Origin of the sequence: Blastococcus sp. TF02A-35 (assembly GCF_004571075.1) — a bacterium.
Classification (GTDB): Bacteria; Actinomycetota; Actinomycetes; order Mycobacteriales; family Geodermatophilaceae; genus Blastococcus.
In genome coordinates this window covers 1-56,467 of the sequence record NZ_SPQP01000023.1, presented here as the reverse complement: position 1 = coordinate 56,467, position 56,467 = coordinate 1, and the positions used below count along the sequence as shown (strand labels likewise).

The 56,467-nt window shown below is 70.9% G+C and carries 58 protein-coding genes, 4 tRNA genes and 2 pseudogenes (1 of these 64 cut by a window edge); 6 read left to right on the top strand and 58 right to left on the bottom strand.

The annotated features are described in order from the left end of the window. The 27 genes and pseudogenes from E4P43_RS12410 to rpsL form a co-directional block, all read right to left on the bottom strand. On the bottom strand, positions 1–404 hold the 5' portion of the coding sequence (locus E4P43_RS12410; RefSeq protein WP_135145771.1) for an adenylate kinase. Its footprint begins 211 nt before the window's first position; the window shows 404 of its 615 coding nt (coding positions 1–404); it begins with the start codon at positions 402–404; the stop codon falls past the left edge of the window. Continuing rightward, complete coding sequence (gene secY / locus E4P43_RS12405) at positions 404–1,714, bottom strand: preprotein translocase subunit SecY (protein WP_135145770.1); 1,311 nt, start codon at positions 1,712–1,714, stop codon at positions 404–406. The genes E4P43_RS12410 and secY overlap by 1 nt, the downstream gene beginning before the upstream one ends. A 120-nt stretch (positions 1,715–1,834) precedes the next feature. Beyond that, positions 1,835–2,272, bottom strand: coding sequence for a 50S ribosomal protein L15 (gene rplO / locus E4P43_RS12400; RefSeq protein ID WP_280790999.1), 438 nt, complete (start codon positions 2,270–2,272; stop codon positions 1,835–1,837). 18 nt (positions 2,273–2,290) lie between these two features. Beyond that, positions 2,291–2,470, bottom strand: coding sequence for a 50S ribosomal protein L30 (rpmD, locus tag E4P43_RS12395; protein ID WP_113811322.1), 180 nt, complete (start codon positions 2,468–2,470; stop codon positions 2,291–2,293). A gap of 1 nt (position 2,471) precedes the next feature. Further along, a complete protein-coding gene (gene rpsE, locus E4P43_RS12390; protein WP_026857030.1) occupies positions 2,472–3,086 on the bottom strand; it encodes a 30S ribosomal protein S5 in 615 nt (204 codons plus the stop codon). A gap of 49 nt (positions 3,087–3,135) precedes the next feature. Next, the gene (gene rplR / locus E4P43_RS12385) at positions 3,136–3,543 is read right to left on the bottom strand and encodes a 50S ribosomal protein L18 (RefSeq protein ID WP_135145768.1); all 408 of its coding nucleotides are present in this window, start codon (positions 3,541–3,543) and stop codon (positions 3,136–3,138) included. After that, the gene (rplF, locus tag E4P43_RS12380) at positions 3,543–4,082 is read right to left on the bottom strand and encodes a 50S ribosomal protein L6 (protein WP_135145767.1); all 540 of its coding nucleotides are present in this window, start codon (positions 4,080–4,082) and stop codon (positions 3,543–3,545) included. Before rplF ends, rplR begins: the two co-directional genes overlap by 1 nt. A gap of 14 nt (positions 4,083–4,096) precedes the next feature. Beyond that, positions 4,097–4,507, bottom strand: coding sequence for a 30S ribosomal protein S8 (rpsH, locus tag E4P43_RS12375; protein WP_135145766.1), 411 nt, complete (start codon positions 4,505–4,507; stop codon positions 4,097–4,099). A 125-nt stretch (positions 4,508–4,632) separates the two neighbouring features. Next, complete coding sequence (locus tag E4P43_RS12370; protein WP_091981751.1) at positions 4,633–4,818, bottom strand: type Z 30S ribosomal protein S14; 186 nt, start codon at positions 4,816–4,818, stop codon at positions 4,633–4,635. A 19-nt stretch (positions 4,819–4,837) separates the two neighbouring features. Continuing rightward, on the bottom strand, positions 4,838–5,392 hold the full coding sequence (gene rplE / locus E4P43_RS12365; RefSeq protein ID WP_205730111.1) for a 50S ribosomal protein L5: 555 nt from the start codon (positions 5,390–5,392) through the stop codon (positions 4,838–4,840). Positions 5,393–5,427: 35 nt separating this feature from the next. After that, a complete protein-coding gene (gene rplX, locus E4P43_RS12360) occupies positions 5,428–5,742 on the bottom strand; it encodes a 50S ribosomal protein L24 (protein WP_135145785.1) in 315 nt (104 codons plus the stop codon). A gap of 35 nt (positions 5,743–5,777) precedes the next feature. Next, positions 5,778–6,146 (bottom strand): 50S ribosomal protein L14, encoded by a 369-nt coding sequence (rplN, locus tag E4P43_RS12355; RefSeq protein ID WP_091929103.1) that lies wholly within the window; start codon positions 6,144–6,146, stop codon positions 5,778–5,780. A 212-nt stretch (positions 6,147–6,358) separates the two neighbouring features. Beyond that, complete coding sequence (gene rpsQ / locus E4P43_RS12350; protein ID WP_135145765.1) at positions 6,359–6,649, bottom strand: 30S ribosomal protein S17; 291 nt, start codon at positions 6,647–6,649, stop codon at positions 6,359–6,361. Continuing rightward, the gene (rpmC, locus tag E4P43_RS12345) at positions 6,646–6,879 is read right to left on the bottom strand and encodes a 50S ribosomal protein L29 (protein ID WP_135145764.1); all 234 of its coding nucleotides are present in this window, start codon (positions 6,877–6,879) and stop codon (positions 6,646–6,648) included. Before rpmC ends, rpsQ begins: the two co-directional genes overlap by 4 nt. Continuing rightward, positions 6,879–7,295 (bottom strand): 50S ribosomal protein L16, encoded by a 417-nt coding sequence (rplP, locus tag E4P43_RS12340; protein ID WP_014377986.1) that lies wholly within the window; start codon positions 7,293–7,295, stop codon positions 6,879–6,881. The genes rpmC and rplP overlap by 1 nt, the downstream gene beginning before the upstream one ends. Before the next feature lie 3 nt (positions 7,296–7,298). Continuing rightward, a complete protein-coding gene (gene rpsC / locus E4P43_RS12335; RefSeq protein WP_135145763.1) occupies positions 7,299–8,210 on the bottom strand; it encodes a 30S ribosomal protein S3 in 912 nt (303 codons plus the stop codon). Positions 8,211–8,326: 116 nt separating this feature from the next. Continuing rightward, positions 8,327–8,674: pseudogene (gene rplV / locus E4P43_RS12330) on the bottom strand (50S ribosomal protein L22); the annotation flags it as partial. 20 nt (positions 8,675–8,694) lie between these two features. Further along, positions 8,695–8,976, bottom strand: a complete 282-nt coding sequence (rpsS, locus tag E4P43_RS12325) for a 30S ribosomal protein S19 (RefSeq protein ID WP_029340037.1) — start codon at positions 8,974–8,976, stop codon at positions 8,695–8,697. A 23-nt stretch (positions 8,977–8,999) separates the two neighbouring features. Further along, the gene (gene rplB / locus E4P43_RS12320; RefSeq protein WP_135145762.1) at positions 9,000–9,833 is read right to left on the bottom strand and encodes a 50S ribosomal protein L2; all 834 of its coding nucleotides are present in this window, start codon (positions 9,831–9,833) and stop codon (positions 9,000–9,002) included. Positions 9,834–9,907: 74 nt separating this feature from the next. Next, complete coding sequence (rplW, locus tag E4P43_RS12315; RefSeq protein WP_135145761.1) at positions 9,908–10,210, bottom strand: 50S ribosomal protein L23; 303 nt, start codon at positions 10,208–10,210, stop codon at positions 9,908–9,910. Further along, entirely contained in the window at positions 10,207–10,986 is a 780-nt protein-coding gene (rplD, locus tag E4P43_RS12310; RefSeq protein ID WP_135145760.1) for a 50S ribosomal protein L4, read from the bottom strand. Before rplD ends, rplW begins: the two co-directional genes overlap by 4 nt. Further along, complete coding sequence (rplC, locus tag E4P43_RS12305) at positions 10,983–11,648, bottom strand: 50S ribosomal protein L3 (RefSeq protein WP_135145759.1); 666 nt, start codon at positions 11,646–11,648, stop codon at positions 10,983–10,985. The genes rplD and rplC overlap by 4 nt, the downstream gene beginning before the upstream one ends. Before the next feature lie 15 nt (positions 11,649–11,663). Then, positions 11,664–11,969, bottom strand: coding sequence for a 30S ribosomal protein S10 (gene rpsJ / locus E4P43_RS12300; RefSeq protein ID WP_014377994.1), 306 nt, complete (start codon positions 11,967–11,969; stop codon positions 11,664–11,666). Positions 11,970–12,098: 129 nt separating this feature from the next. Then, positions 12,099–13,292 carry an elongation factor Tu gene (tuf, locus tag E4P43_RS12295; protein WP_135145758.1) on the bottom strand — a complete coding sequence of 398 codons (1,194 nt, stop codon included), beginning with the start codon at positions 13,290–13,292 and terminating at the stop codon, positions 12,099–12,101. Positions 13,293–13,382: 90 nt separating this feature from the next. Next, positions 13,383–15,482, bottom strand: a complete 2,100-nt coding sequence (gene fusA, locus E4P43_RS12290; RefSeq protein WP_135145757.1) for an elongation factor G — start codon at positions 15,480–15,482, stop codon at positions 13,383–13,385. 87 nt (positions 15,483–15,569) lie between these two features. Continuing rightward, positions 15,570–16,040, bottom strand: a complete 471-nt coding sequence (gene rpsG / locus E4P43_RS12285) for a 30S ribosomal protein S7 (protein ID WP_135145756.1) — start codon at positions 16,038–16,040, stop codon at positions 15,570–15,572. Continuing rightward, complete coding sequence (gene rpsL / locus E4P43_RS12280) at positions 16,040–16,414, bottom strand: 30S ribosomal protein S12 (RefSeq protein WP_012950487.1); 375 nt, start codon at positions 16,412–16,414, stop codon at positions 16,040–16,042. Before rpsL ends, rpsG begins: the two co-directional genes overlap by 1 nt. 533 nt (positions 16,415–16,947) lie before the next feature. Here rpsL and E4P43_RS12275 point away from each other — a divergent pair. Further along, on the top strand, positions 16,948–17,988 hold the full coding sequence (locus tag E4P43_RS12275) for an LLM class F420-dependent oxidoreductase (RefSeq protein ID WP_135145755.1): 1,041 nt from the start codon (positions 16,948–16,950) through the stop codon (positions 17,986–17,988). A 56-nt stretch (positions 17,989–18,044) separates the two neighbouring features. On the opposite strand, the gene E4P43_RS12270 is transcribed toward E4P43_RS12275, so the two are convergent. From E4P43_RS12270 to E4P43_RS12170, 21 genes are all read right to left on the bottom strand, one after another. After that, complete coding sequence (locus E4P43_RS12270; protein ID WP_135145754.1) at positions 18,045–18,362, bottom strand: hypothetical protein; 318 nt, start codon at positions 18,360–18,362, stop codon at positions 18,045–18,047. 418 nt (positions 18,363–18,780) lie between these two features. Continuing rightward, positions 18,781–22,686 carry a DNA-directed RNA polymerase subunit beta' gene (locus tag E4P43_RS12265; RefSeq protein ID WP_135145753.1) on the bottom strand — a complete coding sequence of 1,302 codons (3,906 nt, stop codon included), beginning with the start codon at positions 22,684–22,686 and terminating at the stop codon, positions 18,781–18,783. A gap of 90 nt (positions 22,687–22,776) precedes the next feature. Further along, on the bottom strand, positions 22,777–26,169 hold the full coding sequence (gene rpoB / locus E4P43_RS12260) for a DNA-directed RNA polymerase subunit beta (RefSeq protein ID WP_135145784.1): 3,393 nt from the start codon (positions 26,167–26,169) through the stop codon (positions 22,777–22,779). A gap of 531 nt (positions 26,170–26,700) precedes the next feature. Next, complete coding sequence (locus tag E4P43_RS12255; RefSeq protein ID WP_135145752.1) at positions 26,701–27,561, bottom strand: hypothetical protein; 861 nt, start codon at positions 27,559–27,561, stop codon at positions 26,701–26,703. A 6-nt stretch (positions 27,562–27,567) separates the two neighbouring features. After that, on the bottom strand, positions 27,568–28,284 hold the full coding sequence (locus E4P43_RS12250; RefSeq protein WP_135145751.1) for a hypothetical protein: 717 nt from the start codon (positions 28,282–28,284) through the stop codon (positions 27,568–27,570). 87 nt (positions 28,285–28,371) lie between these two features. After that, positions 28,372–29,640, bottom strand: a complete 1,269-nt coding sequence (locus E4P43_RS12245) for an MlaD family protein (RefSeq protein WP_135145750.1) — start codon at positions 29,638–29,640, stop codon at positions 28,372–28,374. Continuing rightward, positions 29,637–30,902: an MCE family protein gene (locus E4P43_RS12240; protein WP_135145749.1), complete on the bottom strand. Its 1,266-nt coding sequence runs from the start codon at positions 30,900–30,902 to the stop codon at positions 29,637–29,639. The genes E4P43_RS12245 and E4P43_RS12240 overlap by 4 nt, the downstream gene beginning before the upstream one ends. After that, on the bottom strand, positions 30,899–32,167 hold the full coding sequence (locus tag E4P43_RS12235; protein WP_135145748.1) for an MCE family protein: 1,269 nt from the start codon (positions 32,165–32,167) through the stop codon (positions 30,899–30,901). Before E4P43_RS12235 ends, E4P43_RS12240 begins: the two co-directional genes overlap by 4 nt. Beyond that, positions 32,167–33,195: an MCE family protein gene (locus E4P43_RS12230; protein ID WP_135145783.1), complete on the bottom strand. Its 1,029-nt coding sequence runs from the start codon at positions 33,193–33,195 to the stop codon at positions 32,167–32,169. Before E4P43_RS12230 ends, E4P43_RS12235 begins: the two co-directional genes overlap by 1 nt. Then, positions 33,195–34,262, bottom strand: coding sequence for an MlaD family protein (locus E4P43_RS12225; protein WP_135145747.1), 1,068 nt, complete (start codon positions 34,260–34,262; stop codon positions 33,195–33,197). The genes E4P43_RS12230 and E4P43_RS12225 overlap by 1 nt, the downstream gene beginning before the upstream one ends. A 58-nt stretch (positions 34,263–34,320) precedes the next feature. Then, positions 34,321–35,706: an MCE family protein gene (locus E4P43_RS12220; RefSeq protein ID WP_135145746.1), complete on the bottom strand. Its 1,386-nt coding sequence runs from the start codon at positions 35,704–35,706 to the stop codon at positions 34,321–34,323. 7 nt (positions 35,707–35,713) lie between these two features. Next, on the bottom strand, positions 35,714–36,508 hold the full coding sequence (locus E4P43_RS12215) for an ABC transporter permease (protein WP_209313855.1): 795 nt from the start codon (positions 36,506–36,508) through the stop codon (positions 35,714–35,716). 74 nt (positions 36,509–36,582) lie between these two features. Then, a complete protein-coding gene (locus tag E4P43_RS12210; protein ID WP_135145782.1) occupies positions 36,583–37,299 on the bottom strand; it encodes an ABC transporter permease in 717 nt (238 codons plus the stop codon). Positions 37,300–37,394: 95 nt separating this feature from the next. Continuing rightward, positions 37,395–38,531 carry an ATP-binding cassette domain-containing protein gene (locus E4P43_RS12205; protein ID WP_135145744.1) on the bottom strand — a complete coding sequence of 379 codons (1,137 nt, stop codon included), beginning with the start codon at positions 38,529–38,531 and terminating at the stop codon, positions 37,395–37,397. 302 nt (positions 38,532–38,833) lie between these two features. Beyond that, the gene (gene rplL, locus E4P43_RS12200) at positions 38,834–39,226 is read right to left on the bottom strand and encodes a 50S ribosomal protein L7/L12 (RefSeq protein ID WP_104530058.1); all 393 of its coding nucleotides are present in this window, start codon (positions 39,224–39,226) and stop codon (positions 38,834–38,836) included. 16 nt (positions 39,227–39,242) lie between these two features. Beyond that, positions 39,243–39,854, bottom strand: a complete 612-nt coding sequence (gene rplJ, locus E4P43_RS12195; RefSeq protein WP_135145743.1) for a 50S ribosomal protein L10 — start codon at positions 39,852–39,854, stop codon at positions 39,243–39,245. Positions 39,855–40,212: 358 nt separating this feature from the next. Further along, entirely contained in the window at positions 40,213–40,932 is a 720-nt protein-coding gene (gene rplA / locus E4P43_RS12190; RefSeq protein ID WP_135145742.1) for a 50S ribosomal protein L1, read from the bottom strand. 101 nt (positions 40,933–41,033) lie between these two features. Then, complete coding sequence (gene rplK / locus E4P43_RS12185; protein WP_135145741.1) at positions 41,034–41,462, bottom strand: 50S ribosomal protein L11; 429 nt, start codon at positions 41,460–41,462, stop codon at positions 41,034–41,036. A 53-nt stretch (positions 41,463–41,515) separates the two neighbouring features. Then, positions 41,516–42,406, bottom strand: a complete 891-nt coding sequence (gene nusG / locus E4P43_RS12180) for a transcription termination/antitermination protein NusG (RefSeq protein WP_209313852.1) — start codon at positions 42,404–42,406, stop codon at positions 41,516–41,518. Between the two features lie 47 nt (positions 42,407–42,453). After that, positions 42,454–42,990 carry a preprotein translocase subunit SecE gene (secE, locus tag E4P43_RS12175; RefSeq protein ID WP_135145740.1) on the bottom strand — a complete coding sequence of 179 codons (537 nt, stop codon included), beginning with the start codon at positions 42,988–42,990 and terminating at the stop codon, positions 42,454–42,456. Between the two features lie 106 nt (positions 42,991–43,096). Next, positions 43,097–43,169 (bottom strand) — tRNA-Trp (locus E4P43_RS12170). Positions 43,170–43,396: 227 nt separating this feature from the next. Here E4P43_RS12170 and E4P43_RS12165 point away from each other — a divergent pair. Further along, the gene (locus E4P43_RS12165; protein ID WP_135145739.1) at positions 43,397–44,644 is read left to right on the top strand and encodes a pyridoxal phosphate-dependent aminotransferase; all 1,248 of its coding nucleotides are present in this window, start codon (positions 43,397–43,399) and stop codon (positions 44,642–44,644) included. A 1-nt stretch (position 44,645) separates the two neighbouring features. Here the strand turns inward: E4P43_RS12165 and E4P43_RS12160 are convergent, their stop codons facing one another. The 7 genes from E4P43_RS12160 to E4P43_RS12130 form a co-directional block, all read right to left on the bottom strand. Further along, positions 44,646–46,076, bottom strand: a complete 1,431-nt coding sequence (locus tag E4P43_RS12160; protein WP_245159100.1) for a M1 family aminopeptidase — start codon at positions 46,074–46,076, stop codon at positions 44,646–44,648. Next, positions 46,073–46,480, bottom strand: coding sequence for a MaoC family dehydratase (locus tag E4P43_RS12155; protein ID WP_135145738.1), 408 nt, complete (start codon positions 46,478–46,480; stop codon positions 46,073–46,075). Before E4P43_RS12155 ends, E4P43_RS12160 begins: the two co-directional genes overlap by 4 nt. After that, the gene (locus tag E4P43_RS12150; protein WP_135145737.1) at positions 46,477–46,920 is read right to left on the bottom strand and encodes a MaoC family dehydratase N-terminal domain-containing protein; all 444 of its coding nucleotides are present in this window, start codon (positions 46,918–46,920) and stop codon (positions 46,477–46,479) included. Before E4P43_RS12150 ends, E4P43_RS12155 begins: the two co-directional genes overlap by 4 nt. 31 nt (positions 46,921–46,951) lie before the next feature. Then, positions 46,952–47,116: a 50S ribosomal protein L33 gene (gene rpmG, locus E4P43_RS12145; RefSeq protein WP_091770212.1), complete on the bottom strand. Its 165-nt coding sequence runs from the start codon at positions 47,114–47,116 to the stop codon at positions 46,952–46,954. 109 nt (positions 47,117–47,225) lie between these two features. Then, positions 47,226–47,299, bottom strand: a tRNA-Met gene (locus tag E4P43_RS12140). Positions 47,300–47,355: 56 nt separating this feature from the next. After that, a tRNA-Thr gene (locus tag E4P43_RS12135) sits at positions 47,356–47,428 on the bottom strand. Positions 47,429–47,579: 151 nt separating this feature from the next. Further along, complete coding sequence (locus E4P43_RS12130; protein WP_135145736.1) at positions 47,580–50,123, bottom strand: bifunctional diguanylate cyclase/phosphodiesterase; 2,544 nt, start codon at positions 50,121–50,123, stop codon at positions 47,580–47,582. A gap of 634 nt (positions 50,124–50,757) precedes the next feature. Here E4P43_RS12130 and E4P43_RS12125 point away from each other — a divergent pair. Continuing rightward, a complete protein-coding gene (locus tag E4P43_RS12125) occupies positions 50,758–51,189 on the top strand; it encodes a pilus assembly protein TadG-related protein (RefSeq protein ID WP_135145735.1) in 432 nt (143 codons plus the stop codon). Positions 51,190–51,263: 74 nt separating this feature from the next. Here E4P43_RS12125 and E4P43_RS12120 read toward each other — a convergent pair. Continuing rightward, positions 51,264–51,345, bottom strand: a tRNA-Tyr gene (locus E4P43_RS12120). A 113-nt stretch (positions 51,346–51,458) separates the two neighbouring features. On the opposite strand from E4P43_RS12120, the gene E4P43_RS12115 reads away from it, so the two are divergent. After that, positions 51,459–51,950 carry a YajQ family cyclic di-GMP-binding protein gene (locus E4P43_RS12115; protein WP_135145734.1) on the top strand — a complete coding sequence of 164 codons (492 nt, stop codon included), beginning with the start codon at positions 51,459–51,461 and terminating at the stop codon, positions 51,948–51,950. A gap of 42 nt (positions 51,951–51,992) precedes the next feature. Here E4P43_RS12115 and htpX read toward each other — a convergent pair whose 3' ends face one another. Beyond that, entirely contained in the window at positions 51,993–52,862 is an 870-nt protein-coding gene (gene htpX, locus E4P43_RS12110) for a zinc metalloprotease HtpX (RefSeq protein WP_135145733.1), read from the bottom strand. Positions 52,863–53,040: 178 nt separating this feature from the next. Between htpX and E4P43_RS12105 the strand changes: the two genes are divergently transcribed. Together E4P43_RS12105 and E4P43_RS12100 are read left to right on the top strand one after the other, a co-directional pair. Beyond that, positions 53,041–55,068: a 2-oxoacid:acceptor oxidoreductase subunit alpha gene (locus E4P43_RS12105; protein ID WP_245159099.1), complete on the top strand. Its 2,028-nt coding sequence runs from the start codon at positions 53,041–53,043 to the stop codon at positions 55,066–55,068. Next, complete coding sequence (locus tag E4P43_RS12100) at positions 55,065–56,159, top strand: 2-oxoacid:ferredoxin oxidoreductase subunit beta (RefSeq protein ID WP_209313851.1); 1,095 nt, start codon at positions 55,065–55,067, stop codon at positions 56,157–56,159. Before E4P43_RS12105 ends, E4P43_RS12100 begins: the two co-directional genes overlap by 4 nt. 2 nt (positions 56,160–56,161) lie before the next feature. Here E4P43_RS12100 and E4P43_RS20540 read toward each other — a convergent pair. After that, positions 56,162–56,467, bottom strand: a pseudogene (locus E4P43_RS20540) (hypothetical protein); the annotation flags it as partial.

Sequence of the window (56,467 nt, the reverse complement as noted above, 5' to 3'; positions counted from 1 at the left end):
TCCTTGCCGTCCACGATCATGCGACGGCCGGACAGGCGGCGGACCAGCTCGTCCTCGTCCACGACGAGCTCGAGCACGCTATCCAGCTTCTGGCCCAGGTCCGTGAGCGAGTCACGGAGCTGCTCGGCCTGCGGGATGCTCCGCGGGAACCCGTCGAGCAGGAAGCCGGACTCGGCGTCCGGCTCGGCCAGCCGGTCCTTGACCATGGCGACGGTGATCTCGTCGGGGACGAGGTTGCCGGCGTCCAGGTAGGTCTTGACCTGCTTGCCGAGCTCGGTCTGCCCGCTGACGTTCGCGCGGAAGATGTCGCCCGTCGAGATCGCCGGGACGCCGAGCTTGCCGGCGATGATCTGAGCCTGGGTGCCCTTGCCCGCTCCGGGAGGGCCCAGGAGGACGATGCGCACTACTTCAGGAACCCTTCGTAGTTGCGCTGGTTCAGCTGCGTCTCGATCTGCTTCACAGTCTCCAACCCCACTCCGACCATGATCAGGACCGCGGTCCCACCGAACGGGAAGTTCTGGTTCTGCCCCGGCTGCGTCAGCGACAGGAACAGGTTGGGCAGGACGGCGACCAGGCCCAGGTAGATCGACCCCGGCAGGGTGATCCGGGACAGCACGTACTGCAGGTACTCGGCGGTCGGCCGGCCGGGGCGGATGCCGGGGATGAAGCCGCCGTAGCGCTTCATGTCGTCGGCCCGCTCCTCGGGGTTGAACGTGATCGACACGTAGAAGTACGTGAAGAACACGATCAGCGCGAAGTAGAGCGCCACGTGGACCGGGCTGCTCTGGTCGATGATGTGGTTCTCGAAGAACCGCCGCACCGCGCCGGTCTCGTTGCCCTGGAGCTGGGTGATCAGCTGCGGGAGGTAGAGCAGCGACGAGGCGAAGATGACCGGGATGACGCCGGCCTGGTTCACCTTGAGCGGCAGGTAGGTCGAGGTACCGCCGTACATGCGGCGGCCGACCATGCGCTTGGCGTACTGGACCGGGATGCGGCGCTGCGCCTGCTCGACGTAGACGACCGTCCCGATGATCACGACCGCGATGACGCAGACGACGGCGAACACCAGGCCACCGCGCGACTGCAGGATGGCGCCGCCCTCGGCGGGGACCCGGGCCGCGATCGAGGTGAAGATCAGCACGGACATGCCGTTGCCGATCCCCTTCTCGGTCAGCAGCTCGCCCAGCCACATGATCAGCGCGGTGCCCGCCGTCAGGGCGACGACGAGGATGACCGTCGACCAGACCGAGCTCGACGGGATGATCGACTCGCTGCAGTTCGGGAAGAGCTGGCCGCTGCGCGCCAGGGCGATGATGCCGGTGCTCTGCAGGATGGCCAGGGCGATCGTCAGGTAGCGGGTGTACTGGGTCAGCTTGGCCTGACCCGACTGCCCTTCCTTCTTCAGCGTCTCGAACCGCGGGATGACCACCACCAGCAGCTGCACGATGATGCTCGCGGTGATGTACGGCATGATGCCGAGCGCGAAGACGGAGAGCTTCAGCAGCGCGCCACCGGAGAACAGGTTGACCAGGGAGTAGATGTCCCGCTGGTCGGAGGCCTGCGCCTGCTCGAGGCAGCTGTTGATGGCCTCCACCGAGACACCGGGTCCGGGCACCTGGGCGCCCAGCCGGTAGACGGCGATGATCGCCAGGGAGAACAGCAGCTTGCGCCGGAGGTCTGGCGTCCGGAACGCCGCGGCGAACGCCTGCAGCACGTGCCCTCCCCTGATCGGTCGAGTGAGGTTAGCAATCGGCCCGCCCCGCGATCGCGCAGGGCGGGCCGGAGTCCCCGCTGCCCCCTGCTGTCCAGGACAGCAGGGGGCAGCGGTTCTACATCAGATGCGGGTGGTGCTGCCCCCGGCCGCGCCGATCTTCTCGGCGGCGGACGAGGAGAAGGCGTGCGCCTGGACGTCGACCTTCACGCCACCGAGCTCGCCGGTGCCGAGCACCTTGACCGGGTGGCCGCGACGGACCGCGCCGGCCTCCGCCAGGGTGTCCGGGTTGACCGCACCACCCTGCGGGAAGAGGGCGGCGATGCGGTCCAGGTTGACGACCTGGAAGACGACCTTGTTCGGGTTCTTGAAGCCCGAGAGCTTGGGCAGCCGCATGTGCAGCGGGGTCTGCCCACCCTCGAACCGCGCGTGGGTGTTGCCGCGCGCGCCGGTGCCCTTGGTACCGCGACCGGCCGTCTTGCCCTTGGAGCCCTCACCGCGACCCACGCGGGTCTTGGCGGTGTGGGCACCCGGGGCCGGGCGCAGGTGGTGGACCTTCAGAGTCATAGCGAGTCTTCCTCAGACCTCTTCGACGGTGACCAGGTGCGGCACCGTTGCGACCATCCCGCGGATCTCGGGACGGTCCTCCTGGACGACCGAGTCGTTGATCCGCTTCAGGCCCAGGGAACGCAGCGTCTGGCGCTGGTTGGGCTTGGTGCCGATCGCCGACTTGATCTGGGTGACCTTCAGCTGCGCCATGTCAGACCCCCTGACCCGCGCGGGCACGCAGCATGGCGGCCGGGGCGACGTCCTCGAGCGGCAGACCACGGCGAGCCGCGATCTCCTCGGGGCGGACGAGGTCCTTCAGCGCCTGCATGGTCGCGTGGACGATGTTGATCGGGTTCGACGAGCCGAGGCTCTTCGAGAGCACGTCGTGGATGCCGGCGCACTCGAGGACGGCGCGCACCGGACCACCGGCGATGACACCGGTACCCGGGCTGGCCGGCTTGAGGAGCACGACACCGGCAGCCGCCTCGCCCTGCACCGGGTGCGGGATCGTGCTGGCGATGCGAGGCACCTTGTAGAAGTGCTTCTTGGCCTCCTCGACGCCCTTGGCGATCGCCGCGGGCACCTCCTTGGCCTTGCCGTAGCCGACGCCCACGGTGCCGTCACCGTCGCCCACGATCACCAGGGCGGTGAAGCTGAAGCGCCGACCACCCTTGACGACCTTGGACACGCGGTTGATGGCGACCACGCGCTCGATGTAGTTGCTCTTCTCGGCGGGAGCGCCTCCGGGGCCCCGCCCGCCGTCACGACGGTCGCGGCGGTCGTTACCGCCGCCGGCGCCGCCGCCGCGTCGCTGTGGTCCTGGCATCAGACGTCCCTCTCGATCTGCTCGCTCGTGCTGGTGGGGTGGGTGGTCATCAGAAGTCCAGCCCACCCTCGCGGGCACCGTCGGCCAGAGCGGCGATGCGCCCGGCGTAACGGTTGCCACCGCGGTCGAAGACGACCGCCGCGATGCCGGCGGCCTTGGCGCGCTCGGCGATCAGGGCACCCACCTGGCGGGCCAGGGCGGACTTGTCGCCCTCGGCGCCGCGCAGGCTGGCGTCCATCGTCGAGGCGCTGGCCACGGTGCGACCGACGGTGTCGTCGATCAGCTGCACGTGGATGTGCCGCGAGCTGCGCTTGACCGCCAGGCGCGGACGCTCCGGCGTACCGGAGACCCGCTTGCGCAGCCGGTTGTGGCGACGCAGCCGCGAGGTGCGGCGCGCCGTGCTGACGTCCGTGCCCACGGGCTTGTGGACCCGAACGGCCTTCTCTGCCTGAGCCATCACTTACCCGTCTTCCCGACCTTGCGCTTGATGACCTCGCCCTGGTACCGCACGCCCTTGCCCTTGTACGGGTCGGGCTTGCGGATCTTGCGGATCTTGGCTGCGACCTCGCCGACCAGCTGCTTGTCGATGCCGCTGACCCGCAGGCGGGTCGGGGACTCGACGGCGAAGGTGATGCCCTCGGGCGCCTTCACGGGAACCGGGTGGCTGAAGCCCAGGGCGAACTCGAGGTCCGAGCCACGCGCCTGGACGCGGTAGCCGACGCCGACGATCTCGAGGGTCTTGGTGTAGCCCTCGGTGACGCCGGTGATCATGTTGGCGATCAGAGTCCGCGAGAGCCCGTGCAGGGCGCGGTTCTGCCGCTCGTCGTTGGGGCGCTGCACCCGCAGCGTGCCGTCCTCGTCGCGCTCGACGGTGATCGGGGCCGCGACGGTGTGGCTCAGGGTGCCCTTGGGGCCCTTCACGTTGACCGTCTGGCCGTCGATGGCGACGTCCACACCACTGGGCACGGCGATCGGGAGTCGTCCGATCCGTGACATTGTCGTTCGCTCCCTTACCAGACGTAGGCGAGGACTTCCCCACCCACGCCCTTCTTGTTCGCCTGCTTGTCGGTCAGCAGCCCGGTCGACGTCGAGATGATCGCGACACCGAGCCCACCGAGGACCTTGGGCAGCGAGTTGGACTTCGCGTACACGCGCAGACCGGGCTTGGAGACGCGCCGGACACCGGCGATGCTCCGCTCGCGGTTCGGGCCGTACTTCAGGTCGATCTGCAGCTGCTTGAAGGTGGAGCCGTCCTTCTCGACGTCCGTCACCTTCCAGCCGGCGATGTAGCCCTCCTGCTGGAGGATCTCGGCGATGTGCGTCTTCAGCTTGGAAGACGGCATGACCGCGGCGTCGTGGTACGCCTGGTTGGCGTTACGCAGACGCGTGAGCATGTCCGCGATCGGGTCGGTCATCGTCATGTCGGGTGTTGCCTCTCTCGCCGCGGTTCCTCATGCGCCGGGTCTCGGGGACTTGGCGCGCGGGCCTCTCGGCGATCGGTGGTGCCTGGGTGGTCAGTGGCCCGGGTGGGCCGGAGTCGTGCTGGTTACCAGGACGACTTCTTCACGCCGGGGAGCTCCCCGGCGTGCGCCATCTCCCGCAGGCAGATCCGGCACAGGCCGAACTTGCGGAAGACCGAGTGCGGGCGACCGCACCGCTGGCAGCGGGTGTAACCGCGGACCGCGAACTTCGGCTTGCGGGCCGCCTTGTTGATCAGAGCCTTCTTGGCCATCTGTCTCTCCTGCCCCGGCTCAGCGGGTCGTGTTCACGACGGTCAGGCCGGCGAAGGGGAAGCCGAGCTGGCGGAGCAGCTCGCGACCCTCCTCGTCGGTCGTGGCGGTGGTGACCAGCGTGATGTCCATACCGCGCGGCCGGTCGATCTTGTCGACGTCGATCTCGCGGAACATCGACTGCTCGGTCAGGCCGAACGTGTAGTTGCCGTGGCCGTCGAACTGCTTGGCGTTCAGGCCGCGGAAGTCGCGGATGCGCGGCAGGGCCAGGGCCAGCAGGCGGTCGAGGAACTCCCACATGCGGTCGCCGCGGAGGGTGACCTTCGCGCCGATCGGCATGCCCTCGCGCAGCTTGAACTGCGCGATGGACTTCCGGGCGCGGACGACGGCCGGCTTCTGGCCGGTGATGGCGGTGAGGTCGCGGACCGCGCCGTCCATCAGCTTCGCGTCGCGGGTGGCCTCGCCGACGCCCATGTTGACCACGATCTTGGTCAGACGCGGGATCTGCATGACGTTGTCGTAGCCGAACTCCTGCTGGAGGGCCGGCACGATGGCCTCGCGGTAGTGGGCGAGCATGCGGGGCAGCTCACGGGTGGGTGCGCTCATGGTGATCAGAGGTCCTTACCGGTGCGCCGCGAGACCCGGATGTTGCGGCCTTCTTCGTCCTTGCGGTAGCCGACCCGGGTCGGCTTCTCCTCGGAGTCGATGACCATCACGTTGCTCACGTGGATGCGAGCCTCCTGCGTGACGATCCCGCCCTGCTGGGCACCGCGCTGGTTGGAGCTGATCCGGGTGTGCTTCTTCACCCGGCCCACGCCCTCGACGAGGACCTTCTGGTCCTTCGGGTAGGCGGCGATGACGCGGCCCTTCGCACCCTTGTCCTTGCCGGACAGCACGAGGACGGTGTCGCCCTTCTTGACCTTCATCGACGGGGTCTTCCCGCTGGCTGCCTGAGCCATGATCACAGCACCTCCGGAGCGAGCGAGATGATCCGCATGAAGCGCTTGTCGCGGAGCTCACGGCCCACGGGGCCGAAGATGCGCGTGCCGCGCGGGTCGCCGCTGTCGCGGATGATGACCGCGGCGTTCTCGTCGAAGCGGATGTAGGAACCGTCCGGACGACGGCGCTCCTTCACCGTGCGGACGACGACGGCCTTGACCACGTCGCCCTTCTTCACGCCGGCGCCGGGCAGCGCGTCCTTGACGGTGCCGACGATGACGTCACCGATGCCCGCGTAGCGTCGCCCGGAGCCGCCGAGCACCCGGATGCAGAGGATCTCCTTCGCACCGGTGTTGTCGGCGACTCGCAGCCGCGACTCCTGCTGGATCACGTCCTACTCCCAAAACTTGTGGTGACAGCCGGGCCGAGACGGTGAACCGGCTGTCCGGGACCCGCGTGCGGACGCACCGGCGGCTGAGCCGCCGGTGCGTCCGAAGCACGGGAACCGGGATGCGGCGCGCCCGAGGGCGTGCCAGTGGTCCAGCGTACTCGTTGCTGCTGGACCGCCGTACCGCGGCCCCGGAGGACCGCTTGGTGCAGGTGTTACTTGGCCTTCTCGATGACCTGCACGAGCCGCCACCGCTTGGTGGCCGACGTCGGGCGGGTCTCCATGATCTGCACGCGGTCGCCGATGCCGGCGACGCCCTGCTCGTCATGCGCCTTGAGCTTGCTGGTCCGGCGGATGACCTTGCCGTAGAGCCCGTGCTTCACGCGGTCCTCGACCTCGACGACGATGGTCTTCTCCATCTTGTCGCTGACGACGAGGCCCTCACGGACCTTGCGGTAGCCCCGGCCGGCCAGGCCGGGCCCGGTCGACTGCTGGGTCTCGCTCATGCCACACCCTCGTTCGGGGCGACCGAGAGACCCAGCTCGCGCTCGCGCATGATCGTGTAGATCCGGGCGATGTCGCGGCGGACGGTCTGCAGTCGCCGGTTGTTGTCCAGCTGGCCGGTGGCCGACTGGAACCGCAGGTTGAACAGTTCTTCCTTGGACTCGCGCAGCCGCGAGGCGAGCTCGTCAGCCGAAAGCTCGCGCAGCTCGGGAGCGGTCAGACCGGCGGCCATCACACTTCTCCTTCACGCGTGATGAAGCGGCACTTCATCGGCAGCTTGTGGATCGCGCGGCGCATGGCCTCGCGGGCCACGGGCTCGGCGACACCGGACAGCTCGAACAGCACGCGGCCGGGCTTGACGTTGGCCACCCACCACTCGGGCGAACCCTTACCGGAACCCATGCGGGTCTCGGCGGGCTTCTTGGTGAGGGGACGGTCGGGGTAGATCGAGATCCACACCTTGCCGCCACGACGGATGTGACGGGTCATGGCGATACGAGCGGACTCGATCTGCCGGTTCGTCACGTACGCCGGCTCGAGGGCCTGGATGGCGTACTCGCCGAAGTTGATCTCGGTGCCGCCCTTGGCCCGGCCGGAACGGCTCGGGTGGTGCTGCTTGCGGTGCTTGACGCGTCGTGGGATGAGCATGGCTCAGCTCTCCGTGTTCTCGGTCGTCGCCTCGGCGGCGGCCGTACCCTGCGGGCCGGCGGCCTCGGCGACGGTCTGCTCGGGCGCGACCTCGCCGGAGGTCTGCGCGACGACCGCCTCGGTGGTGTCGACGACCGGCCCGGTCGTGGACTCCGCGGCGGCGCGGCCGGCCTCGGTGCCACCGGCGGTGGTGCCGGAGGAGCCGGAGCGACGCTGCGGACGCTGGGCGCGCTCACGGCGCTGCTGACGCTGGGCGAGGGCCTCGAGGGCCTCCCGCTCGGCGCGCGAGCCGCTGACGTCGCCCTTGTAGATCCACACCTTGACGCCGATGCGACCGAAGGTCGTGCGGGCCTCGTAGATGCCGTAGTCGATGTTCGCGCGGAGCGTGTGCAGGGGCACGCGACCCTCGCGGTAGAACTCCGAGCGGCTCATCTCGGTGCCGCCGAGGCGACCGGAGCACTGCACCCGGATGCCCTTGACCTGCGGGCTGCGCTGGGCCGACTGCATGGCCTTGCGCATGGCACGACGGAAGCTGACCCGGCTGGAGAGCTGCTCGGCGACGCCCTGGGCGACCAGCTGCGCGTCCGACTCGGGGTTCTTGACCTCGAGGATGTTCAGCTGCACCTGCTTGCCGGTGAGCTTCTCCAGCTCGCCGCGGATGCGGTCGGCCTCGGCACCGCGACGGCCGATGACGATGCCCGGCCGGGCGGTGTGGATGTCGACGCGGACCCGGTCACGGGTGCGCTCGATCTCCACCTTGGAGATGCCGGCCCGCTCCATGCCCTTGGACATGAGCTTGCGGATCGCGACGTCTTCCTTGACGTAGTCCTTGTACAGCTTGTCCGCGTACCACCGGGACTTGTAGTCGGTGGTGATCCCGAGTCGGAACCCGTGCGGGTTGACCTTCTGACCCACTAGCGGGTCCCTCCCCTCGTGTTGTTCGTCTGCTGCGTGGCCGGGCCCGACATGCCGGTGTCCCGACGCGCCTTGCGCGACTTCTGCGCGAGGACGTCGCTGGTGGCGACCTCGCTGACCTCGACGGTGATGTGGCTGGTCCGCTTGTTGATGCGGAACGCCCGGCCCTGCGCACGCGGACGGATCCGCTTCAGCGTGGGGCCCTCGTCGACGTAGGCGGCGCTGACCACGAGTGCAGCGGGGTCCAGCTGCAGGTTGTGCTCGGCGTTGGCCACCGCGCTGGCGACGACCTTGGCGACCGGCTCACTGGCCGACTGCGGCGCGAAGCGCAGCAGGGCCAGGGCCTCGTCGGTGGGCAGGTAGCGGATCAGGTCCACCACCCGGCGGGCCTTCATGGGGGTCACGCGGACGAACCGGGCCGTAGCCCGGGCGACCGGCGCCTCCTGTCCCAACTGGGAAGTCATCTGAATCTCTCTCTACCTGGTCAGCCCCGCCGCGAGCGGCGGTCATCCTTGATGTGCCCACGGAAGGTGCGCGTGGGGGCGAACTCGCCGAGCTTGTGCCCGACCATCGCCTCGGTCACGAACACCGGGACGTGCTTGCGGCCGTCGTGCACCGCGAGGGTGTGACCCAGCATGTCCGGGATGATCGTCGAACGACGCGACCAGGTGCGGATCACGTTCTTGGTGCCCTTTTCGTTCTGAGCGTCCACCTTCTTGAGCAGGTGGTCGTCGACGAACGGGCCCTTCTTCAGGCTGCGTGGCATCTCTGTCGGACTCCTCTTCCCGCTCAGCGCTTCTTGTTGGCGCGCCGGCGGCGCACGATCAGGGCGTCACTGGCCTTCCGCTTGCGCGTCCGGCCCTCGGGCTTGCCGTTCGGGTTCACCGGGTGACGACCACCGGAGGTCTTGCCCTCACCACCACCGTGCGGGTGGTCGACCGGGTTCATGGCGACACCGCGGACGGTCGGGCGCTTGCCCTTCCACCGCATGCGGCCGGCCTTGCCCCAGTTGATGTTCGACTGCTCGGCGTTCCCCACCTCGCCGACGGAGGCGCGGCAGCGCACGTCGACGTTGCGGATCTCCCCCGAGGGCATGCGGAGCTGCGCGAAGCGACCCTCACGGGCGACCAGCTGGACGCTGGTGCCCGCGGAACGGGCGATCTTCGCGCCGCCACCCGGACGGAGCTCGATGGCATGAACCACCGTGCCCACCGGGATGTTCCGCAGCGGCAGGTTGTTGCCCGGCTTGATGTCGGCCGCGGGGCCGCACTCCACCGTGTCGCCCTGCTTCAGGCGGGCCGGCGCGATGATGTAGCGCTTCTCGCCGTCGGCGTAGTGCAGCAGCGCGATGCGCGACGTGCGGTTGGGGTCGTACTCGATGTGCGCGACCTTGGCCGGCACGCCGTCCTTGTCGGCACGACGGAAGTCGATCACCCGGTACGCGCGCTTGTGACCACCGCCCTGGTGGCGAGCGGTGACCTTCCCGTGCACGTTGCGCCCGCCACGACCGTGCAGCGGTCGGACCAGCGACTTCTCGGGGTGGTCGCGGGTGACCTCGGCGAAGTCGGCGACGCTGGAGCCGCGGCGGCCCGGCGTCGTCGGCTTGTACTTGCGGATAGCCATTGCTGACTCAGTCCCTGTCTTCTATCTCTGGTCCGTGAGGTCCGGGGTGATGGGGTGGGCTGGAGTGCCCGCCGTCAGGCGCCCGGGCCCCCGAAGATCTCGATGCGGTCGCCCGCGGCCAGCGACACGATGGCGCGCTTGGTGTCCTTGCGCTTGCCCATCTGTGCGCCCCGGCTGCGCTTGCGCTTGCCCTGGCGGTTGATCGTGTTCACGCCGAGGACCTTCACGTTGAAGATCTGCTCGACCGCGATCTTGATCTGCGTCTTGTTGGCCTCGGGCAGCACGATGAACGTGTACTGGTTGCTGTCCAGCAGCCCGTAGCTCTTCTCGGAGATGACCGGGGCGAGCAGGACGTCCCGGGGGTCGCGGACGCTCATGCCTTCTCCTCGGTGGTCTCTTCGACGGTGCCCTCGCCGGCGGCGGGGGCGATGGACGGGATGCCACCGGAGATCTCCGAGGTGGCCAGGTCGGGCAGCTCGGCGCCGGAGCGCTTGCCCTTCGCCGGCCCGGCGACGAACTCGGCCAGCGCGGCCTCGGTGAAGATGACCTCGTCGGACACCAGCACGTCGTAGGTGTTCAGCTGGCCGGCCTCGATCAGGTGGACCTCGGGCACGTTGCGCAGGCTGACCCAGTTCAGCACGTCGTCCCGGTCGAGCACGATGAGCACGCGCTTGGCCTGGGTGACGGCGTTCAGGGTCGCCAGGGCGGCCTTGGTCTTCGGCGCGTCGCCGTCGACGAACGCGGAGACCACGTGCACCCGGCCCTCGCGGGCCCGGTCGGAGAGGGCACCGCGCAGGGCGGCGGCCTTCATCTTCTTCGGGGTCTTCTGCGTGTAGTCGCGCGGCTGCGGGCCGTGGACGGTGCCACCGCCGGCGAACTGCGGCGCACGGGTCGAGCCCTGGCGGGCGCGGCCGGTGCCCTTCTGGCGGTACGGCTTCGCGCCACCACCGCTGACCTGGCCACGCGTCTTCGTCGCGTGGGTGCCCTGGCGGGCGGCGGCCAGCTGGGCCACGACCACCTGGTGCATCAGGGAGACGTTCGCGTTGGCGTCGAAGAGCTCACCGGGCAGCGTGACGCTGCCGGAGGTCTCCCCCGCCGGGGTGCGGACGTCGACCTGGCGGTCGGTGCGCGTCTCGTTGGTGGACGTCGTCACTTGGTGTCACTCCCCACGGGGCCACCCCTGACGGCCGAGCGGACGAGCACGAGGCCGCCCTTCGGGCCGGGGATGGCGCCCTTGATCAGCAGGAGACCGCGCTCGGCGTCCACCTTGTGGACGTTCAGCGACAGGGTCGTGGTCTTCACCGCGCCCATGCGGCCCGCCATGCGCAGGCCCTTGAAGACGCGGCCCGGGGTGGACGCGCCACCGATGGAGCCGGGAGACCGGTGCTTGCGCTGGGTGCCGTGCGCCGCGCCGAGGCCCTTGAAGCCGTGACGCTTCATGACACCGGCGGTGCCCTTGCCCTTGCTGGTGCCGATGACGTCGACCTTGGCCACGCCGTCGAACACGTCGGCGGTCAGCTCCTGGCCGACCGTGTAGGTGCCGGCGTCCTTCGTGCGCAGCTCCACCAGGTGGCGCCGCGGCGTGACGCCCGCCTTGGTGAAGTGCCCACCCTCGGGCTTGTTCACCTTGCGCGGGTCGATCTCACCGAACCCGAGCTGGACGGCGGAGTAGCCGTCGACCTCGGGGGTGCGCACCTGGGTCACCACACACGGGCCCGCCTTGACGACGGTCACCGGCACGAGGCGGTTGTTCTCGTCGAAAACCTGGGTCATCCCCAGCTTCTCGCCGAGGAGACCACGAAATGTGCTCGCCATGTCTGCTGACTGCCCTTACTGGATGTTCACGTCGACCGAGGCCGGCAGGTCGATGCGCATGAGCGCGTCGACCGTCTTCGGCGTCGGGTCGAGGATGTCGATGAGCCGCTTGTGCGTGCGCATCTCGAAGTGCTCGAACGAGTCCTTGTACTTGTGCGGCGAACGGATCACCGCGTACACGTTCTTCTCCGTCGGCAGAGGCACCGGGCCGACCACACGCGCTCCGGTCTTGGTGACCGTCTCCACGATGCGCCGCGCCGAGGCGTCGATCGCCTCGTGGTCATAGGCCTTCAGCCGGATGCGGATCTTCTGTCCCGCCATCGCTGTCTTCTGCTCCTGCCGATCGGTTGTGAAAGTTCGAGTGGGTCTGCTGACCGGGGGTGGGGCGGGTGCGATCCCGCCCCGGTGACGGGCGGCGGCCGGCTCACGGCCGCCGCCCGTCAGGGGGTGTTACTTGAGGATCTTGGTGACCCGGCCGGCGCCGACGGTACGGCCACCCTCACGGATGGCGAACCGCAGGCCCTCCTCCATGGCGATGGGCTGGATGAGCTCCACCGTCATCTCGGTGTTGTCGCCGGGCATGACCATCTCGGTGCCCGCGGGCAGGGTCACGACGCCGGTGACGTCCGTCGTCCGGAAGTAGAACTGGGGACGGTAGTTGTTGAAGAACGGCGTGTGACGGCCACCCTCGTCCTTCGAGAGGATGTAGACCGAGCCCTCGAAGTTGACGTGCGGGGTGATCGAGCCGGGCTTCACGACGACCTGGCCGCGCTCCACGTCCTCGCGCTTGATGCCGCGGAGGAGCAGACCCACGTTGTCGCCGGCCTGGCCCTGGTCGAGCAGCTTGCGGAACATCTCGACGCCGGTGACGGTCGTCTTCGTCGAACCCTCGCGGATACCGACGATCTCGATCTCCTCGGAGACCTTGACGATGCCACGCTCGACGCGGCCGGTGACGACCGTGCCACGACCGGTGATCGTGAAGACGTCCTCGACGGGCATGAGGAACGGCTTGTCGATCTCGCGCTCCGGCTCGGGGATCGCGGTGTCGACGGCGTTCATCAGCTCCATGAGCTTGTCGCCCCACTCGGCGTCGCCCTCGAGAGCCTTGAGCGCCGAGACGCGGACCACGGGGACGTCGTCGCCCGGGAACTCGTACTCGCTGAGGAGCTCGCGGACCTCCAGCTCGACGAGCTCGAGGATCTCCTCGTCGTCGACCATGTCGGCCTTGTTGAGCGCCACGACGATGTAGGGGACGCCGACCTGGCGGGCCAGGAGGACGTGCTCCTTGGTCTGCGGCATCGGGCCGTCGGTGGCGGCGACCACCAGGATCGCGCCGTCCATCTGGGCGGCACCGGTGATCATGTTCTTGATGTAGTCGGCGTGCCCGGGGCAGTCGACGTGCGCGTAGTGACGGTTCTCCGTCTGGTACTCGACGTGCGCGATCGAGATCGTGATGCCGCGGGCCTTCTCCTCGGGCGCCTTGTCGATCTGGTCGAAGGCGGACGCCTCGTTGAGGTCCGGGTACTTGTCGTGCAGGACCTTGGTGATCGCCGCGGTCAGCGTCGTCTTGCCGTGGTCGATGTGCCCGATGGTGCCGATGTTGACGTGCGGCTTGGTCCGCTCGAACTTGGCCTTGGCCACTGGGTTCCTCTCCTCGTGGTTACGCAGGTGGTGCGTGCTCTGGGGTGGGCTGTGCTCGCAGGAGCGCGGGCCGGCCGGCCCGCATTCCGGTTACTCGCCGGTCGCCTTGGCGATGATCTCCTTGGCGACGTTGGCCGGGACCTCGGCGTACGAGTCGAACACCATGGAGTAGCTCGCCCGTCCCTGGGTGCGGCTGCGCAGGTCGCCCACGTAGCCGAACATCTCCGACAGCGGCACCAGGGCCCGGACGACGCGGGCGCCGGAGCGCTCCTCCATCGCCTGGATGATCCCGCGGCGGGAGTTGAGGTCGCCGATGACGTCGCCCATGTTCTCCTCGGGCGTGGTCACCTCGACCGCCATCAGCGGCTCGAGCAGGGCCGGGCTGGCCTTGCGCGCCGCCTCCTTGAAGGCGATCGATCCGGCGATCTTGAAGGCCATCTCCGAGGAGTCGACCTCGTGGTACTGGCCGTCGAGCAGGGTGGCCTTGACGCCGACCATCGGGTACCCAGCCAGGACGCCGTACTGCATGGCGTCCTGCATGCCGGCGTCGACCGAGGGGATGTACTCCTTCGGGACGCGGCCACCGGTGACCTTGTTCTCGAACTCGTAGGTCGCCGAGTCGGCGCTCATCTCCAGCGGCTCGATCGCGATCTGGACCTTCGCGAACTGGCCGGAGCCACCCGTCTGCTTCTTGTGGGTGTAGTCGTAGCGCTCGACGGCCTTGCGGATCGTCTCGCGGTAGGCGACCTGCGGCTTGCCGACGTTGGCCTCGACGTTGAACTCGCGGCGCATGCGGTCCACCAGGATCTCCAGGTGGAGCTCGCCCATGCCGGAGATGACGGTCTGGCCGGTCTCCTCGTCCAGGCGGACCTGGAAGGTCGGGTCCTCCTCGGCGAGCTTCTGGATCGCGGTGCCCAGCTTCTCCTGGTCGCTCTTGGTCTTCGGCTCGATGGCCACCGAGATGACCGGCGCCGGGAAGGTCATCGACTCCAGGATGACGGGCTTCTGCGGGTCGCAGAGGGTGTCACCGGTGGTGGTCTGCTTCAGGCCGTTGACCGCCACGATCTGACCGGCACCCACGCCCTCGCGCTCCTCGCGCTTGTTGGCGTGCATCTGGTAGATCTTGCCGATCCGCTCCTTGCGGTCCTTGGTGCTGTTCAGCACCGGGGAGCCGGCGTCGAGGCGACCGGAGTACACGCGGACGTAGGTCAGCTTGCCCAGGTGCTGGTCGGTCTGGATCTTGAACGCCAGGGCCGAGAAGGGCTCGGACTCGTCGGCGTGCCGCAGGACCTCGGTCTCGCCGTCGAGGGCGGTGCCCACGATGGCCTCGATGTCCAGCGGGCTGGGCAGGTAGTCCGTGACGGCGTCGAGCAGGGGCTGGATGCCCTTGTTCTTGAACGCGGTGCCGGTGAGGACCGGGTTGATCTGCGCGGCGATGGTCGCCTTGCGGATCGCGGCCTTCAGGCGCTCGACGGAGATCTCCTCGCCACCGAGGTAGGACTCCATGAGCTCGTCGTCGGTCTCGGCGACGGTCTCGAGCAGCTTCTCCCGGTACTCGGCCGCCTGGTCGGCGAGCTCGGCCGGGATCTCCTCGATCGCGTAGTCCTCGCCCATCTTGGTCTCGCCGCGCCAGGTGAGGGCGCGCATCTGGACCAGGTCGACGACACCGAGGAAGTCGGCCTCGGCACCGATCGGCAGCTGCAGGACGGCGGGGTTGGCGCCGAGGCGCTCCACCATCATGTCGACGCAGCGGAAGAAGTCGGCACCGGTGCGGTCGAGCTTGTTGACGAAGCACATGCGGGGGACGCCGTACTTCTCGGCCTGCCGCCAGACCTGCTCGGTCTGCGGCTCGACACCGGCGACACCGTCGTAGACCGCGACCGCACCGTCGAGCACGCGGAGCGAGCGCTCCACCTCGACGGTGAAGTCGACGTGCCCGGGGGTGTCGATGATGTTGATGTCGTAGCCGTTCCAGGAGCACTTCGTCGCGGCGGACGTGATGGTGATGCCGCGCTCCTGCTCCTGCTCCATCCAGTCCATCGTGGCCGCGCCGTCGTGGACCTCACCGATCTTGTACGTGATACCGGTGTAGAAGAGGATGCGCTCGGTCGTGGTGGTCTTGCCGGCGTCGATGTGCGCCATGATCCCGATGTTGCGGGTCTTGGCGAGCTGGGCCTGTGAGTCGGCCATTCCCTTACTCCTCTTTGTTCTGGTCCGCGTACGGGTCCCGGGGTTCGCCCGGGGTGCCCGCCGGCCGCGGGCGCTGGTGGACGGATGTCACCAGCGGTAGTGCGCGAAGGCCTTGTTCGACTCGGCCATCTTGTGCGTGTCCTCGCGCCGCTTCACGGCGGCACCCAGACCGTTGCTCGCGTCGAGCAGCTCGTTCATCAGGCGCTCGGTCATCGTCTTCTCGCGACGGGCCCGGCTGTACTGGATCAGCCAGCGCAGACCGAGGGTCGTGCTGCGGGAGGCGCGGACCTCGACCGGGACCTGGTAGGTCGCGCCACCGACACGGCGGCTGCGGACCTCGAGGGCCGGCTTCACGTTGTCCAGCGCGCGCTTGAGGGTGACGACCGGGTCGGTGTCGCTCTTGGCGCGACAGCCCTCGAGGGCGCCGTACACGATCGCCTCGGCGACCGAGCGCTTGCCGTCGACGAGCACCTTGTTCACCAGCTGGGTCACCAGCGGCGACTGGTACACCGGGTCGGCGACGAGCGGACGCTTCGGGGCGGGGCCCTTGCGAGGCATTAGCTCTTCTCCTTCTTCGCGCCGTAGCGGCTACGAGCCTGCTTGCGGTTGCGGACACCCTGGGTGTCCAGCGAGCCGCGGATGATCTTGTAGCGCACACCCGGGAGGTCCTTCACACGACCACCGCGCACGAGCACCATCGAGTGCTCCTGCAGGTTGTGGCCGACGCCCGGGATGTAGGCGGTCACCTCGATGCCACTGGTGAGGCGGACGCGAGCGACCTTGCGCAGCGCCGAGTTCGGCTTCTTCGGCGTCGTCGTGTAGACGCGCGTGCAGACTCCGCGACGCTGGGGCGAACCCTTCAGCGCCGGAGTCTTGGTCTTCTCGACCTTGTCCTCGCGGCCCTTGCGGACCAGCTGGTTGATCGTGGGCATGGGTGGCCTGGATCTCCTACCTGCGCTGGGGTGGTGCTGTCCGGTATTTCCCGACTGCTCGTTGCTCTGCTGGGTGCCGCTTCCCGCGAGGGAACCTTCCCGATCCCGGCCGTGTTCCACCTCCGGTCCACGCGGTCGGGCGTGTCGCCCTTCCCGGGACCGGTCCGATGAAGGACCGAACTCGGTTGCCCCTCGCGACTCGGCGCCGCCACCCTCCGGTCACCGCCTCGGGAGGCGGTCCGGCGGGCGGTCCCCGGCGACCAGGAGGCTTGGCCTCTGGTCACCCAGGCGCACCGCGAACGGGAGCAGGCCCAGGGCACCCTGGGCACGGCTGACCACGATACCCGTGCCCTCGGAGCCGGTCAAAGCCGGGTCCCTCACACTCGTCGACAGGTCGACCTGGGACCGCATCGGGTCCACGCACGGTACCCCCGGCCGGCGCCGGGCGGCAGCTCCCCCGCTCCCCCGCGTGCCGCCGCCCGATAGCGTGCGGGCGGCGCCAACCGTGGTGCCGGGAGACGAAGGAGTGCACGGTGCGCATCGGCATCCAGGCCAGCTACAGCGGCGGCTTCCAGGAGACGGCGGCGGAGATCCGCGACCTCGAGCAGGCCGGCCTCGACGTCGCCGCCGTGGCCGAGGTCTACACCTTCGACGCGGTGAGCCAGCTGGGCTACCTCGCGGCGGTGACCGAGCGGGTCGAGCTGCTCAGCGCCATCTTCCCGATCTACAGCCGCACGCCCGCGCTCACCGCCATGACGGCCGCCGGCCTGGACTTCGTCTCCGGCGGGCGGTTCACCCTGGGGCTGGGCGCCTCGGGGCCCCAGGTCGTCGAGGGCTGGCACGGCGTTCCCTACGACGCCCCGCTGCAGCGCACCCGCGAGGTCGTGGAGATCTGCCGCCAGGTGTGGCGCCGGGAGCGCCTGGACCACCAGGGCAAGAAGTACACGGTGCCGCTGCCGGCCGACCAGGGCACCGGCCTGGGCAAGCCGCTCAAGCTGATCAACACCCCCGTGCGCGAGCGCGTGCCGGTCATGCTGGCCGCGCTGGGCCCGAAGAACGTCGAGCTGGCGGCGGAGATCGCCGAGGCGTGGGAGCCGATCTTCTTCTACCCGGAGAAGGCCGCCTCGGTCTGGGGCGACTCCCTGGCCGCCGGGAAGGCCAAGCGCCCCCCGGAGCTGGGCGACCTGCAGATCGTCACCGGTGTCCCGGTGGCCATCGGCGACGACGTCGAGCCGCTGCTGGAGCTCGTCCGCCCGGCGCTGGCCCTCTACATCGGTGGCATGGGTGCCCGCGGCAAGAACTTCTACAACGACCTCGCCGTCCGGTACGGCTACGAGGCGGAGGCGAAGACCATCCAGGACCTCTACCTGGACGGCAGGAAGGACGAGGCCGCGGCCGCCGTCCCCCTCGAGCTGGTGCGGGCGTCCTCGCTCATCGGCCCCGAGGGCTACGTGGCCGAGCGGATCGCCGCGTTCCGCGAGGCCGGCGTCACCACGCTGATGCTGCAGCCGCTGGACGGCACCCGCGAGGGCCGTCTGCGCACGGTGGAGACGATGAAGCGCCTCGCCGGCTGACCCGGCCCCACCCCCACGGAGGGCCCCGACGACCCGGTCGGCGGGGCCCTTCGTCGTCAGCCCGGCAACCGCCCGGCCCCCGCCGCGGCCAGGTCCGCGTCGGGGTCCCGCCCCAGCGCGGCAGCCAGCCCCCTCACCGCCTCCGTGCGGCGCGGGGAGCCGAGGCCGCCGGGGAGCTGCACCCCTGGCCTGCCGAGGCCTGCTGACGTCGACTCCCGGGTGAGCAGGGCCGCGTAGGCGCCCTGCGGGGAGGCCAGCTGCGCCAGCAGCGGCAGACCGGTGCGGAGCAGCACCTCGGCGGCGTCCCGGACCAGCACGTCGAGGTTCCCGCCGTCCGGGTCCACCGCCCAGACGTCCGGCCGGTCCTCCCCCACCTCCCGGCCCAGGGATGGAAGGCCCCAGGCTGCTGCACGCCCTTGCCGAGCTGCACGACGAAGGTGCACTGGTGGTAGCCCGGGCGCGGCCCGGCCACGGGCGGCTCCTCGCAGGCGGGGTGCCGGACCCCGGCGAAGACGCCGAACGAGAACGACGTGGCACCCACCCCCACGTGCAGGCCACCCCCGAGGCCCTGGAAGTCCACGACCTCGACGACGTCCCCGGTGCGGCGCCACGCCTTGCGCCCGGTGAAGTCGTCGAACCCGGCGGCCGCGAGCTGCGGGCGCACCAGGCGCCGGATGGCGCGCGTGACGTCGGCGTTCCCTGCGCTCACGACCGGCACCCTAGGCGGCGGACGCGGAAGGGCCCCCAGGTCGTCCGACCTGGGGGCCCTTTCGTCACTGCGTGGCTAGGGGATCAGCCCCGCCAGTCGTACTCCTCGAGACGCACGGCCTCGCCGGTGCCCTGACCGAAGACGTCCGGGCTGTAGTACTGCCCGTCGTCGTAGCCGGCCATGGTGTAGACGGCGGCCCGCGCCTCCTCGGTCGGCTCGACCGTGATGTTCCGGTAGCGGCTGATGCCCGTACCCGCCGGGATCAGCTTGCCGATGATCACGTTCTCCTTGAGGCCGAGCAGGCTGTCGCTCTTGCCCTGGATCGCGGCGTCGGTGAGCACCTTGGTCGTCTCCTGGAAGGAGGCGGCCGACAGCCACGACTCGGTCGCGAGCGAGGCCTTGGTGATGCCCATGAGGACCGGACGGGCCGAGGCCGGCTCGCCGCCCTCGGCGACGACGCGGCGGTTCTCGGTCTCGAACAGCGTCCGCTCGACCAGCGCACCCGGCAGGAACTCGGTGGCGCCCGAGTCGATGATGGTCACCCGCTTCAGCATCTGGCGGATGATCACCTCGATGTGCTTGTCGTGGATCGACACACCCTGCGAGCGGTAGACCTCCTGGACCTCGCGGACCAGGTGGAGCTGCACCTCGCGGGGGCCCATGATCCGCAGCACCTCGTGCGGGTCCACAGCACCCTCGGTGAGCTGCTCGCCGACCTCGACGTGCGCACCGTCCTCGACCCGGAGCCGCGAGCGACGCGACAGCTTGTCGTAGACGACCTCGTCGGAGCCGTCGTCCGGGGTGATGGTGAGCTTGCGGAACTGCTCGCCGTCCTCGATCCGGACCGTGCCGGCCAGCTCGGCGATCGGGGCCTTGCCCTTGGGGACGCGGGCCTCGAAGAGCTCCACCACACGCGGCAGACCGTGGGTGATGTCCTCACCCGCGACACCGCCGGTGTGGAAGGTGCGCATCGTCAGCTGGGTGCCGGGCTCACCGATCGACTGGGCGGCGATGATGCCGACCGCCTCGCCGACGTCCACGAGCTTGCCGGTCGCGAGCGACCGGCCGTAGCAGGTGGCGCAGGTGCCGAGCAGGGACTCGCAGGTCAGGACGCACCGGACCTTGACCTCGGCCACGCCGGCGTCGATCAGGGTCTGGATCAGCACGTCGCCCAGGTCGGCGTTCGCGGGGGCGATCACCGTCCCGTCCTCGGCCACCACGTCGGCGGAGAGGGCGCGGGCGTAGACGCTGGTCTCGACGTGCGCGTCACGCGTCACCACACCGTCGACGACGGTGCCGATCGGCATGATCACGCCGCGGTCGGTGCCGCAGTCCTCCTCGCGGATGATGACGTCCTGCGAGACGTCCACCAGACGACGGGTGAGGTACCCGGAGTCGGCGGTCCGCAGCGCGGTGTCGGCCAGACCCTTGCGGGCACCGTGCGTGGAGATGAAGTACTCCAGCACGGACAGACCCTCCCGGAAGTTGGCCTTGATCGGCCGCGGGATGATCTCGCCCTTCGGGTTGGCGACCAGACCGCGCATACCGGCGATCTGGCTGATCTGCATCATGTTGCCTCGGGCGCCCGAGTTGACCATGACCCAGACCGGGTTGGTGGTCGGGAAGTTGTCCACCATCGCCTGGCTGACCTCGGCCCGCGCGCGGGTCCAGATCTCGATCAGCTCGCCACGACGCTCGGCGTCGGTGATGACGCCGCGCTCGTACTGCTTCTCGATCTTGGCGGCCTCGGCCTCGTGCCGGTCGAGGATCTCGCGCTTGACCGGCGGCGTGACGACGTCGTCGATCGCGATCGTGACGCCCGAGCGGGTCGCCCAGCGGAAGCCGGCTGCCTTGAGGGCGTCCAGCGTCGCCGCCACCTGCACCTTGGGGTAGCGCTCGGCGAGGTCGTTGACGATCGCCCCGAGCTCCTTCTTCGGCACCTGGTAGTTGACGAAGCGGTAGTCCTCGGGCAGCGCCTCGTTGAACAGGACCCGGCCCAGGCTCGTCTCGACGATCGCGGGACGGCCCGGGGTCCAGTCCTCGGGCTGCACCCACGCGTCGTTGACCTTGCCGTTGTCGACGCCGAACACCTCGTCGAGGCGGATCAGCGCGCGCTCCTGCAGGCCCAGGGCACCCATGTCGAAGGCCATGAGGGCCTCGGCCGCCGAGGCGAACGCCGCGGGCTTGCCACCGTCGGCCTCGTGCCGCGAGGGCACCAGGGTCGTCAGGTGGTACAGGCCCAGCACCATGTCCTGGGTCGGCGCGGTGATCGGGCGACCGTCGGCCGGCGACAGGATGTTGTTCGACGACAGCATCAGGATCCGGGCCTCGGCCTGCGCCTCGGCCGACAGCGGCAGGTGCACCGCCATCTGGTCACCGTCGAAGTCCGCGTTGAACGCGGTGCAGACGAGCGGGTGGATCTGGATGGCCTTGCCCTCGACCAGCTGCGGCTCGAAGGCCTGGATGCCCAGGCGGTGCAGCGTCGGCGCACGGTTCAGCAGCACCGGGTGCTCGGTGATGACCTCTTCCAGCACGTCCCAGACCACGGGGCGGGCGCGCTCGACCATCCGCTTGGCGGACTTGATGTTCTGCGCGTGGTTGAGGTCGACCAGCCGCTTCATGACGAAGGGCTTGAAGAGCTCCAGGGCCATCTGCTTGGGCAGACCGCACTGGTGCAGCTTCAGCTGCGGGCCGACGACGATGACCGAACGGCCGGAGTAGTCGACGCGCTTGCCGAGCAGGTTCTGGCGGAACCGGCCCTGCTTGCCCTTGAGCAGGTCGCTCAGGGACTTCAGGGGGCGGTTGCCCGGGCCGGTGACCGGACGGCCGCGGCGGCCGTTGTCGAACAGCGCGTCCACGGACTCCTGGAGCATCCGCTTCTCGTTGTTGACGATGATCTCGGGGGCGCCGAGGTCCAGCAGCCGCTTCAGCCGGTTGTTCCGGTTGATCACGCGCCGGTACAGGTCGTTCATGTCGCTGGTCGCGAAGCGGCCACCGTCGAGCTGCACCATCGGGCGCAGGTCCGGCGGGATGACCGGGACGCAGTCCAGCACCATGCCCATGGGCGAGTTGCGGGTCTGCTGGAACGCCGCGACGACCTTCAGCCGCTTGAGGGCACGCAGCTTGCGCTGGCCCTTGCCGCTGCGGATGGTCTCGCGCAGCGAGGCGGCCTCGGCGTCGAGGTCGAAGCCGGCGAGCAGCTTCTGCAGCGCCGCGGCACCCATGCCGCCCTCGAAGTACTCACCGAAGCGGTCGCGCAGCTCGCGGTAGAGGCTCTCGTCGGCGATGAGCTGCTTGACCTCGAGCTTGCGGAAGGTGTCCATCACCTCGTCGAGGCGGTCGATCTCCCGCTGCGAGCGGTCACGCAGCTGGCGCATCTCGCGCTCGCCGCCCTCGCGCACCTTGCGGCGCACGTCGGACTTGGCACCCTCGGCCTCGAGCTCGGCCAGGTCGGCCTCGAGCTTCTGCTGACGGGCCTCGACGTTGGCGTCGCGCTGCCCCTCGAGGTTCGACTTCTCGGCGCTGATCTCGGCCTCGATCGTCGGGAGGTCGCGGTGGCGCGCCTCGTCGTCGACCGAGGTGATCATGTAGGCCGCGAAGTAGATGATCTTCTCGAGGTCCTTGGGCGCCAGGTCGAGCAGGTAGCCCAGGCGCGACGGGACACCCTTGAAGAACCAGATGTGGGTGACCGGCGCGGCCAGCTCGATGTGGCCCATCCGCTCGCGACGCACCTTGGCGCGAGTGACCTCGACGCCGCAGCGCTCGCAGATGATGCCCTTGAAGCGGACCCGCTTGTACTTACCGCAGTAGCACTCCCAGTCCCGGGTGGGACCGAAGATCTTCTCGCAGAAGAGACCGTCCTTCTCCGGACGCAGGGTCCGGTAGTTGATGGTCTCGGGCTTCTTCACCTCACCGTGGCTCCACTGGCGGATGTCGTCGCCGGTGGCCAGCCCGATGCGCAGTTCGTCGAAGAAGTTGACGTCGAGCAAGGTGACCCCTTTCAGGGGCTAGTTCTTCGCTTCTATGTCTGTGGTGTGGTGGCCGGCCGGCCCCTGTGCTCGGGGCCGGCCGGCGGACGATCAGACGTCCTCGACGGACGACGGCTCGCGACGCGACAGGTCGATGCCCAGCTCCTCCGCGGCGCGGAAGACCTCGTCGTCGGTGTCCCGCAGCTCGATGGCCTGCCCGTCACCGGACAGCACCTCGACGTTGAGGCACAGGGACTGCAGCTCCTTGAGGAGCACCTTGAACGACTCCGGGATGCCCGGCTCGGGGATGTTCTCGCCCTTGACGATGGCCTCGTACACCTTGACGCGGCCGAGGATGTCGTCGGACTTGATGGTGAGCAGCTCCTGCAGCGCGTAGGCCGCGCCGTAGGCCTGCATCGCCCAGCACTCCATCTCGCCGAAGCGCTGGCCACCGAACTGCGCCTTACCACCCAGCGGCTGCTGCGTGATCATCGAGTACGGGCCGGTCGAACGGGCGTGGATCTTGTCGTCGACCAGGTGCAGCAGCTTCAGGATGTAGACGTAGCCCACCGAGATCGGCTCGGGGAAGGGCTCCCCGGAGCGGCCGTCGAACAGCCGCGCCTTGCCGGTCTCCTGGACCATCCGGTTGCCGTCGCGGTTCGGGATCGTCGAGCCCAGCAGGCCGATGATCTCGTCCTCCTTGGCGCCGTCGAAGACCGGCGTCGCGGTCCGGGTGCCCGGAGCGGCGGCCTTGGCGGCCTCGGGCAGGTTCTTCGCCCAGTCCGGGTCGCCGTTGACCTCCCAGCCCTGCTTGGCGATCCACCCGAGGTGGGTCTCCAGCACCTGGCCGACGTTCATGCGGCCGGGCACACCCAGCGGGTTGAGGACGATGTCCACCGGGGTGCCGTCCTCGAGGAACGGCATGTCCTCCTGCGGCAGGATCTTCGAGATGACGCCCTTGTTGCCGTGGCGCCCGGCGAGCTTGTCGCCGTCGGAGATCTTGCGCATCTGGGCGACGTAGACCCGGATCAGCTCGTTGACGCCTGCGGGCAGCTCGTCGCCGTCCTCGCGCGAGAACACGCGGACGCCGATGACCTTGCCGGACTCGCCGTGCTTGACCTTGAGCGACGTGTCGCGGACCTCGCGGGCCTTCTCGCCGAAGATCGCGCGCAGCAGCCGCTCCTCGGGGGTCAGCTCGGTCTCGCCCTTCGGCGTCACCTTGCCGACGAGGATGTCGCCGGGGACGACCTCGGCACCGATGCGGATGATGCCGCGCTCGTCGAGGTCGGCCAGCACGTCCTCGGAGACGTTCGGGATGTCCCGGGTGATCTCCTCGGCGCCCAGCTTGGTGTCGCGGGCGTCGACCTCGAACTCCTCGATGTGGATCGAGGACAGGACGTCGTCCTGCACGAGGCGCTGCGACAGGATGATCGCGTCCTCGTAGTTGTGGCCCTCCCACGGCATGAAGGCGACGAGCAGGTTCTTGCCCAGCGCCATCTCGCCCTGGTCGGTGCAGGGGCCGTCGGCGATGACCTGACCGACCTCGACCCGCTGGCCCTCGTGGACCACGGGCGTCTGGTTGATCGAGGTGCCCTGGTTCGAGCGGCGGAACTTCAGCAGCCGGTAGGTCTGCCGGGTCCCGTCGTCGGCCATGACGGTCACGTAGTCGGCGGTCGAGTCCTCGACCACACCGGCCTTCTCGGCCACGACCACGTCACCGGCGTCGACCGCGGCACGCAGCTCCATGCCGGTGCCGACCAGCGGGGCCTCGCTGCGCAGCAGCGGCACCGCCTGACGCTGCATGTTGGCGCCCATGAGCGCGCGGTTGGCGTCGTCGTGCTCGAGGAAGGGGATCATCGCCGTCGCGACCGAGGTCATCTGCCGCGGCGAGACGTCCATGTAGTCCACGTTCTCGGGGGCGAGGTAGTCGACCTCACCGCCCTTGGTGCGGACCAGGACGCGCTCCTCGGCGAGGCGGCCCTGCGCGTCGAGCGGGCTGTTGGCCTGCGCGACGACGAAGCGGTCCTCCTCGTCGGCGGTCAGGTAGTCGATCTGCGAGGTGACCTGGCCGTTCTCGACCCGCCGGTACGGCGTCTCGATGAAGCCGAAGGCGTTGACCCGGCCGAACGAGGACAGCGAGCCGATCAGGCCGATGTTCGGGCCTTCCGGCGTCTCGATCGGGCACATGCGGCCGTAGTGGCTCGGGTGGACGTCGCGGACCTCCATGCCGGCCCGCTCACGGGACAGACCGCCGGGGCCCAGCGCCGAGAGGCGGCGCTTGTGGGTCAGGCCCGCGAGGGGGTTGGTCTGGTCCATGAACTGGGACAGCTGGCTGGTGCCGAAGAACTCCTTGATGGAGGCGACGACCGGCCGGATGTTGATCAGGGTCTGCGGCGTGATCGCCTCGACGTCCTGGGTCGTCATCCGCTCGCGGACCACGCGCTCCATGCGGGAGAGGCCGACCCGGATCTGGTTCTGGATCAGCTCGCCGACGGTGCGCAGGCGGCGGTTGCCGAAGTGGTCGATGTCGTCGACGCCGTGGTCGGGCTCGCCGGCGTGGAGACGCACGACGTACTCGATGGTGGCGACGATGTCGTCCTCGGTCAGCGTGCTGGTGGCCTGCGGGACCTCGACGCCCAGCTTCTTGTTGACCTTGTACCGGCCGACCTTGGCCAGGTCGTAGCGCTTGGCGTTGAAGAACAGGTTCTCCAGCAGCGCCTGCGCCGACTCACGCGTCGGCGGCTCGCCCGGCCGCAGCTTGCGGTAGATGTCGAGCAGCGCCTCGTCCTGCCCGGCGATGTGGTCCTTCTCCAGCGTGGCCAGGATGGTGGGCGACCACTGGAAGTGCTCGCGGATCCGGTCCTCGGTCCAGCCCAGGGCCTTGAGGAGCACGGTCACCGGCTGGCGGCGCTTGCGGTCGATGCGGACACCGACGGTGTCGCGCTTGTCGACGTCGAACTCCAGCCACGCACCGCGGCTGGGGATGACCTTGGCCGAGAAGACGTCCTTGTCCGACGTCTTGTCCAGGGTCTTGTCGAAGTAGACGCCGGGCGAGCGGACGAGCTGCGAGACGACGACGCGCTCGGTCCCGTTGATGACGAACGTGCCCTTGTTCGTCATGATCGGGAAGTCGCCCATGAACACCGTCTGCGACTTGATCTCGCCGGTGGTGTTGTTCATGAACTCGGCGGTGACGAACAGCGGCGCCGCGTAGGTCATGTCCTTGTCCTTGCACTCCTCGAGGGACGCCTTGACGTCCTCGAAGCGCGGGTTGGAGAAGGACAGCGACATCGAGCCGCTGAAGTCCTCGATCGGGGAGATCTCCTCGAGGATCTCGGCGAGGCCGCCGACGGCGGTCTCCTGCTCCTCGGGCGCGAGCGTGGCCCGCCACTCGGGGCTGCCGACCAGCCAGTCGAACGACGCGGTCTGCAGCGCGAGCAGATCCGGGACCTCGAGGGGCTCGGAGATCTTGGCGAACGAGACGCGCAGCGGCGCGCCGGGGATCTTCTGCTGGTCGGCCTCGCCGGTGCGGGGGCCGCTCTGGGGGACCGGGGTGGTCCTGGTAGTGCCGGACTCGGTGGTGCCGGGGGTGATGCTGGTGGGGCGAGAGCCTGCCAAGATGCGTCCTTCCAAGGACCTCACGACGTGCCAATGTGAACGGGGCGGGTTCGGCGGTGTCGACTCCGGGTCGTCGTCGGTAATGGCGAGGCTGTCCGCGACGGCCGCGATCGCCCGCTGGACCGGTCAGCGTGGGGATGGCCCGGAGGATTCCCGGGCACCCGTCGTGACCCGTCTCGGCGGGCAGGCAGTCAGAGGGCAGCGCAACAGGAGACCCTACCCCTGCTCCCGAGCCGTGTCCACGTCGGGGGTGCCTGTGCGACAGGGACCACATCCGCAGGACGCTCGGCCTCCCGGGACTCCGGGGCCGGACGGGGTGCGTGCCCCGTCCATGATGCCAGCCGGTGGCGCCGGCGGTGCCCGCCACGCCGGACGGCCGGCGCCGGACCGGCCCCGCGGGCGGTCCGGCGGCCGCCGTCAGCTGGTGGTGAGCAGCGTGACCTCGCTGATCTTCCACTCGCCGTCGACCGTGACCATCCGGAGCTGGATGGTCTGCACGCAGGACTGCGCGCCCTCCGGCGTGGTCGAGCACTCCGACCCCTCGGGCGCGGGCTGCTCCCCGCTGTTGACCGACTTGACCACGTACTGGCCGAAGACGACGAGGGTCGCGGTGTCCTGCGCCTCGTTGATCAGCTGCAGGCCGACGTCGGCGATCTCGTAGCTGGTGGTGGCCGAGACCTGCTCGTAGGTCTCGACGATGCCGCCCTGCGAGAGGTCCTGCTCGTACTGGTCGCGCAGCTCCCCGGTGAGGACGTCGAGCTTGCCCTCGATGCTGCCCTCGGAGTCCTTGTAGTCGTAGGCGTAGAGGGCCTGGACGCCGTCGCGCGCGGCCGCCAGGACCGACCCGTCGACGTAGCGGGGGTCCAGCCGCTGCCACAGCAGCACCCCGACCCCCGCGGCGGCGAGGGCGCACAGCAGCGCCAGCACGAGGACCAGGGCCGAGGCCTTGCGGCGGGCGGCCGGGACGACGGGGTCGCCGGCGGGCCGCGCCGCGGTGGCGGTCCGCGCCGGGCGCCGGGACGCCGTGGCGGCGGGCCGCTCGGTGGTCGGGGGCTGCTCGGTGGTCGGGGGCTGCTCGCTCGCCGCCGGCTGCTCGGCGGTCGTGGGCTGCTGGGCGGTCGCGGGCTGCTGGGCGGTCGCGGGCTGCTGGGCGGCCGTGGCGGCCTCCTCGCGCTCGCGGCGGCTCCCGGCCACGCGGGGGCGCGGGCTGGGCCGCGCGGCGGCGGTGGGCCGGGGGCGCGGGGTGGGGCGGGGGCGCTCGTCAGGTGTCTCGGTCACGCGGGCTCACCCTCCCCGGATGGCGGACAGCAGCCACCGGTCGTCGATCTTCTCGAGCTCGACCTCGATGCGGTACCGCAGCGCCTGGGCCTGCGGGCTGTCCTTGCTCTTCTGCGTGGACTCGATGACGAGCAGGACGGTGGCCTCGTCGCCCTCGGCGCGGGTCACCCCGGCGCCGACCACCTCGGTGCTGACGACGGCCTCGGCGTCGAGGATCTCCTGGCGGCGCTCGTCGAGCTGGGCGACCGACTCCTCGGAGAGCTCGCCGGTCGTCACCTGCTCGATCTGCCGGATGTCGTCGTCGAGGGTCAGGTGGTCGAACGACGTCAGGTCCACGACGTTCGAGCGGGCCGCCTGCAGCACCGGCCCGTACTCCCCCACGGCGATGGGCGACCCCTCGTCACGGGTGAGGAAGAGGAACGTCGCCGCCGCGACCAGCAGCAGGAGCAGGCCGGCCAGGACCGGCACGAGCGGCAGCACCGGCCGGCGGGCGCCCTCGTCGTCGTCCGCGCGCGAGCGGCGGCCACGGCGACGGGCGGGCGTCGCGTCCTCGGGTGCGTCGGCACCCGTGCCGACGGCCGCACCGGTGCCCGTGCCGGCGTCGGGGTCCTCGCCGGTGCCCGTGGGACCGGCGACCGTGGTCACGGCGTCGTCCTCGGCGACGGAGGCGGTGGCACCTGCCTGGTCGCCGTCGTGCGGGCGGCCCCGCGCGTCACTGATCACCCGCGCATCCTCTCCTGTCCGGTCGTGCTGCGGGCACGCGGCGTTCCGCGGTCAGCCCAAGGTGTGGTGCCGGTCGGTCCGGCGGGGTCAGCCGCTGGTGCGGGCGAACGGGCTGGCGTGCAGCAGCCGCCCGAGCAGCTCGTCCAGCCCGGCCAGCGCCGGCGGCTGGCCGACCGCGCCGCTCTGCGGCCCGGTGCTGCCCACCCCGCCGCTGCGGCCGATGTTCTGCTCACCACGGATGTTGGAGCCCTGCTCGTCCACGTCGTCGCCCGGGTTGGGGTCGACGCCGTTGACGACGTCGCAGCGGACGGCGTCGACGTCCAGCGCCTGCACCGCGCCCGGGCTCGGCACCTGGCCGGTGGAGACGTAGCCGCTCGTGCACGCGTGCGGGTCGTTGGCGTTCAGGACGAAGCCGAAGTGGGCGCGCATGACACCGCCGTCGTTGCGGACGACGGTGAAGCCACCGGAGACCACGTCGGGGTAGGTGACGAGCAGCTGCTCGACGCCGTCCAGGCGCGGGATGGTCACGCCGTTGAGCACGTCCAGGTTGCGGATCAGCGACCCCAGCCCGGGCCCGGCCTCGGTGACCAGGCGGGTGAGCGCGTCGCCGGCGTCCGGGGCGTTGACGACGAGGCTGCGCAGGTCGGGGTCGCTCTGCACCAGGGTGTCGGTCACCAGCCGCAGGTCGGCGGCCCACTGGCGGATCGCCGTGCGGCTGTCGATCTGCGTCTGCAGGACGGTCTGGCCGTCGGTGATGAGGTCCAGCGTCTGCGGCAGGGACTCCTGGGCCCGGGCGAGCAGCAGGTTCCCGTTGTCGATCAGCCGCCCGAGGTCGTCCCCGGAGCCGGCGAAGGCCTGCCCCAGCTCGTCGACGACGATCCGCAGGTTCTCCTTGTCGATGGAGTTCGCCAGCCGGTCGACGTTGAGCAGCAGCTGCTCCACCGGGATCGGGATGGACGTCCGCTCCTGGGGGATGACCGCGCCGTCCTCCAGGTAGGGGCCCTCGTCGTCGTCGGGCTCGAGGATGACGTACTGCTCCCCCACCGCGCTGCGGGTGGCGACCAGCGCCGTGGTGTCGGCGGGGATCGGCTCGGTGTCCGGGTCGATGGTGAGGGTGACCCGGACGCCGTCGTCGACGAGCTCCATGTCGCTCACCCGGCCGACGGAGACACCGCGGTAGGTGACCTCGGCGTTGACGAAGATGCCGCCGGAGTCGCGGAAGTCGGCTGCCACCTCGTACCCCGTGCCGAGGACGAGCCGGTCCAGGCCGACGTACTTGAACCCGAGGTAGGCCATGCCGAGCACGGCGACGACGGCGAACGCCAGCAGCTGCAGCTTCGTGGTGCGGGTGATCACGGCCGGCCTCCCAGGAAGTCGGGCATCCCGATCGTGCCCGGGTCGACGGGCACCCCCGAGATCGCGTCGTCGGGCAGCCCGAAGCCGAAGCTCTGGGTGGTGGTCGGCTGCTCCTGCTGCTGCGTGGAGCCGTCGGCGGTGCGCTGGTTGCCCGGCGGGGTGCCCGGCACGCCGCACTCCTCGCCGGTGAGGTCCGGCGGCTCGATGATCTCCAGGCCCCCCGTGACGGGGTCGACCACGTAGCGGCAGAGCACCTCGGTGAGGTCGAGGTCCAGGGTCGCGGTCATGTTCGTGAACAGCCCGTAGCCACCGGTCCGCAGGTCCTGCCGGTAGTTCAGCGCCGACAGCGAGCTGGCCGGGAAGGGGTAGGTCAGCAGCAGGTCCAGCGACCCGGCGAGGTCCGGTCCGGCGGCCGCCAGCTGGGTCAGGATCGGCTGGAGCAGCTTGAGGTCCTCGACGGTGTTGGCGCCGGCCTGGTTGATGACCCGCGTGCCGACGTCGCCGAGGCGGGCCAGGCTCTCCAGCATCGACACCAGCAGGTCGCGCTGCTGGTTGATGACGTCGAGGCCGGGGCCGATCGTGTCCAGCGCCGTCTCGATGGTCTGGGTGCGCTCGGCGAGGCTGGAGGCGAGCGCGTTCACGCTGTCCAGCGCCCGGTTGATCTCGGACTTCTGCTCGTCCAGACCGCCGACGAGGGTGTCCAGCTGCTCGAGGGTGTTGCGGATCGCCGACTCGCGGCCCTCCATGGCCTCGCCCAGCTCCCGGGTGATCGTGGTCAGCTGGGTGAGCCCGCCGCCGTTGAGGACCAGGGAGAGCGCACCGAGCAGCTCCTCCACCTCGACGTTGCGGTTCGTGCGCTCCAGACCGATGCGGTCGCCGTCGCCGAGCTCGCCCCGCGGCTGCTCGTTGCCCGGGGCGGCCAGCTCGACGAACTTCTCGCCCAGGAGCGAGGTCTGCTGGATCATCGCGACGGCGTTCTCCGGCAGCTCCACGTCGCCGTTGACCTCGAGCTCCACCACCGCCGTCCAGTCGTCGGCCAGCTCGATGCCGGTCACCCGCCCGACGGGCACGTCGGCCACCCGGACACCGGACTGCGGCACCAGGTCGAGCACGTCGAGGAACTCGACCTCGACCGTGAAGGGCTCGTCGCCCAGGTCCGCCCCGCCGGGCAGGCTGAACGAGTAGGCGCCGCGGAACCCGCAGCCGGTGAGCAGCAGCACGCCGCCGGCCAGGGCCGCGACGCGGGTGAGGGGCCGGGTCATCGCGGACCTCCGACGTTCGGCATGCCGACCAGGGGGCGGCCGGAGGCGCCGGGCGCGGCGCCGCCGTAGAGGGCGGTGAGCAGCTCCTGCAGGTCGGAGATGCCGTTCTCGTTGAAGTCGTCCGGGACCGAGTCGCCGTCGGTGTCCCCGGACAGCAGCCGGGTGCAGATCTGCTCGATCCGCGGCAGCTGGAGGCCCTCGGTGATCGAGTCGATGATCCCGGGGGTCTCGTCCTCGACGTCGGGGACGAGGTCCAGGTCCAGCCGCAGCCGGCCCGTGGCACCGAGGATCTGGCAGACGATGACCTCCGGGCTGGTGGCACCGAGCGAGTTGTCGCGGGTGTCCAGCGTCCCGTAGTCCGGGTTGTAGGCGTGGGCGAGGTTGCCCAGGGCCGCCGGCGCGACGTCCATGATTTCGGCCAGCGCGTCGCGCTGCTGCACCAGGACGAGCGTGATGTCGGCCAGCTTGTCGACGTTCGAGCGCAGCAGGTCGGTGTTGTCCTGCACGAAGCCGGCCACCTGGCCCAGCGCCTGCGACAGCATCTGGATCGCGGCGGCGAGGTCCTCCCGCTCCCCCTCGAGGATGTCGGCGACGGCGGCCATGTTGGTGTTGAACTGGCCCACCTGCGCGTCGATCGTGGCCAGCGCGCTGGTGAAGGTCTGCAGGTTGTCCACGGAGTCGAACAGGCCGTCGCGGTTGTTCGACAGCGTCTCCACCGCCTGGCTGAACCCGGTCAGCGTGCGGTTGAGGTCGTCGCCGGTGCCCTCGAGGTTCGCGGCCCCGACGTCGATCAGGTCCGACAGGGCGCCGTTCTCGTTGACGCCGGTCGGGCCCAGGGCGGCCGACAGCTCGTCGAGCGCCCCGTAGACCGCGTCGAGCTCCACCGGGGTGGCCGTGCGCTCCATCGGCACCTCGGCGCCGTCCTGCATGGTCGGGCCGCCGTCGTAGACCGGGGAGAACTGGACGTACCGGTCGGAGACCAGGGAGGGCGCCAGGACGACGGCGTTCGCGTCGGCCGGGACGTCGTAGTCCTCCTCGAGCAGCATCTCCACGCGCACCCGGTCGCCCTCGGGCGTCACCTCGGTGACCTCACCGACGTCGATGCCCAGGATCCGCACGTCGGAGCCCTGGTACAGGCCGACGGTCTGGTCGAACCACGCGGTGACCCGGTACTGCCCGGCCGGGCGGAGGACCGTCCAGCCCAGCGCACCCACCAGGACCAGCGCCGCGGCGACCGCGACGCCGCGCTGCAGCGAGCCGCTCATCAGTTGCCCTCCGCACAGTCGACCGGGAGACCGACGACGCCCGGCCCGCCGCACACCACGCTGCCGACGACGCCCGGCAGCAGGTTGTCCACGAAGCTGTCGAACCACCGGCCGGTGCCGAGGGTGTTGGTGAAGACCCGGACGAACGGCGCGAAGTTGTCGATCGTCTGCGCCAGGTTGTCGCGGTTGCGGGCCAGGATGTCGGTGACCGTCGACAGCTGCTGCAGCGCCGGCGTCAGCGCCTCGCGGTTGTCGGTCACCAGCCCGGAGAGCTGCGTGGACAGCTCCTGGGTGCTGGTCAGGATCGAGTCGATGAGCGCCCGGCGCTCCTGCACCTCGGTGAGCAGCGTGTTGGAGTCCAGGATCAGCTGGGTGAACTCACCGTTCCGGTCGGCCAGCACCTGGGTGACCGTGCGGGTCGCCGTCAGCAGCTGCTGGAGCTGGGCGTCGCGGGAGGAGATGGTGTCCGACAGCCGGGCCAGCCCCTCCAGCGAGGTCCGCACCTCGTCGGGGGTCTCGGCGAAGGTCTCGGCCAGCACCTCGAAGGAGCTGGCGAGCTGGGCGGTGTCCAGGTCCTCGACGGTGGTCGAGAGGTCGGCGAACGCCTCGACGACGTCGTAGGGCGAGGCGGTCCGCTCCAGCGGGATCTGGTCCTCGGGGTCGAGCTCCTCGGACCCGCGGGGCACCAGGGCCAGGTACTTCGCGCCCAGCACCGTCTCGATCTTGATCGCCGCCTCCGAGCGGTTGCCCACGAAGGCGTCCTCCACCCGGAACTCGACGGTGACGGCACCGTCCTCCAGCGCCAGGCTCTCGACCGTCCCGACCTTGACGCCGGCCACCCGCACCGGGTCGTCGGGCAGCAGGCCGGCCGCCTCGGAGAACTGGGCCTTGTAGACCGTGCCCCCGCCGATCAGCGGCAGCGACTGCGCGTTGAAGGCGAGGAACACCATCGTCGCGATGACCGCCAGGCTGACCGCGCCGACGGTGACCGGGTTCCGGTCGCGGAAGGGCTTGGAGTACCGGGCCATCAGCTGCACCCCCGCTCACCGTTGCGCAGGCCGCCGGTGGGCACCTCGACCTCGGTGTCCCCGCCGTCGGGCCCGGTGACCGGGAGGACGACGTTGCCCGACGCCCCGCACAGGAAGAAGTTGAACCAGCTGCCGTTCACCGCGGTCCGGGTGATCAGGTCGATCTTGGTGGGCGCCAGCTGGAGGAAGTCCTCGACCACGTCGCCGGTCTCGGCCAGGTTGGTGGACAGGTCGCCCAGGGCCCGGATGTCGGCGGCCAGCGGCGCACGGGCGTCGACCAGCAGGTCGGTCGTCGACCGCGCCAGCCCGTCGATGGTCTGCAGCGAGTCGAAGATCGCGTCCCGGTCCCCCGCCAGGCCCGTCACGAACTGCTGCAGGCTCACGATCAGCCCCGACAGCTGCTCGTCGCGGGCGGCCACGCTGCCCAGCACGGTGCTCAGGTTCTCGATCACCTCGCCGATGACGGCGTCCTTGTCGGCCAGGGAGCTGCTGAGCGACGCCACGTGGCCGAGCAGGCTCTCCACGGTCCCGGCCTCGCCCTGGAAGACCTGGATGATCTCGAAGGAGAGGCGGTTCATGTCCGCCGGCGAGAGCGCCTGCAGCAGCGGCTGGAAGCCGCCGAACAGGACGGTGAGGTCCAGCGCGGGCTTGGTCTGGGCCAGCGGGATGAGCGCGTCCTCCTCGAGCGTGCGACCGGACGAGCCGTCGCCCTCCACCAGCGCGATGTAGCGCTGGCCGACGAGGTTGCGGTAGCGGATGGTCGCCTGGACCCCGGCGGGCAGCGGCACGTCGGCGCTCACCTCGAGCTCGACCTCCGCGGTCGGCCGGTCCGTGCGCTCCCCCAGCCCGATGCCGGTCACCTGGCCGACGCGGACGCCGGCGATGCGCACCTCGTCGCCCTCGACCAGCCCGGCGACGTCGGCGAACTCGGCCCGGTAGGTGAGCTGCTCGCCGTAGCCGGCGTTGGTGATGGTGCTGACCAGCACGTAGCTGGCCAGCACGGTCACCAGCCCGAACACCAGGAGCTTGGTGAGCGGGCCGGCCAGCCCGCGCATCGCGCCCTTCACGACGCCACCCCCGCGTCGAAGCCCATGGTCGCCCCCGTCGTCCGCACGCCACGCCCCGTCATCGCAGTGCCACCTGTGTACCTCGGAGCAGCGGCGCCATGACCGACGCCGACAGGTCCGAGACCTTCCCGGGCTCGACGCCGGTCTGGTAGCTCAGGATGTTGCGCACCAGGTCCAGCTCCGCCGTCGACCCGGCGAGGTCGTACGGCAGCGAGTTGCCCGCCGTGGGCGAGCCGGGGTTCGGCTCGCCGGCCCCCTCCGGCGCGTCGTCCGGGTTCCGCCCGCCGATGCAGACCGGGTTCCCCGAGACGGGGTTGTCCACGGAGTCGACGCCGTCCTCCGGCGGGGCCGGGCAGTAGTACTCCCCGCGCTCCGCGGCGGCGATCATCCCGTCGATGTCGCCCAGCCCCTGGCAGTCCGGCCCGCTCTGGTCCAGGTACTCCGGCTGGTCGCCCGGGACGTAGGGGTTCCGCGGCGGCAGGCTGACGACGATGTTCAGGTTCAGCGACGGGTCGCCGTCGGCGCCGAACGCCTCGCTGATCATCGGGTTGAACCGGGTCAGTCCGTTGAGCAGGCACGGGTAGACCGGGGAGTACTCCGCGAAGACGCCGAGCACCGGGCGCGAGGTCTCGGCCAGCGAGATGATGTTGCGCTCGTTGGCCTCGAGGAAGCCGGCGGTCACGTCGCCGGTGCCGGCGCCCACGGTGAACGTGCGGCGGAGCTGCTCCTGCTGGTCGACCAGCGTCGTGCTGGTGACCGCCAGGTTGTCGAGGACCCCGAGCAGGTCCTCGGCGGCGGCGTCGTAGGTGTCGGCGACGTCGGCGATGGCGCTGATGTCGGCCTGGAGCTCCGGCAGCACGGTGTTGATCTGGGTCGTGTACTCCCCCACCGCGGCGAGGTTCTCGCCCAGCTTGTCGCCGCGGCCGCGCAGCGCCTCGGCCACGGCGCCGAGGGTGTAGGAGAGGTCCTCGGGCTTCACGGCCTGCAGCAGCGGCAGCAGGTCGTCGACCACCCGCTGCAGCTCGATGGCGTTCTCGCTGCGGTCCTGGCCGATGACGTCGCCGTCGGCCAGCCGCGCCGAGCCGGGGCTCTCGGGCAGCTCGAGGGAGACGAAGCGCTCGCCGAACAGCGTCTTGGGCAGCAGCCGGGCGGTGACGTCGGCGGGGATCTGCTCGAGGTACTCCGGCCGGATGCCCAGCTCGATGACCGCGCCGTCGACGTCGGCGTCCACGGCTCGCACCTCGCCCACGATCACGCCGCGCACCTTGACGTCGGAGGCCTCCTTCAGCTGGTTGCCCACCGTGTCCGCCCGCAGCGTCACCTCGGCGAAGTCGGTGAACGCCTTCTGGTAGGTCGCCACGGCCAGGCCCAGCAGCAGCGCCAGGACGACCAGGAAGGCCAGTCCCTGCAGCCGCCGACGGACGACCAGTCCCCGCTTGCTCATCTCGCCCTCACCCCGCGATCCGCACGGTCGTCGTGGAGCCCCAGATCGCCAGCGAGAGGAAGAGGTCGATGACCATCACCGCGACGATCGAGAAACGCACGGCCCGGCCCACGGCCAGACCGACACCGGCCGGGCCACCGCCGGCCCGGAAGCCGTAGTAGCAGTGGCTGAGGATGATCACCACCGCGAAGACCAGGACTTTCAGGAACGACCAGAAGATGTCCTGCGGTGGCAGGAACAGGTTGAAGTAGTGGTCGTAGGTGCCGGCCGACTGCCCGTACGCCTGCGTGGTGATCGTCCGGGTCGCGAAGTAGCTGCTCAGCAGGCCCAGCACGTAGAGCGGGACGACGGCGATGAAGCCGGCGACGATGCGCGTGGTCACCAGGAACGGCAGGGACGGCACGCCCATCACCTCGAGGGCGTCGATCTCCTCGTTGATGCGCATCGCGCCGATCTGTGCGGTGAAGCCGCAGCCGACCGTCGCCGAGAGGGCGAGACCGGCGACCAGGGGGGCGATCTCCCGGGTGTTGAAGTACGCCGAGAGGAAGCCGGTGAACGCCGACGTGCCCAGCTGGTCCAGCGCCGCGTAGCCCTGCAGCCCCACCTCGGTGCCGGTGAAGAAGGAGAGGAAGGCGATGACGCCGACGGTGCCGCCGATGACCGCCAGCGCCCCGGAGCCGAAGGTGACCTCCGCCAGCAGCCGGAAGGTCTCCCGCTTGTACCGGCGCAGGGTGCGCGGCACCCAGCCGAGCGCCCGGCCGTAGAAGCTGAGCTGGTCGCCGAGGTCGTCGAGGGTGTCCATCGGACGCCGGTAGACGGTGTTGACCACCTTGCGGGCACCGACCCGGATCCGGTCGGTGGGCGAGAGGAGCGCCATCACGCCCCCTTCGGCGGGACGAGCTGGAAGTACAGCGCCGTCATGACGAAGTTGACCGCGAACAGCAGCAGGAACGTGATGACCACGGACTGGTTCACCGCGTCCCCCACGCCCTTGGGGCCACCGCCGGCGTTCAGCCCCTTGTAGGAGGCGACGATGCCGGCGATCAGCCCGAAGACCAGCGCCTTGAGCTCGCCGGACCAGAAGTCGGCCACCTGCGCGAGCGCGCTGAACGAGGCCAGGTAGGCACCGGGTGTACCGCCCTGGAGCACCACGTTGAAGAAGTAGCCGCCGGCGACGCCGACGACGCTGACCAGGCCGTTGAGGAAGACCGCGACGAGCATCGCGCCGAGGACGCGCGGCACCACGAGGCGCTGGATGGGGCTGATGCCCAGCACTTCCATCGCGTCGATCTCGTCGCGGATCTTGCGGGCGCCCAGGTCGGCGCAGATCGCCGATCCGCCCGCGCCGGCGATCAGGAGCGCGGTCACGATCGGGCTCGCCTCGCGGAGCACCGCCAGCACCGCGGCGGAGCCGGTGAACGACTCCGCGCCGAGCTGGCGGGTGAGCGAGCCGAGCTGCAGCGCGATCACCGCGCCGAACGGGATCGCGACCAGCGCCGTCGGCAGGATCGTGACGCTGGCGATGAACCAGGTCTGCTGGATGAACTCACGGACCTGGAAGGGGCGCTTGGGCAGCGCCCGGATCACGTCCAGGGCGAAGGCGAAGAGCTTCCCGCTGGCGGCGACGGGGCGCGTCGGCGAGTACTTGCCGTCGAGGAGGCCCGGCGCCTTCGGCTTGTCGGTAGCGGTCACCCCTCACCGCCCGACCGGGGCAGCACGGCCGTGGCGGTGGAGCCGCCGGCAGCGGCGTCGGCCTCCGGCGCCCAGTGCCGGCCACCGGAGCCCCGGGTCGGGGTGAAGGCACCCGCGTCGGCCTGCGCCAGCAGGTCCTCGGGCAGCGAGGCGCGGATCGCCTCGGCGGTGTCGGGGTCGAACTCGTGCAGCATCCGCGCGACCCGCTCCTGGCGGCGGCGGACGGCCTTGCGCTCGGGCAGGCCGGGCGAGGGCTCGAGCTGCGGCGGGACGGCGTCGCCACCGGAGGCACCCTTGGGGCCCACGCCGTTGTGGGCGTCGCCGCCGCGGGCCTCCAGGGCGGCCATCTCGGCCTCCACCTGGGCGACGTCCTTCTCCTCGCTCATCCCGATCGGGCCCTCGCGGCGACCGTTGAGGAACTGCCGGACGACCGGCTCCTGCGAGGTCAGCAGCTGCTCGCGCGGCCCGAACATCGCCAGGTGCCGACGGAAGAGCAGGCCGAGGTTGTCGGGCACCGTGCGGGCCGTGCCGATGTCGTGCGTGACGATCAGGAAGGTGGCGTCGATCTGGGCGTTCAGGTCGACGATGAGCTGGTTGAGGTAGGCGACGCGGACGGGGTCCAGGCCGGAGTCCGGCTCGTCGAAGAGGATGACCTCGGGGTCGAGCACCAGTGCGCGCGCCAGGCCGGCGCGCTTGCGCATACCGCCGGAGATCTCGCCGGGCAGCTTGCCCTCGGCGCCCTGGAGACCGACCATCTCCATCTTCTCCAGGACGATGTTGCGGATGTCGTTCTCGCTCTTCTTCGTGTGCTCGCGCAGCGGGAAGGCGATGTTGTCGTAGAGGTTCATCGACCCGAAGAGCGCGCCGTCCTGGAAGAGGACGCCGAACAGCCGGCGGACGTCGTACAGCTTGTGCTCGCTGCAGGTCACGATGTCGGTGTCGCTGATGATGATCGAGCCCTTCTCGGGCTTCAGCAGACCGACCAGGGACTTCAGGAACACCGACTTGCCGGTGCCCGAGGGGCCCAGCAGCACCGAGATCTCCCCCGGGGGCAACGTCAGCGTGACGTCGCTCCAGATGTTCTGGCTACCGAACGACTTGGTCAGCCCCGAGACCTCGACTGCGACGCCCACGTGTCTCCCGCCTCCCGTTCCGGCTCAGCTGCCGGTCCCCACCCCGCCGCAGTGGCAGGCCCCGGCAGTGTGCGGCAACCCGGGGATCTCCGCATCCGGAGGTCCGGGTGGTCCGCACCACTACCGGTCAGTAACGAACGTGTGGAGGCAAGGTTACGTGTGTCACGCGGTTTGGGTGACCCCGATCTCGTCTCCGGGTTGCAAACCACCCCGACACGCGACAGGGACCGCCCTCCGTGACGGAGGACGGTCCCTGAGCGAGGTGGTGCACTGCCCGGCGGCCTAAGCCGCCGGGCAGGGGGTCACTTGACGGTGACGGTGGCGCCGGCGCCCTCGAGAGCGGCCTTGGCCTTCTCGGCAGCGTCCTTGGCGACCTTCTCCAGGATCGGCTTCGGCGCGTTGTCGACCAGGTCCTTGGCCTCCTTGAGGCCGAGCGAGGTCAGGCCGCGCACCTCCTTGATGACCTGGATCTTCTTGTCGCCGGCAGCCTCGAGGATGACGTCGAACTCGTCCTGCTCCTCGGCGGCGGCAGCGCCACCGTCGCCGCCACCGGCGGCCGGGGCGGCCGCGACGGCGACGGGGGCAGCCGCGGTGACCTCGAAGGTCTCCTCGAACTGCTTCACGAAGTCGGACAGCTCGAGGAGGGTCATCTCCTTGAACGCGTCGAGCAGCTCGGCGCTGGAAAGCTTGGCCATGGTGTCTCCTTCTGGATCAGGCGTCGCTGGCCGCGTCGGCGGCAGCGTCGGTCGTGTCGGGGGTGGTGTCAGCAGCAGCGGTGTCGGCGGCCGGAGCCTCGGCGGCCGGTGCGTCGGCCGCCTTCTTCTCCTGCAGCGCGGCAGCCAGGCGGGCGACCTGCGACAGCGGGGCCTGGAACAGCCCGGCAGCCTTGGTCAGGTTGCCCTTCATCGCGCCGGCGAGCTTGGCGAGGAGCACCTCACGGCTCTCGACGTCGGCGAGGCGGGTGACCTCGGCGGCGTCGACGGTGCGGCCCTCGACCACGCCACCCTTGACGACGAGCAGCGGGTTGGCGCGCGCGAAGTCACGGATGGCCTTGGCCGCGTTCACCGGGTCGCCCTCGATGAAGGCGATCGCGGTGGGGCCGTTGAGCAGCGGGGCGAGGTCGGAGAAACCGACCGAGTCCGCCGCCCGCTTCGTCAGGGTGTTCTTGACGACGGCGTAGCTGCTGCCCTCACCGAGGGAACGGCGGAGCTGGGTCAGCTGCGCCACGGTCAGCCCGCGGTACTCGGTGAGCACCGCCGCACTCGAGTTCTGGAACCGCTCGGTGATCTCGTCGATCACCGCGGCCTTCGCCTGCGTGGGCATGGGCCTCCTCTCGTCTGTCGGGCGACCACTGGACGCTGCACGACGACGGGCGATCGAGGCCCCGGAGACGGAGAACGCCCCGGCGCAGGGCGCACGGGGCGACAGGCGGGCGCGGAGAAGCGCCCGGCGATCGAACCGTCCTCCTGCGCGGGTCGTCCGCAGTCTGCGGACCTTCGATCGCACGCGGACGTGCGACGACCAGCGGTCTTGGGGGGAACGACGCCAAGAGTACGCGATCCACCGGCGGAGGCGGTAGCCGGTCCCCCGGTGACCACCCGGACGGGCGGCGGGACGACGGAGGCCCCGCCGCGCTGGTGCGCGACGGGGCCTCCGTGGAGCCCCTGGACGGGGCCTGCTGTCAGGCGGTGGGCTCGTCCACCGTCAGGTTGCGGGTGCGGTTCGGGTCGACCGGGATGCCCGGGCCCATCGTCGTGGAGACGGTGACCTTCTTCAGGTACCGGCCCTTGGCGGCGGCGGGCTTGGCGCGCAGCACCTCGTCGAGCGCGGCGGCGTAGTTCTCCACCAGCTTCGTCTCGTCGAAGGAGGTCTTGCCGATGACCAGGTGCAGGTTGGCCTGCTTGTCGACGCGGAAGTTGATCTTCCCGCCCTTGATGTCGTTGACGGCCTTGGTGACGTCGGGGGTCACGGTGCCGGTCTTCGGGTTCGGCATCAGGCCGCGGGGGCCGAGGATGCGGGCGATGCGACCGACCTTGGCCATCTGGTCCGGCGTCGCGATCGCGGCGTCGAAGTCCAGGAAGCCGCCCTGGATGCGCTCGATCAGGTCGTCGGAGCCCACGACGTCGGCGCCGGCGGCCTCGGCCTCGGCGGCCTTGTCACCGGTCGCGAACACGATGACGCGGGCGGTCTTGCCGGTGCCGTGGGGCAGGTTGACCGTGCCGCGGACCATCTGGTCGGCCTTGCGCGGGTCGACGCCCAGGCGCATGGCGACCTCGACGGTGGCGTCGTAGGAGGTCGTCGACGTCTCCTTGGCCAGGGTGGCGGCCTGGAGCGGGCTGTACAGGTTGTCGCGGTCGACCTTCTCGGCCGCGGCGCGGAACTTCTTGCCGTGCTTCGCCATGGTGGTGTCCTTCCGGGGGCCCGGTCCTTCACGGACAGGACCCCGGTCACGTGGTGAACGGGCCTGGCGAGGCCCTCCCACTGGTACTGGTGGAGCGAGTGTCAGACGACGGTGATGCCCATCGACCGGGCGGTGCCGGCGATGATCTTCTCGGCCTGGTCGATGTCGTTGGCGTTGAGGTCGGCCATCTTGGTGGTGGCGATCTCGCGGACCTGGTCACGGGTGACCGTGGCGACCTTGGTCTTGTGCGGCTCGCCCGACCCCTTCTCGACACCGGCGGCCTTGAGCAGCATGCGCGCCGCCGGCGGGGTCTTGGTGATGAAGGTGAAGGACCGGTCCTCGAAGACCGAGATCTCGACCGGGACCACGTCGCCACGCTGCGACTCGGTGGCCGCGTTGTAGGCCTTGCAGAACTCCATGATGTTGACGCCGTGCTGGCCGAGCGCCGGACCCACGGGCGGCGCGGGGGTGGCCGCACCGGCCTTGATCTGGAGCTTGATGACCGCGGTCAACCGCTTCCTGGGGGGCATGACTTCCTTCTATCTCTGGTGGATCAGCTGGTGCACGGAGCGCCGTCGAGCGCTCAGATCTTGCTGACCTGGTTGAACGACAGCTCGACGGGCGTCTCGCGGCCGAAGATGGAGACCAGCACCTGCAGCTTCTGCTGCTCGGCGTTGATCTCGTTGATGGTGGCGGGCAGCGTCGCGAACGGGCCGTCCATGACGGTGACCGACTCGCCGACCTCGAAGTCGACGACGGCAGCCGGCGCGGCCGCGGCGGCACCGCCACCGGACGCGGCGGCCTCGGCGGCCCGGGGCGCCTGCGGGGCGGTGGCCGGCACGAGGATCTTCACGACCTCGTCGATCGTGAGCGGCGAGGGCTTGGAGGTCGCGCCGACGAAGCCGGTGACACCGGGGGTGTTGCGGACCGCGCCCCACGACTCGTCGTTGAGCTCCATGCGGACCAGCAGGTAGCCGGGCAGCACCTTGCGGTTGACCTGCGAGCGCTTGCCGTTCTTGATCTCGGTGACCTCCTCGGTGGGCACCTCGATCTGGTAGATGTAGTCCTCCACGTCGAGGGACTGGATGCGCGCCTCGAGGTTGGTCTTCACCTTGTTCTCGTAGCCGGCGTACGAGTGGACGACGTACCAGTCGCCGGGAGCGATCCGCAGCGCCTTCTTCATCGCCTCGGCCGGGTCCTCGTCCTCCTCCACCGCGACGTCGGAGTCGGCGGCCGGGGCGGCCAGCGGGTCGCTCGCCAGGCTGGCGGGGTCGCCGTCCTCGACCTCCGGGGTCACGTCGGCGACCTCGGTGCCGGTCTGCAGGTCGGCGGTCTCGGTGGACCCCTCGGCCGCACCGGTCTCGCCGACACCGGTCTCGACGTCGGCGGAGCCGCGCACGTCGAAGCGGGCGTCGTCCAGGTCGGTGCCTTCGACCGCGTTGTCGGTCTCGAAGGGCTCGCGGGGGTCGGTCACAGGGATCTCTTCCTTGTCAGGGGGCGGAGCGGCACGGTGGGCGGAGGTCAGCCGAAGACGGCGATCACGCCCCGTGCGAAGAGCAGGTCCAGCCCGGCCACCAGGGCGACGATGAAGGTCACGAAGACGATGACGACCGTGGTGTAGGTGATGAGCTCGCGCCGGCCCGGCCAGATGACCTTGCGCAGCTCGGCCACGACCTCGCGGAGGAACCGCAGGATCGACCGCCGCGGGCGCATCTCCTGGGCCCGGGCGCGCTCGGCGGCGGCACGCGAGCGGGTGCCGGTGCCCTCGCGGGCAGGGGTCGAGGCGCTGCGCGCGGCCCGGCGGGTGCGGGCGGCCGGCTCGTCGTCCTCGTCCTCGGCGTCCGCGGTGATCCGGCCACGCCGGCCGCGCTGGCCGGACCGGGGGGCCACGACCTTGCCCTCCTCGGACTCCGCGTCGCCGGCGACCTCGTCCTCGGCCGCCTCGAGGGCCTCGGCGTCGTCGACGCCCGGCGCCTCGCGGTCGAGCTGCTCGTCGGTGAGCTCGGCGTCGGAGGCGGCGCGCGCGTCGTCCTCGCGGCCCGGCTTCTCGTCGCTCACTGCGCCTCGCTCGCCTCGTGGTGGTGGCCGCTCGCACGAGGGCCGTCGGTCGGTGGTGCCGGTGTCGTGCTGGTCGTGCTCGTCGCCGGCGGACCGGCGGCACGGGCAGGGGTGACAGGACTTGAACCTGCAGCCTGCGGTTTTGGAGACCGCTGCTCTGCCAATTGAGCTACACCCCTGTGCCCTGGGAAGGGCCCCGGGACGGTCGCCTCGCCGCAGCCACGCCCCGACCTCCGAGGAGATCCGGGGCACGCCGGTGGCGGGGTCAACTGCCCCAGGCCAGCAAGTGTACGGGACCGCCCGGGTGCGCAGCCAACGTCCCACCGACCCGCTCCCCTCCCGGTGGGGCGACCGCCCCGCTGACCGGCGGCACGGCCGGGGCCACGGCCTTTGACACGATGAGGCCATGACCGCCCCGGAGCCCGCCGCCCCCTCGTCCGGGCTGCCGCCCGCCGCGCGCCGCGTCTCCCGCCGCATCGGCGCGATCGCGGAGTCCGCGACGCTGGCCGTCGACGCGAAGGCGAAGGCGCTCAAGGCCGCCGGCAAGCCGGTGATCGGCTTCGGTGCCGGCGAGCCGGACTTCCCGACGCCGGACTACGTCGTCGAGGCCGCCATCACCGCCGCCCGCACCCCGGCGATGCACCGCTACACCCCCGCCGGTGGGCTGCCGGCCCTCAAGGAGGCCATCGTCGCGAAGACCGCCCGCGACTCGGGGCTGCAGCTGACCCCCGCGCAGGTGCTGGTCACCAACGGCGGCAAGCAGGCCGTGTACGAGGCGTTCGCGACGATGCTGGACCCGGGCGACGAGGTGCTGGTGCCCGCGCCGTACTGGACCACCTACCCCGAGGCGATCCGGCTGGCCGGCGGCGTCCCCGTGCCGGTCGTGGCCGACGAGCAGAGCGGCTACCTGGTCTCCGCCGCCCAGCTGGAGGCCGCCCGCACCCCGCGCACCAAGGCGCTGCTCTTCTGCTCGCCGTCCAACCCCACCGGGGCGGTGCACCCCCCGGAGCAGGTCGAGGAGATCGGCCGCTGGGCGCTGGAGGCCGGCCTGTGGGTGCTGACCGACGAGATCTACGAGCACCTCACCTACGGGGGCGTCACCGCGCCGTCGCTGCCAGTCCTCGTCCCCGAGCTGGCCGACCGCTGCGTGGTCGTCAGCGGGGTCGCCAAGACCTACGCGATGACCGGCTGGCGGGTGGGCTGGATCGCCGGGCCGGCCGACGTGGTGAAGGCCGCCACCAACCTGCAGTCGCACGCGACGTCCAACGTCGCCAACGTCTCGCAGGCCGCCGCGATCGCGGCGCTCACCGGTGACCTGTCGGCCGTCGCCACCATGCGCGAGGCCTTCGACCGCCGGCGCCGGACCATCGTGCAGATGCTGCGGGAGATCCCCGGGATCGCCTGCCCCGAGCCCCAGGGCGCCTTCTACGTCTACCCCTCGGTGAAGGGCCTGCTGGGCCGGCCGATCGGCGGTCGCACCGCGGCGACCAGCGCCGAGCTCGCGGAGCTGGTCCTGGAGCAGGCCGAGGTCGCCGTCGTCCCCGGCGAGGCGTTCGGCACGCCGGGCTACATCCGGATGTCCTACGCCCTGGGCGACGACGACCTCGTCGAGGGCGTCACCCGCATGCAGCGGCTCCTCGGCTCGGCCGAGTAGCTCAGCCGGGGAGGTCGTCCTCGTCCAGCGCCCCGGCATCGACGAGGACGGCGACCGCGGCGGGCAGGTCGGCCAGGGCGGCACCGACGTCCGCCGGGGTCGCGATCGACCAGGCGGTGGCGTCGACGTAGCAGCGGACCGCGGCGTCGAACGCCTCCGCCCCCGCCGCCTCCCGGGCGGCCAGCAGCGCCGCCCCGCCCTTGCCGTACACGGTGCTCACGTACGGGCGGTCGCCGGTGAACTCGTCCATGGCGCCGCCGACGTCGCCCTCGCGGGCCAGGGCGGACTCCACCGAGGACGCCGGCGGCGGGTCGGTCATGGACTCCGCCCAGGTGGCGAACGCCTCGTCCAGCCACGGGTCGCGGAACTGCGAGTTGCCGACCATCCCGTAGAACCACATGTGGGCGACCTCGTGCACGAGCACCTCGCGGCTCGGCGTGGCCTGCAGGATCATGCCGGGGTACTCGATCCCGCCCCCGTAGTCCGGGAGCAGCGCGACGCTGAGCGTCCCGTAGGGGAACGGCCCCAGGAACGCCTCCAGCTCGGCGATCGCCGCCATCGTGTCCTCCAGCAGCTCCCCCGGCTCGAGGTCGCCGCCGACCAGGGCGCCGGCGCGGACGAGCACCCCGCCCGGCGTCTCCTGCTCGGCGGTTCCGAAGAGCCCGGCGGCGACGGCGACGTCCCGGGCGACCGGCTCGGTCGCCCGCCAGGTCCGCCGCCCGTCGCGCGGGTCGGACGGGCGGGCCCGCGCGCCGGTCATGAGCACGGTCAGCTGCTCAGGCGCGGAGACGGTGATCTCGGTGTCCGCGGCCGGGCTGCTCGCCGTCTCCCCCGTCAGGCCGACGAAGGGGTCCCGGGCCCAGCCGGTCCCGGGCTCCCAGGCCAGCAGCGGGGCGCCGCTGGCCCACCAGGTGACGCCGTCGGCGACGCCGAACCGCTCGAAGCCGCCCTCGCCGATGGTGAGCGTGAAGTCCAGGCGCACCTCGGTGGCCTCCCCGGCCTCCAGCTCGGCGTCGAGCCGGACGACGTAGAGGCCGCCGGGCCCGCTGCCACCCGCCGCCTCGTAGCCGCCCTCCTCGACGTCGTCGCCGCGGACGCCGTCCACGACCAGGCGGTTGCCGGCGGGGGCCGACTCCGGGGCGTTGGGCACCAGCCGGAACACCAGCTCGTCCGTGGGCAGGTCCGGGGTGAAGACGACGGTCTCGCTGCCGGTGACCGTGCGCAGGTCGTCGGCCAGCCGGAAGTCGTAGGAGACCGTGGGCCGGTCCGGGTCCGGTTCGGCCCGCTCCGCGGGGCAGGCGCCCGGGTCGGCGCTCTCCTCCCCGGTCTCCGGCGCCGCCGAGCCGGCGGTGGGGCGCCCCTCGGCGAAGGACGTGCAGCCGGTGAGCAGGAGCGCGCCGAGCAGCGCCCCCACCGACCGGCGGGCGGTCACGGGAGCCGAACGACCGCGCGGGCGAGGGAGAGGACCTTCTCGCCGTCGCTGGTGACGGTGAGGTCGACCCGCGCGCGGCCGTCGTCCAGCAGCGCCGCGACCTTGCCGCGCACGGTGACCTCGGCGCCCTCGTCGTCGTCGGGGACGACCACCGGGCGGCCGAAGCGGACCTGGAACTCCACGAGCGCCGACGGGTCACCGGTCCAGGCGGTCACCGCCCGGCCGGCCAGCGCCATGGTGAACATGCCGTGGGCGATGACGCCGGGCAGCCCCACCTCGCGGGCCGTCCGGTCGCTCCAGTGGATCGGGTTGAGGTCACCGGAGGCACCGGCGTAGCGGACCAGGTCCGCACGGGTGACGCGCAGGACCTGCTCCGGCAGCTCGGTGCCCACCTCGACGGTCATGCGCCCCTCGCCACGAGCATCGACGCCGTCGTGCAGACGGCCTCCCCGTCCTCGGCGGCCAGCTCCACCCGGGCGGTCAGCAGGTCGTTGCCCGCGACGCTGCGGGCGGCGTCGATGGTCGTCGTGGCGACCAGCCGGTCACCGGCCCGGATCGGGCGGTGGTGGGTGAACCTCTGCTCGCCGTGCACCACGCGGCTGTAGTCCAGGCCGACCTCCGGGTCGCCCAGCACCACGAAGGCGGCCTCCAGGCTCACCACGATGGCGAAGGTGGGCGGCGCGATGACGTCGGGGTGGCCGGCCGCGCGGGCGGCGTCGACGTCGAAGTGCACCGGGTCCTGCGCGCCGACGGCCGTCGCGAACTCCGCGATCTTGGCGCGGCCCACCTCGTAGACGGCAGAGGGCGGGTAGCTGCGCCCGACCAGTTCCCGGTCCAGCGCCATGCTCCCGCCCTCGCTCAGCTGCCGGAGACCGTCAGCGGGTCTCGCGGTGCAGCGTGTGCTTGCGCTCGCGCGGGCAGTACTTCATCAGCTCGAGACGGTCGGGGTCGTTCCGACGGTTCTTGCGGGTGATGTAGTTGCGGTTCTTGCACTCCTGGCAGGCCAGGGTGATCTTCGGACGGACATCGGTGGCTGCCACGGGGCGCTCCTAGCCTTGTAGTGCAGGCCCCGGGGCCGGGACCTGGTACTGCCTGCGCCGGTCGGTGCCGACACGACGACGGACCCCGGGGTGCGGGGTCCGTCGGGAGTAGCGGTGACCGGACTTGAACCGGTGACACAGCGATTATGAGCCGCTTGCTCTACCAGGCTGAGCTACACCGCCGGGATGACCGTGCGGCCCGGTCTCGCGACAGGACCGGCTGGTCAGCTTACTGCCAGAGCCCCTTTACGGAATCGAACCGTAGACCTTCTCCTTACCATGGAGACGCTCTGCCGACTGAGCTAAAGGGGCGTGCTCGGAGCCGTCGAAGACTGTACCTGGCCGTGCTGGCCGGGTCTGCGCCGGGGCGCAGGTCCCCTCCGAACCGTGCGTGGAGAACTGTAACAGCCGCCCTGGAGGACCCCGTCCGGAGGCTCGCCGGGCCGTGCCGGACGGGTCGCCGTCAGGTCCGGACGAACAGCCGGCGGTGCGGGGCGCCCGGCGTGGCGGAGCGCACGCCGGCCCGCGCGAGCAGCCACCTCTCCAGCCGGTCCTCGGGCAGCGGGCGGCTGATCAGGAAGCCCTGCAGCTTGTCGCAGCCCATCGTGGCCAGCTGGTTGCGGGTCATCTCGTCCTCGACGCCCTCGGCGACCACGCACAGCCCCAGGTTGTGGGCCAGCTCGATGATCGAGCGCGCGATGAAGGACTCCCCCTGGCTGGTCGCCATCGTCAGCACGAAGGACTTGTCGATCTTCAGCTCGTCGATGGGCAGCTGGCGCAGCTGCGACAGGGACGAGTAGCCGGTGCCGAAGTCGTCCATGGACAGCCGCAGCCCGAGGTCGTGCAGGTCGTCCAGCACCGAGCTCTCCCGCACGGCGTCGTCGACGACGCTGCTCTCGGTGAGCTCGAGGATGAGCAGCTCCCCCGGCACCTCGTGGCGCTGCAGCGCGCCGCGGATGCGCTCGACCAGGTCAGGCTCGGCCAGGGAGCGCGCCGACACGTTCACCGCGACCGACAGGGCGATGCCCTGGTCCAGCCAGCGGCGGCACCGGGCCAGCGCCAGGTCGAGGACGTGGTCGGTCACCAGGCCGATCCGGCCGATCTGCTCGGCGAGGCCGATGACCTCCTCCGGCGGGACGTTGCCGTAGCGCGGGTGGACCCACCGGATGAGCGTCTCCACGGAGACGATGTCGTTGGTCTGGGCGTCGATGACCGGCTGGAAGACCACGCTGATCTGCCCGTCGGCCATCGCCTGCTCCAGCTCGGAGGCCAGCTGCAGCCGCCGGAGGCTCTGCTGGTCCAGGACGGGGTGGTAGCTGGCCACCCCGCCGGAGGACTCGGCGGCGAGCAGGGCGACGTCGGCCCGCTGCATGAGGATGCCGGAGTCCGTGCCGTGGACCGGCGCCGCGACGACGCCGATGGTCAGCGAGACCTCGAGGTCGAGCCCGGCGACGCGCACCCGCGTCGCGGCGGCCTCGCGCAGCCGCCGCGCGGCCTGCTCGGTGGCCGCCAGCGAGAGCCCCGGGAGGAGGACGGCGAACTGCTCGCGCTCCATGCGGGCCAGCAGGGCGGTGGGCGGCGCGTGCTCGCGCAGCAGCCCGGCGATGACCAGCAGGAGCTCGTCGCTCGCCGCGTGGCCGAGGGTGTCGGTCACGTCGGCGTAGGTGCCGAGGGAGGCCAGGATCAGCCCGGCCCGGGCACCCGCCGCGCCACCGGCCAGCAGCTGGTCGATCTCGGCGGAGAGCCGCTGCCGGTTGGGCAGGCCGGTCAGCCGGTCGTGGTCGGCGTCGTACCGGATGCGGGTCAGCAGCTGCTGCTGGCGGATCGCGGCGTTGACGTGGGTGAGCATCGAGTCCAGGGCGCCGCGCTCGCTGCTGCTGAAGGAGACCAGGTCGCTGCGCCGGTCGCACACCTCGAGGTAGCCGGGCTCCCCGGCCGCCGTCGTGACCGGCGCACCCAGCAGGTCGGAGACCCCGCGTCGGGCGAGGGCGGCGCGCTCGGCCGCACCGGCGCGGGCCGCCGTCACGTGGACGACGCCGTCGGTGGAGGCCACGGCCCGCCGGCGGAGCAGGTCGTCGGGGTCCCCGGGGCCGTCGTACCAGTCGGCCCCGTCCTCCGTGGCGACGACGAGCCGCGGGCCCTCGTCCAGGTAGGGCGGCAGCCAGAGGGCCACGCGCTCGGCGTTGAGCAGCTCGCGCACGGCCTGGACGATCTGGTGGGTGCCGGCCTCGTCGGGCTGCACCTCCTCGACCCGCCGCGCGAACGCGTAGACCTGCTCGAGCGACTGGCTCTCCCGCGTGACCCCCGCGAACCGGCGGTGGAGGAGGACGACCGCCGCGGCGAGCGGCGTCATGATCAGCCACGCCCAGACGGTGGTGTGCAGCAGCAGCAGGATGGCCAGGCCGATCAGCGCGGCCACCGGCCCGACCACGACCAGGGGCACCAGGATCCCGGCCCACAGGGCGCGTCCCGGGTAGCCCTGCGCCATGGTGATGGCGCCGCCGACGAGGCCGGCGGAGACGACGTTGGCCGCGAACACGGCGGCCAGGCAGGACAGCCACGTCACCGGGTCGGTGATCCCACCGGTGGGCAGCAGCCCGAGGACGGCCACGGCGACGCCGGCCTCGAGGACGGCCACGGCCGCGTTGAAGACGACCTTCGGCGCCGGGAGCCGCTGCGCCGTGAGGACCAGCGCGACCGCGACCGCGCGGGTCACGGCCGTCCAGGCGCCGCCGACCTCCAGCAGGGCGAGCACGAACGCCAGCTCGCTCGCGGAGCTGTGGAAGCTCTGCCGCCGGAACTCGACGTGCACGGTGAGGCGCTCGGCGACCACCGCGATGCCGAAGACGGCGACGAGCACCGGCACGTCCACCCGCCAGGGCCCGGCGAGGAAGACCGCCACCCCGACCGGCACGCCGACGGCGAGCCCGAGCAGCGCCACGAGCCAGGGGCTGCGCGGTGCGCGACCGTCTCCTGGCTCGCGGACCTGCTGCTCAGCGGCCTGCACATGGACTCCCCGGGTGGTCGGGCGGGCGAAGGCTAGCAGCGAAACCAGCCGGCGCGACGCGTTCGGACCCGCGGATGGATCCGATCAGAAGCATCCTCGGCACCTCGGAGGCCGGACATGAGTCGGGGCAGCCGTTCCGCAGAACGACTGCCCCGCACGGGTGAACCGCAGGACCGGGCTGGTCAGCCCGCCTGGCGGGTCCACCTGAAGCCACGCGTCCACCGGAACCCGCGACCCGACTGACCCTCACGCTGCATGGTGTTCATGGCGACTCCCTCTGGGCACGAAAGAAAGGCTGGCTGCGGCAGCCATCCACGCGCGGGGGCAGAGCGTCGTCGAATACGGACCGCGCGGGAGACAATGCTTCCCGTGACCGGCGGCCACAAGCATGTCCGTGACGACACGCCGGGCGTCTACGTCATGTCGTGACCTTCCGCCACTCGGGCCGCACGAACAGTGAGTCCGCGGCCGTTTCGCGACGCCTGGAGGACCGCCCGCCGGCACCGCCCGCGGCCGCCGTCGTCCACAGGGGCCGACCGCACGTCACGGGACCGGGTGACCGCTCGTCCACAATGTCCACAGATCGTGTCCACAGGTGGTGGATAACCGGAGGGGCCTGCCTACGCTCCCCCGCGTGCGCTGGCCGACCGACGACCCGGAACGCGGCTCGACGCTGCCGTTCGTCCTGGTCTGCTGGCTCGTCGCCGCGCTGATGTGCTTCGGCGGCATCGCCGCCTCCGACGCCTTCCTGGAGCAGCAGGAGGTCCAGTCGGTCTGCGACGGCGCCGCGCTCGCCGCGGCGAACCAGGCCGACGAGGCGGCCGTCTACGCCCACGGGGTGGGGACCGAGCTGCCGCTCACCCGGGCCGCCGCCCAGGCCGCCGTCGCCGACCAGCTCGCCGACGGCGGCGTGCAGCTGGACAGCTGGTCGGCGGAGACCGACGGCGCCGAGGTCACCGTGCGCTGCACGCGGTACGTCGCGATCGCCTTCGACTGGCTCTTCCTCGGCGGGGAGCCGCTGGAGCGCACCGCCGTCGCGAGCGCGCGGGCCCCGACCCTGCCCTGACCGGCGGGGGCAACGCGCGGTGCGGAGAAGGTGACGGCCCCCGACCTGCAGGTCGGGGGCCGCCGTACCGAACGTGGCGGGTGAAGGATTCGAACCTTCGAAGGCTAAGCCGACGGATTTACAGTCCGCTCCCATTGGCCACTCGGGCAACCCGCCCTGCGGTGCGTGCTGCTCGGTACGCGGGAGAGACTACAAGACGCGGGGTACCGGCGGTGACGGGTCCCCGTGACGAGTCCCGGTGGCGGAACCGCCCCCACGGAGAGGAAGACATGGCCGACGCATCGTTCGACGTCGTGAGCAAGGTGGACCGCCAGGAGGTGGACAACGCCCTGAACCAGGCCGGCAAGGAGCTGTCGCAGCGGTTCGACTTCCGCGGCACCAACGCCACCATCGCCTGGGCCGGCGAGGACGGGGTCACCCTGCAGGCCGACACCGAGGAGCGCGTCTCGGCCGCGCTCGAGGTGTTCAAGGAGAAGCTCATCAAGCGGGGCATCTCGCTCAAGGTGCTCGACGCCGGTGAGCCGCAGGCCTCGGGCAAGAGCTACAAGATCGGCGCCACGATCAAGCAGGGCATCGAGTCCGACGTCGCCAAGAAGATCGCCAAGCTCATCCGCGACGAGGGCCCCAAGGGCGTCCAGGCGCAGATCCAGGGCGACCAGCTGCGGGTGAGCGGCAAGAAGCGCGACGACCTCCAGGCGGTCCAGCAGCTGCTCCGCGGTGCCGACCTCGACGTCGCCCTGCAGTTCGACAACTACCGCTGACCTGGCGGAGCCGGCCCGGCCGCAGGGGGCGGCCGGGCCCTCCTACCGCTCGCGGGCCATCTGCTCCAGCCGGGCGATCCGGTCGGCCATCGGGGGGTGGGTGGCGAACATCGACGCCATCCCCCGACCGCGGAACGGGTTGGCGATCATCAGGTGGCTCTGCGTCACCAGGCGCTCCTCCTGCGGGAGCGGCCGCACCGCCGTGCCGCGCTCGATGACGCGCAGGGCGTCGGCGAGCGCCAGCGGGTCCTGGGAGAGCTCGGCACCGGAGGCGTCGGCCTGGTACTCGCGGCTGCGGCTGACCGCCATCTGCACCAGCCCCGCCGCGAGGGGGCCGAGCAGCATCAGCAGCAGGCCCCCGAGGGCGTTGCCGCCACCGCGGTCCTCGTCGGAGCGGCCCCCGAACAGCGACGCGAACATCGCCATGTGCGCCAGGTAGGTGATCACCGTGGCCATCGCGCCGGCCACCGAGCTGATCAGGATGTCGCGGTTGTAGACGTGCGAGAGCTCGTGGGCCAGCACCGCCCGCAGCTGCCGCCGGTCGAGCAGCTCGAGGATGCCCTGGGTCACGCACACCGCGGCATTGCGCGGGTTCCGCCCGGTCGCGAAGGCGTTGGGCTGGTCGGTCGGGCTGACGTAGAGCCGGGGCATCGGCTGGCGGGCCGACGTCGCCAGCTCGCGGACCATCGCGTAGAGCTGGGGCGCCTGCGTCTCGGTCACCGGGAAGGCCCGCATGGACCGCAGGGCCAGCTTGTCGGAGTTGAAGTAGGCGTAGCCGTTCATGCCGAGCGCGAGGACGAGGGCGATGAACAGCCCACCGCGCCCGCCGATGAGCGCCCCGGCCATGAGGATCAGACCGCCCATGAGCCCCAGGAGCAGGGCGGTCTTCAGTCCGTTGTTCCAGCGCTGCACGTCCGGTCCAACGCCGTCGGCCGACCGCCCGTTCCCCGCCGCCGGCCCACCCGTCACCCGGCGGAATGAGATAAGGGCTGCCTTGGTTGGCACCCCTGGACGCGGTGGGATCCTCGCCGCTGCACAGCGTGTCCGGTTGCACATCCCGGGCGCGGACACACGCACGTAACCTCGCCCGGTGGAGGTAGACCCCCTGATGACTGGCACCAACCCGACCGTCGCGCCGTCGGAGTCGAACGGCGCCCTGGCCACCACGGTGCCCAGCTCCGCCCCCGGCGGGCTCGTCAAGAGCGTCGTGGCGCTCGACCGCGTGGTCATCCGCCTCGCCGGCGACTCCGGCGACGGCATGCAGCTCACGGGCAACCGGTTCACCAGCGAGACGGCGTCCTTCGGCAACGACCTGAAGACGCTGCCGAACTTCCCCGCCGAGATCCGGGCGCCGACGGGGACCCTGCCGGGCGTCAGCTCCTTCCAGCTCCAGTTCGCCGACCACGACGTGATGACCCCGGGCGACGCGCCCGACGTCCTGGTCGCCATGAACCCGGCCGCGCTCAAGGCCAACCTCGCCGAGCTGCCCGGCGGCGGCCTGCTCATCCTGGACTCCGACGAGTTCACCCCGCGCAACCTGGCCAAGGTCGGGTACGCGACGAACCCGATCGAGGACGGTTCGCTCGAGGGCTGGCAGACCGTCAGCGTGCCGCTGACCTCCATGACGCTCGAGGCGCTCAAGGACTCCGGCCTCGGCAAGAAGGAGGCCGAGCGCAGCAAGAACATGTTCACGCTCGGCCTGCTGAGCTGGATGTACCACCGGCCCACCGAGGGCACGATCCGCTTCCTGGAGCGCCAGTTCCGCCGCAAGCCCGAGATCGCGGCGGCCAACATCGCCGCGTTCCGCGCGGGCTACAACTACGGCGACACCACCGAGGCGTTCGCCGTCTCCTACGAGATCAAGCCGGCCCCGATGAAGCCGGGCCGCTACCGCAACATCTCCGGGAACCAGGCCCTGGCCCTCGGGCTGGTGGCGGCCGGGCAGCGCTCGGGCCTGCCGATCTTCCTGGGCGCGTACCCGATCACGCCTGCGTCGGACATCCTCCACGAGATGTCGCGCCACAAGGCCTTCGGCGTGCGGACCTTCCAGGCCGAGGACGAGATCGCCGGCATCGCCGCGGCGATCGGTGCCTCCTTCGGCGGGGCGCTCGGCATCACGACCACGTCCGGGCCCGGTGTCTCCCTCAAGTCCGAGGCGATGGGGCTGGCGGTGATGACCGAGCTGCCGCTGGTCATCGTCGACGTCCAGCGCGGTGGCCCCTCCACCGGCCTGCCGACCAAGACCGAGCAGTCCGACCTCCTGCAGGCCATGTTCGGCCGCAACGGCGAGGCCCCGATCCCGGTGATCGCCCCGCGGTCGCCCGGTGACTGCTTCGACGCCGCGATCGAGGCGGCGCGGATCGCGCTGGCCTACCGGACCCCGGTCATCCTGCTGTCGGACGGCTACCTGGCCAACGGCGCCGAGCCGTGGGCCATCCCCGCCGTCGACGAGCTGCCCGACCTGACCGGCGACGTCGGCTTCGCCACCGAGCCCAACGGCGAGGACGGCGAGTACCTCCCCTACCTGCGCGACCCGGAGACCCTGGCCCGCGCCTGGGCCATCCCCGGCACCGCGGGGATGCAGCACCGGATCGGCGGGCTGGAGAAGGCCGACCGGACCGGCAACATCTCCTACGACCCGGCCAACCACGACTTCATGACCCGCACCCGGCAGGCGAAGGTCGACGGCATCGCCGCCTCGATCCCGCTCACCGACGTCGAGGACCCGGACGGCCTGGACGGTGAGGGGGCCCGCGTCGCCGTCATCGGCTGGGGCTCCACGTACGGCCCGATCGGCGCCGCCTGCCGGCGGATCCGCAGCTCGGGCCGGAAGGTGGCGCAGATCCACCTGCGGCACATCAACCCGTTCCCGGCCGACCTCGGCGAGGTCCTGGCCCGGTACGACCGGGTGATCTGCCCGGAGATGAACCTGGGGCAGCTCTCGATGCTGCTGCGCGCGAGGTACCTGGTGGACGTGCAGAGCCACACCCAGGTGCGCGGGCTGCCCTTCCGCGCGGCCGAGCTGGCCGCGGTGATCCAGGACGCGATCGACACGGCGCAGCCCACCGCCGTGACCCCCTCCGCAGGGAGCCCAGCTGTGAACGGAGCCCAGCAGTGACCACCGTCGAACTCGGCATGCCGGACGCGCCGACCCCCATCGACGCCGCCATCGCCCGCTCGCTCGAGCAGCACGGCCCCAAGGTGACCGACCTCAAGGGCAAGGACTTCAAGACCGACCAGGAGGTGCGCTGGTGCCCCGGGTGCGGTGACTACGTCATCCTCAACGCGGTCCAGAGCTTCCTGCCCAGCCTCGGCATCGCCCGCGAGGACATGGTCATCGTCTCGGGCATCGGCTGCTCGTCGCGCTTCCCGTACTACATGAACACCTACGGGATGCACTCGATCCACGGCCGCGCCCCGGCGATCGCGACCGGCCTGGCCGCGTCCCGCCCGGACCTGTCGGTGTGGGTCGTGACCGGTGACGGCGACGCGCTGTCCATCGGTGGCAACCACCTGATCCACGCGCTGCGGCGGAACGTCGACATGACGATCCTGCTGTTCAACAACCGGATCTACGGCCTCACCAAGGGCCAGTACTCGCCCACCTCCGAGGTCGGCAAGGTCACCAAGTCCACCCCGATGGGCTCGCTGGACCACCCGTTCAACCCGGTCTCGCTGGCCATCGGCGCCGACGCCACGTTCGTCGGCCGCGCGATGGACTCCGACCGCAAGGGCCTCACCGAGGTGCTGCGGCAGGCGGCGGAGCACAAGGGCACGTCGCTGGTGGAGATCTACCAGAACTGCAACATCTTCAACGACGGCGCGTTCGAGCTGCTCAAGGACCCGGCGACCGGCCCGATGTGGACCATCCCGCTCGAGCACGGCAAGCCGCTCGTGTTCGGTCCCGACGGCGCCTCCTGCGTGGTCCGCGAGGAGTTCGGCGGCCTGCGGATCGCCGAGACCAACCAGGTCGACCCGAGCGAGATCGTCGTCCACGACGCCACCCGCGAGGACCCGTCCTACGCGTTCGCGCTCTCCCGGCTGTCCTCGCAGGACCTCCGGTACACGCCGATGGGCGTGTTCCGGAAGGTCCAGAAGCCCAGCTACGAGGCGATGATGGCCGAGCAGCTCGACGAGGCCCGCCTGCAGGGCCCCGGCGACCTCGGCGCCCTGCTCGCCGGCGGCGACACCTGGACCGTCGACGCCTGACCTCAGGTCACGGCCGCGGGCCCGTCTCCCTCCGGGGAGGCGGGCCCGCGGCCGTTCCGGGCGAGCACCGCGGTGACGACGGCGAGCGCCCCGCGCAGCGCCTCCCGGTCGGGGGCGGCGAAGCCGAGGACGAGCCCCGCCCGCCCGGCGGGGTCCGGGCCGGCGCCGTGGTGGCGGGCCAGACCGTCCAGGGCCCGGGTGACCAGCCAGCCGATGACGACGACCAGGTGCAGCACGAACAGCCACAGCCCGACGGCGACGACGCCACCGATGACGTCGAGGCCGCCGAACGGGGCGCCCAGGTCCAG

Coding starts and splice junctions, on each gene's coding strand:
- rpmD (WP_113811322.1), bottom strand. CDS start 2,470: ATGGCGCAGCTGAAGGTCACCCAGATCAAGTCGGCGATCGGCACCAAG.
- rpsE (WP_026857030.1), bottom strand. CDS start 3,086: ATGCCAGGACCACAGCGACGCGGCGGCGGCGCCGGCGGCGGTAACGAC.
- rplR (WP_135145768.1), bottom strand. CDS start 3,543: ATGGCTCAGGCAGAGAAGGCCGTTCGGGTCCACAAGCCCGTGGGCACG.
- rplF (WP_135145767.1), bottom strand. CDS start 4,082: ATGTCACGGATCGGACGACTCCCGATCGCCGTGCCCAGTGGTGTGGAC.
- rpsH (WP_135145766.1), bottom strand. CDS start 4,507: ATGACGATGACCGACCCGATCGCGGACATGCTCACGCGTCTGCGTAAC.
- E4P43_RS12370 (WP_091981751.1), bottom strand. CDS start 4,818: ATGGCCAAGAAGGCTCTGATCAACAAGGCGGCCCGCAAGCCGAAGTTC.
- rplE (WP_205730111.1), bottom strand. CDS start 5,392: ATGCTCGCCCACTACCGCGAGGCCATCGTGCCGGCCCTCCAGCAGGAG.
- rplX (WP_135145785.1), bottom strand. CDS start 5,742: ATGAAGGTCAAGAAGGGCGACACCGTCCTCGTGCTGTCCGGCAAGGAC.
- rpsQ (WP_135145765.1), bottom strand. CDS start 6,649: ATGAGCGAGACCCAGCAGTCGACCGGGCCCGGCCTGGCCGGCCGGGGC.
- rpmC (WP_135145764.1), bottom strand. CDS start 6,879: ATGGCCGCCGGTCTGACCGCTCCCGAGCTGCGCGAGCTTTCGGCTGAC.
- rplP (WP_014377986.1), bottom strand. CDS start 7,295: ATGCTCATCCCACGACGCGTCAAGCACCGCAAGCAGCACCACCCGAGC.
- rpsS (WP_029340037.1), bottom strand. CDS start 8,976: ATGCCACGCAGCCTGAAGAAGGGCCCGTTCGTCGACGACCACCTGCTC.
- rplB (WP_135145762.1), bottom strand. CDS start 9,833: ATGGCTATCCGCAAGTACAAGCCGACGACGCCGGGCCGCCGCGGCTCC.
- rplW (WP_135145761.1), bottom strand. CDS start 10,210: ATGAGCGTCCGCGACCCCCGGGACGTCCTGCTCGCCCCGGTCATCTCC.
- rplC (WP_135145759.1), bottom strand. CDS start 11,648: ATGGCGAGCACATTTCGTGGTCTCCTCGGCGAGAAGCTGGGGATGACC.
- rpsJ (WP_014377994.1), bottom strand. CDS start 11,969: ATGGCGGGACAGAAGATCCGCATCCGGCTGAAGGCCTATGACCACGAG.
- fusA (WP_135145757.1), bottom strand. CDS start 15,482: ATGGCCGACTCACAGGCCCAGCTCGCCAAGACCCGCAACATCGGGATC.
- rpsG (WP_135145756.1), bottom strand. CDS start 16,040: ATGCCTCGCAAGGGCCCCGCCCCGAAGCGTCCGCTCGTCGCCGACCCG.
- rpsL (WP_012950487.1), bottom strand. CDS start 16,414: ATGCCCACGATCAACCAGCTGGTCCGCAAGGGCCGCGAGGACAAGGTC.
- E4P43_RS12240 (WP_135145749.1), bottom strand. CDS start 30,902: ATGACCCGGCCCCTCACCCGCGTCGCGGCCCTGGCCGGCGGCGTGCTG.
- E4P43_RS12235 (WP_135145748.1), bottom strand. CDS start 32,167: ATGAGCGGCTCGCTGCAGCGCGGCGTCGCGGTCGCCGCGGCGCTGGTC.
- E4P43_RS12230 (WP_135145783.1), bottom strand. CDS start 33,195: ATGGCCCGGTACTCCAAGCCCTTCCGCGACCGGAACCCGGTCACCGTC.
- E4P43_RS12220 (WP_135145746.1), bottom strand. CDS start 35,706: ATGAGCAAGCGGGGACTGGTCGTCCGTCGGCGGCTGCAGGGACTGGCC.
- E4P43_RS12215 (WP_209313855.1), bottom strand. CDS start 36,508: ATGGACACCCTCGACGACCTCGGCGACCAGCTCAGCTTCTACGGCCGG.
- rplL (WP_104530058.1), bottom strand. CDS start 39,226: ATGGCCAAGCTTTCCAGCGCCGAGCTGCTCGACGCGTTCAAGGAGATG.
- rplJ (WP_135145743.1), bottom strand. CDS start 39,854: ATGCCCACGCAGGCGAAGGCCGCGGTGATCGACGAGATCACCGAGCGG.
- rplA (WP_135145742.1), bottom strand. CDS start 40,932: ATGGCGAAGCACGGCAAGAAGTTCCGCGCCGCGGCCGAGAAGGTCGAC.
- rplK (WP_135145741.1), bottom strand. CDS start 41,462: ATGCCCCCCAGGAAGCGGTTGACCGCGGTCATCAAGCTCCAGATCAAG.
- E4P43_RS12165 (WP_135145739.1), top strand. CDS start 43,397: ATGACCGCCCCGGAGCCCGCCGCCCCCTCGTCCGGGCTGCCGCCCGCC.
- E4P43_RS12155 (WP_135145738.1), bottom strand. CDS start 46,480: ATGACCGTCGAGGTGGGCACCGAGCTGCCGGAGCAGGTCCTGCGCGTC.
- E4P43_RS12150 (WP_135145737.1), bottom strand. CDS start 46,920: ATGGCGCTGGACCGGGAACTGGTCGGGCGCAGCTACCCGCCCTCTGCC.
- E4P43_RS12115 (WP_135145734.1), top strand. CDS start 51,459: ATGGCCGACGCATCGTTCGACGTCGTGAGCAAGGTGGACCGCCAGGAG.